The sequence below is a fragment of the Terrabacter sp. Soil810 genome (assembly GCF_001429645.1).
Classification (GTDB): Bacteria; Actinomycetota; Actinomycetes; order Actinomycetales; family Dermatophilaceae; genus Terrabacter.
Genome location: NZ_LMSW01000011.1, coordinates 1481358 through 1538556, shown reverse-complemented (window position 1 = coordinate 1538556; position 57199 = coordinate 1481358). Strand labels below are relative to the sequence as shown.

The 57199-nt window shown below is 71.3% G+C and carries 53 protein-coding genes and 1 tRNA gene (2 of these 54 only partly in view); 14 read left to right on the top strand and 40 right to left on the bottom strand.

Annotated features, from left to right (window positions below):
• A protein-coding gene (locus ASG96_RS13030; protein ID WP_057588165.1) for a DUF881 domain-containing protein crosses the window boundary here: on the bottom strand, positions 1-176 show its 5' end (the start). It extends 865 nt beyond the left edge of the window; only the first 176 of its 1041 coding nucleotides appear in the window; the start codon lies at positions 174-176; its stop codon lies off the left edge, out of view.
• Entirely contained in the window at positions 173-781 is a 609-nt protein-coding gene (locus ASG96_RS13025) for a CDP-alcohol phosphatidyltransferase family protein (protein WP_056756700.1), read from the bottom strand. Before ASG96_RS13025 ends, ASG96_RS13030 begins: the two co-directional genes overlap by 4 nt.
• A gap of 160 nt (positions 782-941) precedes the next feature.
• Here ASG96_RS13025 and ASG96_RS13020 point away from each other — a divergent pair, with 160 nt between their 5' ends.
• Together ASG96_RS13020 and ASG96_RS13015 are read left to right on the top strand one after the other, a co-directional pair.
• Positions 942-2384 carry a YibE/F family protein gene (locus ASG96_RS13020; RefSeq protein WP_082588688.1) on the top strand — a complete coding sequence of 481 codons (1443 nt, stop codon included), beginning with the start codon at positions 942-944 and terminating at the stop codon, positions 2382-2384.
• Between the two features lie 107 nt (positions 2385-2491).
• The gene (locus ASG96_RS13015) at positions 2492-3295 is read left to right on the top strand and encodes an acyltransferase (protein ID WP_304437879.1); all 804 of its coding nucleotides are present in this window, start codon (positions 2492-2494) and stop codon (positions 3293-3295) included.
• 39 nt (positions 3296-3334) lie between these two features.
• Here ASG96_RS13015 and ASG96_RS23620 read toward each other — a convergent pair whose 3' ends face one another.
• Positions 3335-4195, bottom strand: coding sequence for an Ig-like domain-containing protein (locus ASG96_RS23620; RefSeq protein ID WP_162262040.1), 861 nt, complete (start codon positions 4193-4195; stop codon positions 3335-3337).
• Between the two features lie 435 nt (positions 4196-4630).
• On the opposite strand from ASG96_RS23620, the gene ASG96_RS23265 reads away from it, so the two are divergent.
• From ASG96_RS23265 to ASG96_RS12990, 3 genes are all read left to right on the top strand, one after another.
• Positions 4631-4876: a hypothetical protein gene (locus ASG96_RS23265; RefSeq protein WP_057588163.1), complete on the top strand. Its 246-nt coding sequence runs from the start codon at positions 4631-4633 to the stop codon at positions 4874-4876.
• A 7-nt stretch (positions 4877-4883) separates the two neighbouring features.
• Positions 4884-5372, top strand: coding sequence for a hypothetical protein (locus ASG96_RS23820; protein ID WP_200962682.1), 489 nt, complete (start codon positions 4884-4886; stop codon positions 5370-5372).
• Positions 5373-5835: 463 nt separating this feature from the next.
• Entirely contained in the window at positions 5836-6555 is a 720-nt protein-coding gene (locus ASG96_RS12990; RefSeq protein ID WP_157610828.1) for a hypothetical protein, read from the top strand.
• Positions 6556-6630: 75 nt separating this feature from the next.
• Here the strand turns inward: ASG96_RS12990 and ASG96_RS12985 are convergent, their stop codons facing one another.
• Positions 6631-7155 carry an HK97 family phage prohead protease gene (locus ASG96_RS12985; RefSeq protein WP_057588161.1) on the bottom strand — a complete coding sequence of 175 codons (525 nt, stop codon included), beginning with the start codon at positions 7153-7155 and terminating at the stop codon, positions 6631-6633.
• Positions 7156-7716: 561 nt separating this feature from the next.
• Positions 7717-8882 (bottom strand): IS3 family transposase gene (locus ASG96_RS12975; protein WP_157610826.1). Its coding sequence is split into 2 segments (ribosomal slippage): positions 7717-8595 and positions 8598-8882, totalling 1164 coding nucleotides; the frame shifts between segments, so codons are not numbered across the junction.
• 1 nt (position 8883) lies between these two features.
• On the opposite strand from ASG96_RS12975, the gene ASG96_RS22690 reads away from it, so the two are divergent.
• Complete coding sequence (locus ASG96_RS22690) at positions 8884-9504, top strand: site-specific integrase (protein WP_235509170.1); 621 nt, start codon at positions 8884-8886, stop codon at positions 9502-9504.
• Positions 9505-9589: 85 nt separating this feature from the next.
• Here the strand turns inward: ASG96_RS22690 and ASG96_RS12960 are convergent.
• From ASG96_RS12960 to ald, 11 genes are all read right to left on the bottom strand, one after another.
• A tRNA-Pro gene (locus tag ASG96_RS12960) sits at positions 9590-9663 on the bottom strand.
• Positions 9664-9750: 87 nt separating this feature from the next.
• Positions 9751-11250, bottom strand: a complete 1500-nt coding sequence (gene der, locus ASG96_RS12955; protein ID WP_056756694.1) for a ribosome biogenesis GTPase Der — start codon at positions 11248-11250, stop codon at positions 9751-9753.
• 12 nt (positions 11251-11262) lie between these two features.
• Positions 11263-11928 carry a 1-acyl-sn-glycerol-3-phosphate acyltransferase gene (locus ASG96_RS12950; protein WP_056756692.1) on the bottom strand — a complete coding sequence of 222 codons (666 nt, stop codon included), beginning with the start codon at positions 11926-11928 and terminating at the stop codon, positions 11263-11265.
• Positions 11925-12632 carry a (d)CMP kinase gene (gene cmk, locus ASG96_RS12945; protein ID WP_056756689.1) on the bottom strand — a complete coding sequence of 236 codons (708 nt, stop codon included), beginning with the start codon at positions 12630-12632 and terminating at the stop codon, positions 11925-11927. The genes ASG96_RS12950 and cmk overlap by 4 nt, the downstream gene beginning before the upstream one ends.
• A 59-nt stretch (positions 12633-12691) precedes the next feature.
• On the bottom strand, positions 12692-13774 hold the full coding sequence (locus ASG96_RS12940) for a prephenate dehydrogenase (RefSeq protein WP_056756686.1): 1083 nt from the start codon (positions 13772-13774) through the stop codon (positions 12692-12694).
• A 46-nt stretch (positions 13775-13820) separates the two neighbouring features.
• Positions 13821-14777, bottom strand: coding sequence for a pseudouridine synthase (locus ASG96_RS12935; RefSeq protein ID WP_056756683.1), 957 nt, complete (start codon positions 14775-14777; stop codon positions 13821-13823).
• Positions 14774-15430, bottom strand: coding sequence for an SMC-Scp complex subunit ScpB (gene scpB / locus ASG96_RS12930; RefSeq protein WP_057588156.1), 657 nt, complete (start codon positions 15428-15430; stop codon positions 14774-14776). Before scpB ends, ASG96_RS12935 begins: the two co-directional genes overlap by 4 nt.
• Positions 15423-16502 carry a ScpA family protein gene (locus ASG96_RS12925; protein WP_082588686.1) on the bottom strand — a complete coding sequence of 360 codons (1080 nt, stop codon included), beginning with the start codon at positions 16500-16502 and terminating at the stop codon, positions 15423-15425. The genes scpB and ASG96_RS12925 overlap by 8 nt, the downstream gene beginning before the upstream one ends.
• A 14-nt stretch (positions 16503-16516) precedes the next feature.
• The gene (locus ASG96_RS12920) at positions 16517-17461 is read right to left on the bottom strand and encodes an AAA family ATPase (protein ID WP_082588734.1); all 945 of its coding nucleotides are present in this window, start codon (positions 17459-17461) and stop codon (positions 16517-16519) included.
• Positions 17462-17557: 96 nt separating this feature from the next.
• Complete coding sequence (gene xerD, locus ASG96_RS12915) at positions 17558-18544, bottom strand: site-specific tyrosine recombinase XerD (RefSeq protein ID WP_057588432.1); 987 nt, start codon at positions 18542-18544, stop codon at positions 17558-17560.
• The gene (gene ald, locus ASG96_RS12910; protein ID WP_057588155.1) at positions 18541-19656 is read right to left on the bottom strand and encodes an alanine dehydrogenase; all 1116 of its coding nucleotides are present in this window, start codon (positions 19654-19656) and stop codon (positions 18541-18543) included. The genes xerD and ald overlap by 4 nt, the downstream gene beginning before the upstream one ends.
• A 262-nt stretch (positions 19657-19918) precedes the next feature.
• Here ald and ASG96_RS12905 point away from each other — a divergent pair, with 262 nt between their 5' ends.
• Entirely contained in the window at positions 19919-20530 is a 612-nt protein-coding gene (locus tag ASG96_RS12905) for a hypothetical protein (protein ID WP_056756670.1), read from the top strand.
• A gap of 34 nt (positions 20531-20564) precedes the next feature.
• Here ASG96_RS12905 and hisS read toward each other — a convergent pair whose 3' ends face one another.
• Both hisS and ASG96_RS12895 read right to left on the bottom strand, forming a co-directional pair.
• Entirely contained in the window at positions 20565-21917 is a 1353-nt protein-coding gene (gene hisS, locus ASG96_RS12900; protein ID WP_057588154.1) for a histidine--tRNA ligase, read from the bottom strand.
• Positions 21914-22615, bottom strand: coding sequence for an MBL fold metallo-hydrolase (locus tag ASG96_RS12895; RefSeq protein ID WP_056756666.1), 702 nt, complete (start codon positions 22613-22615; stop codon positions 21914-21916). The genes hisS and ASG96_RS12895 overlap by 4 nt, the downstream gene beginning before the upstream one ends.
• Before the next feature lie 225 nt (positions 22616-22840).
• Between ASG96_RS12895 and ASG96_RS12890 the strand changes: the two genes are divergently transcribed.
• Entirely contained in the window at positions 22841-23683 is an 843-nt protein-coding gene (locus ASG96_RS12890) for a peptidylprolyl isomerase (protein WP_056756663.1), read from the top strand.
• A complete protein-coding gene (locus ASG96_RS24225) occupies positions 23680-25713 on the top strand; it encodes a DUF349 domain-containing protein (RefSeq protein WP_082591760.1) in 2034 nt (677 codons plus the stop codon). The genes ASG96_RS12890 and ASG96_RS24225 overlap by 4 nt, the downstream gene beginning before the upstream one ends.
• 96 nt (positions 25714-25809) lie before the next feature.
• Here the strand turns inward: ASG96_RS24225 and ASG96_RS12880 are convergent, their stop codons facing one another.
• The 10 genes from ASG96_RS12880 to pdxT all read right to left on the bottom strand — a co-directional run bounded on the left by ASG96_RS12880 (position 25810) and on the right by pdxT (position 36345).
• On the bottom strand, positions 25810-28095 hold the full coding sequence (locus tag ASG96_RS12880) for a bifunctional (p)ppGpp synthetase/guanosine-3',5'-bis(diphosphate) 3'-pyrophosphohydrolase (RefSeq protein ID WP_056756660.1): 2286 nt from the start codon (positions 28093-28095) through the stop codon (positions 25810-25812).
• A 28-nt stretch (positions 28096-28123) separates the two neighbouring features.
• On the bottom strand, positions 28124-28648 hold the full coding sequence (locus ASG96_RS12875) for an adenine phosphoribosyltransferase (RefSeq protein ID WP_056756656.1): 525 nt from the start codon (positions 28646-28648) through the stop codon (positions 28124-28126).
• A 73-nt stretch (positions 28649-28721) separates the two neighbouring features.
• Entirely contained in the window at positions 28722-29879 is a 1158-nt protein-coding gene (gene secF / locus ASG96_RS12870) for a protein translocase subunit SecF (RefSeq protein ID WP_057588153.1), read from the bottom strand.
• On the bottom strand, positions 29876-31768 hold the full coding sequence (gene secD, locus ASG96_RS12865; RefSeq protein ID WP_057588152.1) for a protein translocase subunit SecD: 1893 nt from the start codon (positions 31766-31768) through the stop codon (positions 29876-29878). The genes secF and secD overlap by 4 nt, the downstream gene beginning before the upstream one ends.
• A 7-nt stretch (positions 31769-31775) precedes the next feature.
• Positions 31776-32138, bottom strand: a complete 363-nt coding sequence (yajC, locus tag ASG96_RS12860) for a preprotein translocase subunit YajC (protein ID WP_057588151.1) — start codon at positions 32136-32138, stop codon at positions 31776-31778.
• Between the two features lie 245 nt (positions 32139-32383).
• Positions 32384-33520, bottom strand: coding sequence for a Holliday junction branch migration DNA helicase RuvB (gene ruvB, locus ASG96_RS12855; protein WP_057588150.1), 1137 nt, complete (start codon positions 33518-33520; stop codon positions 32384-32386).
• Positions 33517-34119 carry a Holliday junction branch migration protein RuvA gene (gene ruvA, locus ASG96_RS12850; protein ID WP_056756641.1) on the bottom strand — a complete coding sequence of 201 codons (603 nt, stop codon included), beginning with the start codon at positions 34117-34119 and terminating at the stop codon, positions 33517-33519. The genes ruvB and ruvA overlap by 4 nt, the downstream gene beginning before the upstream one ends.
• Positions 34116-34772, bottom strand: coding sequence for a crossover junction endodeoxyribonuclease RuvC (gene ruvC, locus ASG96_RS12845; RefSeq protein ID WP_056756638.1), 657 nt, complete (start codon positions 34770-34772; stop codon positions 34116-34118). Before ruvC ends, ruvA begins: the two co-directional genes overlap by 4 nt.
• 143 nt (positions 34773-34915) lie before the next feature.
• A complete protein-coding gene (locus ASG96_RS12840; RefSeq protein ID WP_057588149.1) occupies positions 34916-35677 on the bottom strand; it encodes a YebC/PmpR family DNA-binding transcriptional regulator in 762 nt (253 codons plus the stop codon).
• A complete protein-coding gene (gene pdxT / locus ASG96_RS12835; protein WP_057588431.1) occupies positions 35674-36345 on the bottom strand; it encodes a pyridoxal 5'-phosphate synthase glutaminase subunit PdxT in 672 nt (223 codons plus the stop codon). The genes ASG96_RS12840 and pdxT overlap by 4 nt, the downstream gene beginning before the upstream one ends.
• Before the next feature lie 190 nt (positions 36346-36535).
• Between pdxT and kynU the strand changes: the two genes are divergently transcribed.
• Positions 36536-37789, top strand: coding sequence for a kynureninase (kynU, locus tag ASG96_RS12830; RefSeq protein ID WP_057588148.1), 1254 nt, complete (start codon positions 36536-36538; stop codon positions 37787-37789).
• A gap of 66 nt (positions 37790-37855) precedes the next feature.
• On the opposite strand, the gene ASG96_RS12825 is transcribed toward kynU, so the two are convergent.
• The 9 genes from ASG96_RS12825 to thrS all read right to left on the bottom strand — a co-directional run bounded on the left by ASG96_RS12825 (position 37856) and on the right by thrS (position 50105).
• Positions 37856-38869, bottom strand: coding sequence for a DUF4037 domain-containing protein (locus ASG96_RS12825; protein WP_057588147.1), 1014 nt, complete (start codon positions 38867-38869; stop codon positions 37856-37858).
• 221 nt (positions 38870-39090) lie between these two features.
• A complete protein-coding gene (pdxS, locus tag ASG96_RS12820) occupies positions 39091-40029 on the bottom strand; it encodes a pyridoxal 5'-phosphate synthase lyase subunit PdxS (protein ID WP_056756627.1) in 939 nt (312 codons plus the stop codon).
• Between the two features lie 102 nt (positions 40030-40131).
• A complete protein-coding gene (locus ASG96_RS12815; RefSeq protein WP_056756624.1) occupies positions 40132-40683 on the bottom strand; it encodes a hypothetical protein in 552 nt (183 codons plus the stop codon).
• On the bottom strand, positions 40680-41852 hold the full coding sequence (locus tag ASG96_RS12810; RefSeq protein ID WP_057588146.1) for a glycosyltransferase family 4 protein: 1173 nt from the start codon (positions 41850-41852) through the stop codon (positions 40680-40682). The genes ASG96_RS12815 and ASG96_RS12810 overlap by 4 nt, the downstream gene beginning before the upstream one ends.
• A complete protein-coding gene (locus ASG96_RS12805) occupies positions 41849-42847 on the bottom strand; it encodes a phosphatidylinositol mannoside acyltransferase (protein ID WP_057588145.1) in 999 nt (332 codons plus the stop codon). The genes ASG96_RS12810 and ASG96_RS12805 overlap by 4 nt, the downstream gene beginning before the upstream one ends.
• On the bottom strand, positions 42844-43467 hold the full coding sequence (gene pgsA / locus ASG96_RS12800; protein ID WP_056757602.1) for a phosphatidylinositol phosphate synthase: 624 nt from the start codon (positions 43465-43467) through the stop codon (positions 42844-42846). Before pgsA ends, ASG96_RS12805 begins: the two co-directional genes overlap by 4 nt.
• A gap of 94 nt (positions 43468-43561) precedes the next feature.
• The gene (locus tag ASG96_RS12795; RefSeq protein ID WP_056756616.1) at positions 43562-44143 is read right to left on the bottom strand and encodes an HIT domain-containing protein; all 582 of its coding nucleotides are present in this window, start codon (positions 44141-44143) and stop codon (positions 43562-43564) included.
• Between the two features lie 493 nt (positions 44144-44636).
• Positions 44637-47915: a GH92 family glycosyl hydrolase gene (locus ASG96_RS12790; RefSeq protein WP_057588144.1), complete on the bottom strand. Its 3279-nt coding sequence runs from the start codon at positions 47913-47915 to the stop codon at positions 44637-44639.
• Positions 47916-48119: 204 nt separating this feature from the next.
• Positions 48120-50105, bottom strand: coding sequence for a threonine--tRNA ligase (gene thrS / locus ASG96_RS12785; protein WP_057588143.1), 1986 nt, complete (start codon positions 50103-50105; stop codon positions 48120-48122).
• 237 nt (positions 50106-50342) lie between these two features.
• On the opposite strand from thrS, the gene ASG96_RS12780 reads away from it, so the two are divergent.
• Positions 50343-51230: a GNAT family N-acetyltransferase gene (locus ASG96_RS12780; protein WP_057588430.1), complete on the top strand. Its 888-nt coding sequence runs from the start codon at positions 50343-50345 to the stop codon at positions 51228-51230.
• Positions 51230-52195, top strand: coding sequence for a GNAT family N-acetyltransferase (locus ASG96_RS12775; RefSeq protein WP_057588142.1), 966 nt, complete (start codon positions 51230-51232; stop codon positions 52193-52195). Before ASG96_RS12780 ends, ASG96_RS12775 begins: the two co-directional genes overlap by 1 nt.
• 95 nt (positions 52196-52290) lie before the next feature.
• On the opposite strand, the gene ASG96_RS12770 is transcribed toward ASG96_RS12775, so the two are convergent.
• The 3 genes from ASG96_RS12770 to ASG96_RS12760 are packed head-to-tail and all read right to left on the bottom strand — an operon-like array spanning position 52291 to position 55773.
• On the bottom strand, positions 52291-53148 hold the full coding sequence (locus tag ASG96_RS12770) for a MaoC/PaaZ C-terminal domain-containing protein (RefSeq protein WP_057588140.1): 858 nt from the start codon (positions 53146-53148) through the stop codon (positions 52291-52293).
• 7 nt (positions 53149-53155) lie between these two features.
• On the bottom strand, positions 53156-54475 hold the full coding sequence (locus ASG96_RS12765) for a 3-oxoacyl-ACP reductase (RefSeq protein ID WP_057588138.1): 1320 nt from the start codon (positions 54473-54475) through the stop codon (positions 53156-53158).
• A 2-nt stretch (positions 54476-54477) separates the two neighbouring features.
• Positions 54478-55773 (bottom strand): acetyl-CoA C-acetyltransferase, encoded by a 1296-nt coding sequence (locus tag ASG96_RS12760; protein WP_056756595.1) that lies wholly within the window; start codon positions 55771-55773, stop codon positions 54478-54480.
• Positions 55774-55871: 98 nt separating this feature from the next.
• Between ASG96_RS12760 and ASG96_RS12755 the strand changes: the two genes are divergently transcribed.
• Together ASG96_RS12755 and ASG96_RS12750 are read left to right on the top strand one after the other, a co-directional pair.
• The gene (locus tag ASG96_RS12755) at positions 55872-56600 is read left to right on the top strand and encodes a TetR/AcrR family transcriptional regulator (protein ID WP_056756593.1); all 729 of its coding nucleotides are present in this window, start codon (positions 55872-55874) and stop codon (positions 56598-56600) included.
• A 23-nt stretch (positions 56601-56623) separates the two neighbouring features.
• Positions 56624-57199: the start of an acyl-CoA dehydrogenase gene (locus tag ASG96_RS12750; RefSeq protein WP_200962681.1), read on the top strand. Its footprint extends 1428 nt past the window's final position; the window shows 576 of its 2004 coding nt (coding positions 1-576); it begins with the start codon at positions 56624-56626; its stop codon lies beyond the right edge, outside the window.

Here is a 57199-nt window from a genome sequence, read left to right as displayed (position 1 = left end):
AGGAACCCGGTGAGGATCGCCAGCACGACGACGAGGACCGTGCGCGTGGACGTGGCGCCGGGGAGTCCGGCAGCGATCCGCCGGTCGGCCGCCTCCTGGTAGCCGGCATCGAGCGGCCGCTCCATCATCGTGGTGAGCAGGGTCATCGACTCGTCGGGTCGGCGCTCGGTGCTCACGGGGTCACCACCCGGGGACGCTGCGCCAGCACGAGACGGGCGTGGACGGCATACAGCACGGCGGCGAGCCAGTAGAGGACGACGCCCCACCACGCGAAGCCCCAGCCGATGGGGCGGGCGAGGTCGCCGAGCCAGTCGTCGCGCTGCGCGAGCAGCAGGAGCGGGAAGGCGTAGAGGAGGTTGAACGTCGCGGCCTTGCCGACGAAGTGCACCGGCAGGCCCACCTGCCCCTTGGTGCGCAGGTAGAGCAGCATCAGTGCCATGACGACCTCGCGTGCGAGGAGCACGGCGACGAGCCAGACCGGGATGATGTCGCGCCACATGAGCCCGACGAGGGTCGTGAGGATGTAGAGCCGGTCGGCGATGGGGTCGAGGAACTGACCCAGGCGGCTCTCCATGTTGAACCGCCGGGCGATCTTGCCGTCGAGGTAGTCGGTGACCCCGGAGAACAGCAGGAGCAGGAAGGCCAGCCCGTCGCGCTCCGAGACGATGGCCCAGAGGAAGACGGGCACGCCGAGCAGGCGCAGCACCGACAGGACGTTGGGGATCGTCAGCAGGCGCTCCGTCACGACGTGCTCGCGCTCCCCCGCTCTCTCGACCTCCACGGCGGCAAGCCTAACGGGCACCCGGAGCAGCCGAGATCCGTCCCCGGCATCGATCCGGACACGACCACCCTCGGCGACGGGCGGGCCGGCGTGACGGCCGGCCCCGAAGGCGGGGACCGCAGGCCCTACGGCCCGGACCTGCTCTGGCACACTCTGCACCATGCCCGGCGGACACTCGCACAGCCATGCCCACGACGCGCCCGGTGCGTCCGGCACCGTCGCCGTCAGCACCCTGGCCCGGGTCGGGCTCACCCTGCTGCTCGTGCTCGCCGCGGCGGCCACCGTGTTCGGTCTCGTGCGCTACTGGCCCACCGACGCGCAGACGCCGGCGCGGGTGGGCACGTCCGACTTCGCGGCGCCCGGAGTGACGTTTCCCGTGGCGGAGGTCCAGGCGGTCCTCCCGGTCTGCGAGGGCCCCGATGCCGGCACCGGTGCCAAGCCGGCGGACGGCCAGGGTGGCGACGTCGTCGACGCGGACGCGACGTGCGGCGCCATCACGGTCCAGCTCGAGCAGCCCACCGCCACCTCGGGTGACGTGCGTCCGATCGTCTCGGTCTCGGTGCCGCCCGCGGTCTCCACGTCAGGACTGCGCGAGGGCGACACCGTCATGCTGCTCCGGACCCCGCCCCAGGACTCCCAGCCCGAGACGTACTCCTTCCTGCAGGTGCAGCGCGGGGCGCCGTTGTCGCTGATGCTCGCGCTCTTCCTCGTCGTCGTGGCCGTCGTCGCGCGGTGGCGCGGGATCCTCGCTCTCGTCGGACTCGTCTTCGGCGGCCTCGTCGTCGTGAAGTTCATGCTGCCGGCGCTGCTCGAGGGACAGTCGGGCCTGCTCGTCGCCCTCATCGGGTCCTCCGCCATCATGTTCGTCGTCCTCTACCTCGCCCACGGACTGTCGGTGCGCACCAGCACGGCCCTCGCCGGCACGCTCTTCGGCGTCGCGATCACGGCCGGTCTCGGCCTGCTCGCCGTCGACCTGGCACGCCTCAGCGGCGTCGCCAACGACGAGGGCGCCACGCTGGCGTCGTTCGTCACGACGATGAACCCGCGCGAGCTGCTCACCTGCGCGATCATCGTGGCCGGTCTCGGCGTGCTCAACGACGTGACGATCACGCAGTCGTCGGCCGTGTGGGAGCTGCGCGCCGCCGCTCCCTCGATGGGGCGTCGCGAGCTCTTCCAGTCCGGCATGCGCATCGGGCGCGACCACATCGCCTCGACGATCTACACGATCGTCTTCGCGTATGCGGGTGCTGCGCTCCCCGTGCTGCTGCTCCTCTTCCTCTACGAACGACCGGTGCTGGAGATGCTCCAGACGGAGTCACTGTCCGAGGAGATCGTGCGCACGCTCGCCAGCGCCATCGGTCTGGTGCTCGCGGTGCCCGTGACGACGGCCATCGCGGCCCTCACCGTCGGAGCCGCGAGGATCCCGGCGACCCCGGCGCCGAACGACCGCGGGGCCGGCTCGCCCGGTGGCAGGGGGCGCCCCGCAGGTCGCGTCGACGCGGAGCAGCAGGGCCCGACCGCGGCCGACCTGGTCCGGGCCGCGAGCGGCCCTCCCGAGCCGTCCACACGGGCCGAGGCCAGGGCGCGGATGTCCGCCTCCTGAGCCGAGGTGGCGGACATCCGCACCCGGTCACGACATCACCGCAGGTCACGTCGGCTGGGACTCGTGAGGCTTTCAACCAGTTCTCAGGAACCACTAGGCTCGCCGCCATGAACCATGTGACGACCCTCGAGGCGTACGACGACGACCGGGGAAACCGCATCGAGTTCGGCGGCACCGTCGACAAGAACATCCGCATCAAGTTCCGCGGGCGCAACAACGTCCTGCGCGTGGCGACCCAGCAGAACATCGCCCAGCTCTTCGTCGACTTCGACTGCGACGACGGCCTCGTGGAGATCGGCAGCAGCCGAGGCGTGCCTGGGCTGCGAGCGGCGATCCGCGTCGGTGACGGCTGCCAGGTGCGCATCGGCAAGAACGTGTCGTCGACGACCACCGTGGCCATGTCGACCGCGGAGGGCACGTCGATCACCATCGGCGACGACGTGATGATCGCCTCCGACATCCAGATCCGCGCCGACGACGGCCACCCGATCTTCGACGTCCGCACGGGCAAGAGGGTCAACGCGGCCCGGTCGATCGTCATCGGCAACCACGTGTGGCTAGGCCTCGGTGCCTGCGTGCTCGGGGGTGTGACCATCGGCGACGGCACCGTCGTCGGTATGCGCTCGGTCGTGACGCGCTCGCTGCCCAACAACGTCGTCGGTGCGGGCGCGCCGGCCAAGGTCGTCAAGCGCAACGTGGCCTGGGAGCGTCCTCACCTCACCCTGGACCCGCCCTACCGCAAGCCGACCGCGGCCTCGGTCAAGAAGTCCACGGACTACTGGACCCTGACGGTCGACCCGGACAGCAGGCCCTCACGCAGCCGGGAGATCTACGCCGGTGCGCGGCGACGCACGCGCAAGGGCCTCAAGGCCGTCCGCGCCCGCGCCCGCACGCTGAGCAGCCGCGTCTGACGCCCCGTCCACCGGGACTGTGGCCGGCCCCGAGGACGGTCAGGAGACGGTCAGGACGGCCGTCCACGTCGCGCCACCGGACTCGGTGAACCTCACCGTGACGGCCGCCGCGTTCACGCCGTTCTTCGTCGCCGAGACGGTGCCGGTCGAGGCGGTGGCGTTCGGGGCCACGGTGACGGTCCCGCTCCCCGTGTTCTTGCCGGTGGCGGACCAGGAGAGCGTCTCCGTCGCGCCGCTGTAGGACACCGCCCCGCCCGCACTGTTGCCGAACCCGACGTTCGCCACCACGACGGCGTTGTTGCCGCCGCCCGAGACGGTGCAGCCGTACGACGACCCGACGGCGCCCCTGCAGCTGGGCGTGACCGAGGTGCCGTTGAGTGTGGCCCCAGAGAAGACGAGGCCGACTGCCTGTGCGTTGACGACGCCCTGGGTCACCGTCGTGGACGTCGACGCCGTGTGGCTGGCGGTGCCGTTATACGGCGCCGTGACCGATCGTGAGCCGGGAGTCGGGAAGGTCGTCGTGCAGGTGGCGATCCCCGAGGCGTTCAGGGTCTGGGAGCCCGCCGAGCAGCCGATCACCGTCGTGCCGTCCCTGAACGTGACAGTGCCGGTCGGCACTCCCCCGCCGGGCGCGGCGGCGGCCACCGTGGCGGTGTAGGTGACACCCTGGCCCGTCCGGACCGTCGTCGCCGAGGTCGTCAGGCCCGCCCTCGTGGCGGCCGCCCCCACGACCTGGCTGACGGCCGCCGAGGTGGAGGTGAGGTGGTCGGGCGACCCGTCATAGACCGCGGTGATGCTGCGCGTGCCTGCGGAGGGGTGGCTGACCGCGCAGGTGGCCGAGCCGCCCCCGAGGGTCCGGCTGCCGCCCGCAGGCAGTCCTTGCAGTGGTAGCCGGGACACCTTGCACCACAATCGGATTCGGGCCACTCGGAGCCGGGTGCCCTCGGCTCCTCGCACGGGCACCCGCACCGACGACGAAGGGCCGCACTCTCGGTGGAGAGTGCGGCCCTTCGTCGATCGGTCGGGCTGACAGGATTTGAACCTGCGACCCGTTGACCCCCAGTCATTCCCAACAGGTAACGCCACGAGACGCCAGGACCACGTAAACAGCGTCTGACGTACGGAAACGTGCAACGGCGCGCAGTGCCTCGGAACGTCGCGAAACAGTGGAACTGCTGACCAATGGCTGACTGAATGGCTGACCGTTTGCCTCGCCGGGCGAGAGCTGTGACAAGCAGCCGCACGCTCCCACCTGCCTCCGCTTCGTGCTGACCCTCTCGCGGTCGCACGGCATGTCGCCGTACACTGACAGGCAAGCGCAACTAAAGTTGCGCTGTGGACGTTGAGATCAGAGACAGCGCGCGCAAGCACGGCGTCTCTGACGACGACATCACACACGCGCTGCGACACCCGCTGAAGGCGTTCCCCAATGACTCGGGAGGCGATCTCGTGATCGGTCCCAGCACTACCGGCGCGCTGCTCGAACTGGGCGTGCGGGGCTGGCGGTCGCGCCAGATGGTCGTCTTTCACGCGATGCCAGCACGAGACAAGTTCCTCTCCCACCCACAGCGAAGGCGGTGACGCACCCATGAGCGACAGCAGAGAACAACGAGAACACGACGAGTTCGAGGCGTGGGTTGACGCGCTTGACCCGGACACGGCGGTGGTCGACGACCCGGCGGACTTGCGCGCGGTCGCCGACGCCGCGGACGAGCTGCACGCTGTCCAGTCGCGACTGCGTGAAGCTGTTCACGCGGCCCGCGCGAACGGTCGGACCTGGACGCAGATAGCTGTGGGTCTGGGTGTCTCTCGTCAGGCGGCGACGAAGCGGTACGCGAACGAGCAGCGGGTCACCTCCGCGAACCCGGCGAAGATCAAGACGAAGTTCCCGAAGATGAAGGCGAAGGCCAAGGCCGCGGTCCCGCGCCCAGCGAAGGTGTCGCATATACGTGAGTCCAGCGTTACGCGACGCGGTGGGCTTGGACAGACGACGCGCAAGAGCGGCAGCGGGGGCTCCGACAACGACACTCAACGTCGCGACTACGACATCGCCGCCCATGACAAGCGCTACCGCTGAGTGCTGCCCCTATAACGTCTTCAGGCAGACTCGCTGACAGCCAGAGACGTCGTTTTGGCTGCCGTATGGCGCCGTCAGAGGCGGCCGTGGCGGCTCTGAGTGTTGTGGGACGCGGGAGCGCGACGACGGGTTTTCAAGGCGCGCGGTGGCACGAGCTTTTTGAAGCAGACCGCGCTGAGCGCCTACGCGACGTACGCGGGTCGGTTCGTCTTGACGCTGTCGAGCCACAGCGGCGCAGAGCCGACGCATGATGCGATGCGCGCTCATGCCGAATAGCGGACGTTCGGTTGAGCGCTCCTTGGTCCCCGCGTGGCAGGACCTCACGTTGGCGTGCGGCCATTGGCTGCTAGGTCACGATTGCCGCACGGTACTGCCTTGGTCTGCACACTTGATCGGCTGGCACTCCTATCTTGACCGACAGGGACAGGGACAGGGGGATCCGATGGGACGGAGTCAGAACGCCGTGGATCAAGTGCTGCGAGGTGGCCTCATCGTGATCGGAGTGGGAGTCGCCGGTTACCTCGCGATGCTGGTCCTGCTCTCCTTCGCGATGCAGGAGCCGTATCCGTTTCTGAACGTCGCCAACAAGAGCGGTCGCCCGCTGCTCATCGAGCAGGCCGACGTCGTGAGTTCTCCGGGGTGGCGGTCGAGCAGGCTCGTGTGGGGCAACTCGGGGATCTGGCCGGCGGCCGGCAAAGGTGCGTGCGAGCAGGACCGACTGGTGGCTCGCGACCTGCAGGGCACGGTGGTGGCGCGCCGCACGGGCGCCTGCAGATCGGACACGTGGACCATCACAACCGAGGGCTTGTCGGAAGCACCCCGCTACCCGCGGCTGCCCGTACCTCCCGGCCACGTCGAGGTCCGGCTCGTCCTCGATTCCTCCGGGACGGAGGACTCGGTGGTCGCTTGGTGGCGGGCGCTGCCCCAAACCCTCGAGCGCGCCACGGCAAGGGGCGCGGCCGCGGGAGTGACCGTACAGGGCCCGTTCCTCGAGAATGAGGACCTCGCGATGTACGTCCGAGGGCCAGACGCCGCCACGGTCCGGGATTTCGCCCGTACCCAAGTGCTGCGGCCATCACCCGGCCGGGTGTACGCGTACGTCGGCGCCCCAGGTCAACTTGCACCGCACACCGGGGCGGAGATCCTTGTGCCGACGGTCGCGCCGAGCGTCACCACTCGCTGAACGTGGCGGACGGGCTGTCGCGCGCAACGTCCGACCTTGCCGCGAGCCGGGCGTGTGAGCGACGTCCTCGTGTCGCTACGCGTACGCGGGTCGCGGCGTCTTGATCGAGGCGAGCCACAGCAGCGCTGCATCGAGGTTCGGCGTGCTGTCGCCAGTGTCGACATGCTCAGTGATGCGGGCGCGCTCGTATGCGGGCACCGTGCAGACGCTGACCTCGAACAGCTGCGCGTCGATCCGTTCAGCTCTCGTCGGGCGTCCCTGCTCGTCGAGCTTCCAGATCGTGTCTCGCGGACGAGACCCGACAGACAGACCACCGAGACTGCCGTCGACGATGTGCGCCCACGCCGATCTCGCGTGATGCGAGCCCTCGGTCAGACGGAACTCGCCGACGAGACCGTCGGAGGTGTCGTCGAAACGCGCTGAGACACCGAGCGGGAACTGGGTGCCGTCGTGCCAACTCATGAGCGGAACGCGAGCACCGTCAGCGATCGAGCGAGCGAACACGCCGCGTCGCATGACCTCGATGTACGACGTGCCGTCGGCCATGCCGATCAACGCTTCCTCGTCGTAGGGGACGCACAACCCGGTCACGGTGCGCATGCGTGTCAGCCTCGACGGAGGAGCGCGCCACCGCGCTCTGTGACGCGAACGCGAGTGGCGTCCAAGGCCTGCACGAGAACGGTGCCGCTGCGTCGCTCCAGGACGCGGCGAGCGTACGCAAACCGATCGACAGGCGGCTCACCCGGCCCGAGCGGGTTACGCCCGCGCGCATGTTCTGCGTAGAGCCGCCACCAAGCGGCGTGTTGCTCGGCGTCGTCATGACGGCAGCAGCGATCGAGCAAGCTGTCGCAGCTCGTCGCTCTGCGTCGCCCACGAGCGAGCGATCTCGACGACCACAGCCGGCTGCTCGTCGTCGTCACGCGACGCGAGCCAGCAGGCACGACAGATCGCAGCCCAGTCGATCTCAGAGATCGGTCGAGCCTGCACCGACTCATCGCGACGACCCTGCGAGCCGAACCCGCCATACGACGTCACAGCCGACATGCGGAACGCGCCCAGGAACTGCGCAGCCGCACGAGAGATCGCCACCTCACGGGCCGCGTCGCCGAGCGCGTCAGCGTCGCCGTTCGGGACTGCTGCACGAACCGGTGACAGGTCGGGTCAGGCTGCCTGAGTGGCAGGTGTGGTCATGATGGTCTGGAACTCGATAGGGGTCAATCGGCCCAAGGCGTTCTGACGACGTCGGCGGTGGTAGGTCCGCTCGATCCAGGTGACGATCGCGATCCGCAGCTCCTGTCGGGTGGCCCACTGACGCCGGTCGAGCACGTTCTTCTGCAGCAGCGCGAAGAAGCTCTCCATGGCGGCGTTGTCCCCGGCTGCGCCGACCTTGCCCATCGAGCCGACTATGTCGTGCCGGTGCAGGGCACGGACGAACTTCCTTGACCTGAACTGTGATCCGCGGTCGGTGTGCAGGATGCAGCCGGCGACCTGACCCCGTCGGGCGACCGCGCTGGCGAGGGCGTCGACGGCCAGCCGCGACTTCATCCGGTCGCTGATCGAGTACCCCACGATCCGGTTGGAGTAGACGTCCTTGATCGCGCACAGGTAGAGCTTGCCTTCGCCGGTCCAGTGCTCGGTGATGTCGGAGAGCCACAACCGGTTCGGCCGCTCAGCGCTGAAGTCGCGTTTGACGAGGTCGTCGTGCACCGGCGGCCCGGGCTTCTTGCCGTTGTTCCCGCGCTTCTTGCCGAACGCGCTCCACCAGCCGTTGGCAGAGCAGACCCGCCACATGGTCCGGTCGCAGGCCTGGTGGCCGGCGTCGCGGGCCTCGTCAGCGAGGTATCGGTAGCCGAACTCGGGGTCGTCCCGGTGCGCGTCGAACAGCGCGTTGGCCAGGTGGGCCTCGGCCAGCTCGGCCGCCGTGACCGGCGCGGTGAGCCAGCGGTAGTACGGCTGGCGAGCGATCTTCAGGACCCGGCACGTCACCGTGACGGGGATCCCGTCGGCGGCCAGCTCGCGGACGAGCGGGTACATCATTTTCCCGGCAGGTTCGCCTGAGACAAGTAGGCCGCTGCTCGGCGCAGGACCTCGTTCTCCTGCTCGAGCAGACGGATGCGTTTCCTGGCTTCACACAGCTCGGCATTCTCAGCCGCCGTGCTGCCGGGTTTGACGCCGTCCTCGACGTCGGCATCCCGCAGCCAGTTGCGCAGGCATGACTCAGCGATGCCGAAGTCCGCGGCGATCTGCTTGAGCGACTGGCCCGGCTCGCGGCCTCGGGCGACGTTCACGACGTCGTCACGGAACTCTTTGGGGTAGGGCTTGGGCACGGTGCACATCCTTCCAGCGACGCCCTTCAGCGCCACAGATCAGGTGTCAGCTATCCATGCAGCAGTCCCCTGGTCGAACATCGATCTTGAACGCGGCGAGCTGCGCGTGCGCGGCACTCTCGTGCGCACTGACGTAGGTCTGACGATCCAGCCGCCAAAGACAGGCAACGGCTGGCGCACGATCCCGCTGTCAGGTGCTGTCGCATCAGCGATTCGTCGCCAGCGTGCACAGCAGGCGGCGGATCGTCTCGCAGCGGGCGTGTCCTGGATCGGCAGCTCTCACGTCTTCACGACCGAGGCGGGCACGCCGCTCGACCCGCGTAACGTCTCACGCTGGTTCGACACGGTCGTCAAGCGAGCCGGGGTCGACGGGTCGCTGCACACGCTGCGTCACACAGCGTTGACCGCCATGGCTGTCGCCGGTGTGCCTTTGTCTGTCGTGTCCCGCACAGCAGGTCATGAGTCGATCACAACGACAGTCGATCTCTACGGCCACGTCGCTGAGGACGCGACGCGTGACGCTGTCGAGGCACTGTCGCGTCGGTTGGGGCTCGACGTCGAGTCTCGCTCCGAGGGCTCGGGAACGCCGCTCGATTCTGTGCCCGCGAGGGTCAACGGCTGATCAATGGCTGACTGAATGGCTGACTGAACGTCAGAAGGCTGCTCCCGGATTTCCGGAAGCAGCCTCTGACGTGCAGCTATATCGGTCGGGCTGACAGGATTTGAACCTGCGACCCCTTGACCCCCAGTCAAGTGCGCTACCAAGCTGCGCCACAGCCCGAATGCCCCTCGGGGCGAAAGGAACATTAGCGCACCCGATGCCGCTGGTCCCAATCGGCCCCCGTGGGCGGCCCCGTGCCCGTTCCGGTCAGCGGCGGCGCTTCTCGCGGACGCGCACCGAGACCTCGATCGGCGTGCCCTCGAAGCCGAACTGCTCGCGCAGTCGGCGCTCGATGAAGCGGCGGTAGCCGGCCTCGATGAAGCCCGACGCGAAGATCACGAAACGCGGCGGACGGGTCGAGGCCTGGGTCGCGAAGAGGATGCGGGGCTGCTTGCCACCACGCAGCGGGTGCGGGTGGGATGCCACGATCTCGCCGAGGAAGGCGTTGAGCCGCCCGGTCGGGACGCGGGTGTCCCACGACTCGAGCGCGGTCTCGATGGCGGGCACGAGGCGGTCCATGTGGCGGCCCGTGCGCGCCGAGATGTTGGCCCGGGGGGCCCACGGCACCTGGACCAGCTCCTTCTCGATCTCGCGCTCGAGGTAGTAGCGGCGCTCCTCGTCGAGGTTGTCCCACTTGTTGTAGGCGATGACGAGGGCACGGCCAGAGTCGATGACCTGCTGCACGACCCGGATGTCCTGCTCGGCGATCGGCTCCTCGGCGTCGATGAGCACCACGGCCACCTCGGCCTTCTCCAGGGCGGTCTGGGTGCGCAGCGACGCGTAGAAGTCCGCGCCGCGGCTCTGGTGCACGCGGCGGCGGATGCCGGCCGTGTCGACGAAGCGCCACGTCTTGCCGCCGAGCTCGATCAGCTCGTCCACGGGGTCGCGGGTGGTGCCGGCGACGTTGTCGACGACGACGCGCTCCGAGCCCGCCAGACGGTTGAGCAGGCTGGACTTGCCGACGTTGGGTCGGCCGACGAGGGCGACCCGGCGGGGGCCGCCCTGAGCGTACGCGCCGTGCGCCGACACGTCGGGCAGCACCTCGAGCACGGCGTCGAGCGCGTCGCCGCTTCCGCGGCCGTGCACGGCCGAGACGGGGAACGGCTGCCCGAGCCCGAGGCTCCACAGCATCGCGGCGTCGGCCTCGCCACGCTGGTCGTCGACCTTGTTGGCGACGAGCACGACGGGCTTGCCCGAGCGGCGGAGCAGCTTGACGACCGCCTCGTCGTCGTCGGTGGCGCCGACCGTGGCATCCACCACGAACATGACGACGTCGGCGAGGTCGATCGCGATCTCGGCCTGCTCGGCGACGCGGAGGTGGATCCCCGTGGCGTCGGCCTCCCAGCCGCCGGTGTCGACGATGGTGAAGCGACGTCCACCCCACTCGGCCTCGTAGGAGACGCGGTCGCGGGTCACGCCGGGCACGTCCTCGACGACGGCCTCCCGGCGTCGCAGGATGCGGTTGACGAGGCTCGACTTGCCGACGTTGGGTCGGCCGATCACGGCCACGACGGGGAGCGGGCCCTGGGCCGCACCGTCGTCGGAGAGCGGCCCCTGGGCATCCAGCAGCGCCTGGTCCTCGGGGCTGAGCTCGAAGTCGTCGAGCCCGGCGCGCAGCGCGCGTTCCACGGCAGCGTCGTCGACGGCGGGGTCGGCGGTCGAGATCGGAGCGCCCTCGTCGGTGGGGCGGGCGGTCTCGTCAGTCACGGTGTCCTCGAATCAGTGAACGTCTGTTGAGGGACCATTCTCCACCCGCGAGCGGCCTACATGTGACGCGAGGGCGTCGCGCAGCCGGTCGCTGGCCAGTCGGAGGCGGTCGCGGCCCGGCACAGCGGGGTCGACAGCGAGCCGGAACGGGTCACCGAAGTCGACGAGCAGGCGCGAGCGGAAGGCCGGCCAGTCGTCCTTGGTGGCACCGAGTACGCGGGTGCCGCTGACGGCGACCGGCACGATCTGGGCATCGGTGCGCAGCGCGATCCAGGCGGCTCCGTGGTTGACCTGCTGGACCTCCCCGTCGCCCCGGTTGCCCTCGGGGAAGATCCCGACCGCTCCCCCGCACTCGAGGACCGCGCTGGCCGAGGCGAGGGCGGCGCGGTCGCCGACGGACCGGTCGATGGGGATCTGGCCGACGTTGCGGATCGTCCAGCCCCAGAAGCCCGAGAAGGCCTCCTGCTTGACGAGGAAGCTCACGGGTCGCGGCGCCAGGCCGAAGACGAGGGGCCCGTCGAGGAAGGCCGCGTGGTTGGCCACGAGGATCACCGGCCCGGTGGGCGGGACGCGCTCGGGGTGCAGGGCGGTGCCGCGGTAGAGCGTGCTGAAGATGGCCTTGCCGATCGGGCGGCCGATCCGGGCCCGGTTCGGGTGGGGAGCGACCGCCTGGCTCATGCCCGGGCCGCCTCGACCACCTGGAGCACCGCCTCGACCGAGCCCTCGAAGTCGAGGTGCGACGTGTCGATCGTCGTGACGCCGTCGGCGGCCACGGTGAACTCCGACACCGCGGAGTCGGCCTTGTCGCGGTCGACGATCTGCGAGCGGGTGGCGGCCACGGCGTCCGCGTCGGCGGCTCCGTGCAGCTCGGTGGAGCGCCGCGCGAGCCGCGCCTCCTCGGATGCGGTCAACAGGATGCGCACGGGCGCGTCGGGCGCGACGACGGTGGTGATGTCTCGCCCTTCGGCGACGACGCCGCCCGTGGAACCGGCCGCCTCCGAGATGAGACGGCGCTGCAGGACCCGGAGGATCTCGCGCACGGGGATGACGGTGGCGACGGCGGAGACGTTGGTCGAGATGCCGGTCTCGCGGATCGCCGCGGCGACGTCGGTGCCGTCGACCTCGACCGTGGGCGCATCGGGATCGGTCCCGATGTGCAGCGGAAAGCGCTGTGCCGCAGCGGTGATGGCCTCGGCGTCGGTGAGGTCGACGCCTTCGTGCAGGCACCACCAGGTGAGCGCGCGGTACATCGCGCCGGTGTCGAGGTAGCCGTAGCCGAGGGACCGCGCGACCTGCTTGCTGACACTGGACTTGCCGGACCCGGAGGGCCCGTCCACGGCGACGACGAAACCGGACAGGTGGTCCTCGGGGGTCTGCGGCATGCGGACGACGATAGTGCCTCGACCGGACCGCCTCCGGACCCGCCCGGGGGCCGGGACCGTCAGTCGTGGACGCGCCAGCCGAGGCGGGCGAGCGCGGTGCGCAACGGCTCGACGGAGGCGGGCACCACCGAGATCTCCGCGACGCCGACGGCCTGGCCGAGCCCGTGCTCGAGGTGGAGGTCCTCGAGGTTGATGCCCGCGTCACCGACGTCGGTGAGCAGCCGCGCGAGCGACCCGGGCTCGTCGGGGACCACGACGGAGACGACCTCGTAGGCCGCTGGGGCGGCGCCGTGCTTGCCGGGGATGCGTGCGTGCCCGAGGTTGCCGGCCTCGAGGACGTGGCTCAGCGTGCCGAGGGCCCCGGCGCCGTCGGCGTCGACGAGGGCGTCGAGGGCGGCGACCACGTCGTCGACCTGGTCACGGACGTGGCGCAGGACATGGCGCACGGCGGGGGCGTTGCCGGCGAGGATCTGTGTCCAGAGGCGGGGGTCGCTCGCGGCGATGCGCGTCACGTCGCGCAGACCCTGGCCGGCGAGTCCGACGGCGGACTCGGGCAGCTCGCGCAGGCACGCCGCGACGATGCTCGCGGCCAGCTGGGGCACGTGCGACACGGCCGCCACCGCCTCGTCGTGCTCGTGGGCCGGCATGACCCGTACGGCGGAACCCACGGCGAGGGCGAGCTCACGCACGCGACGCACCGCGGCGTCGGTCGAGGCCTCGTGGGGCACGACGACCCACGCCCGACCGTCGAAGAGGTCAGCGCGGGCGGCGGCGGCACCGGAGCGCTCACGGCCGGCCATCGGGTGCGACCCGACGTAGCGGCTCGCGTCGGCCCCCGAGTCGAGCACGACACGGAGCAGCGATTCCTTGACGGAGGCGACGTCGGTGACGACGGCGTCAGGCCACCGGCCCAGCGCGTCGACGACGACCCGAGCCGCCACGTCGGGGGGCGCCGCGACGACGACGACGTCCGGCGGGTCCGACACGTCCTCGGCCATCTCACCTGCACGCAGGTCGCGTGCGAGTCGGACGGCCGTCGGGGACGGGTCCTCGAGCGACACGCGAAATCCGCTGTTGGACAAGGCGATCCCCAGGCTTGTTCCGATCAGCCCTGCCCCGACGATGCGGACGTGCGTGCTCACCCCGTCAGCGTAGCGAGCGGGTCGTCCCACGGCCCGGACGTCCGGATCACAGACCGGCGGCCTTGTAGAGCGCCCCGATCTCGGCCTTGTTGAGACGGCGGGTGCGCCCGGACTTGAGGTCGGCGAGACGGATCGGACCGACCTCCGTGCGGACGAGCTCGAGGACCGGGTGCCCCACGGCCTCGAGCATGCGGCGCACGACGTGCTTCCGGCCCTCGTGCAGCACCACCTCGACCATGGCCTTGCCCGGCTGGTGGTCGACGATCCTGAACGAGTCGACGCTCACGGGTCCGTCCTCGAGCTCGACACCCTCGCGCAGGCGCTTGCCGACGTCACGCTGCACCGGTCCACGGATCGTCGCGACATAGGTCTTGAGCACGCCGTATGCCGGGTGCTGCAGCCGGTGGGCGAGGTCGCCGTCGTTCGTGAGCAGGAGCAGGCCCTCGGTGTCGGCGTCGAGACGACCGACGTGGAAGAGCCGCTCCTCGCGGTTGCCGACGTAGTCGGCCAGCGAGATGCGACCGAGCTCGTCGTGCATCGTCGTGACGACGCCCTTGGGCTTGTTGAAGGCGAGGTAGACGCGGTCCTCGTCGAGGTTGACGCGCACGCCGTCGACGTGGACGACCTGGCTGCGCGGGTTGATGCGCACGCCGAGCTCGGTGACGACCTGGCCGTCGACCTCGACGCGTCCCTGCTCGATGAGGTTCTCGCAGACGCGGCGCGAGCCGACACCGCCGGCGGCCATGAGCTTCTGCAGCCGCACGCCGTCGGGGTCGTGCACGTCGATCTCGGGCGTGGCCTTGCGCTCGGGCAGCTTGGTGGGCTGGCTGGCCTTGGTCGAGCCCGCGAAGCGGGGACCCGACGCCTTGCCGCTTCCGCCCTTGCTTCCGCCGCTCTTGCCGCCTGCGACGGGTCGCCCGCCACGGCGTGCGCCGCCAGGGCCTCCGGTGGGCCCGGAGTCCTTCTTGCGCGGCTGGCGGGGTGACCTGGAGTACTCGCTCATGCGTGTCCTTCCTCGATGAGCTCGTCGATGACGTCGGCGTCCGGTAGGTAGGGCGCCAGCGCCGGGAGGTCGTCGAGGGACGACAACCCCATCCGCTGGAGGAAGTAGGGGGTCGTGCGGAAGAGCATGGCGCCGCTCTCGCCCACGTCCTCGACCTCCTCGATGAGGCCGCGCGACGTCAGCGTTCGCACGACGCCGTCGACGTTGACGCCGCGCACGGCGCTGACCCGCGCCCGGGAGACCGGCTGGCGGTAGGCGATGACGGCGAGCGTCTCGAGCGAGGCCTGGGTCAGCTTGGCCTGCTGCCCGTCGAGCACGAACTTCTCCACCACGGGCGCGAAGTCGGACCGGCTGTAGACGCGCCATCCACCCGCGACGCTGCGCAGGGTGAAGCCGCGCTGCGCGGCGGCATACTCCTCCTCGAGGGCGTGCAGGTGACCGCGCACGTCGTCGACGGGCAGCTCGAGCGCCGACGCGAGGGCCACCTCGGTGACCGGCTCGTCGACGACCATGAGCACGGCCTCGAGGGCCGAGCGGGCACCGCCCGGGAAGTCGTTGATGTCGAAGGCGATCTGCTCGTCGGCACCCTCGCGCTCCACGAGCCCCTCGGGCTCGGTGGTCGCGTCGGGCCCCTGCGCCGACTGGTCACTCATCGTGTGCTCCTGTTCGTGGGGTGGCGTCGCCACCCGTCTCCTCGGTGCCCTCTGCGGGCTCGCCGTCGGCCTCGTCGTCTTCGTCGAACTCGTCCGTCTCGTCCGTCTCGTCGTCCTCGTCGAACTCGTCGTCGATCGCGATGTCGCCGGCTTCGGTGCCCGTCCAGCGGATGTCGAGCTCGCCGAGGGCCTCGGCCTGCTCGAAGGCGATCGCCGCCTCCTTGAACAGCTCGAGCAGGGCCAGGAACCGCGCGACGATGACGAGCGTGCTGTCGGCGTCGGCCACGAGGCTCCGGAACGAGACCTGGCCGCGGTGGCGCAGCCGGTCCACGATGATCGCGGCCTGCTCCCGGACGCTGACCTGGGGCGCGTGCAGGTGCTCGAGGCCGACGGTCGGCGCGATCTTCGGCGTCATCGTCCGCGCTGCGATCATCGCGAACTGCTCGGGCGTGATGGCGATGACGAGCTCGGGCAGCAGGCTCGCGAACTCCGGCTCGAGACCCGCCTGACGTGGGGTGATGCGCCCGGCCGTCGCCATCCGCTCGCGGAACGTGGCGGCGATGTCCTTGTAGGCGCGGTACTGGAGCAGTCGCGCGAAGAGCAGGTCGCGCGCCTCGATGAGCGCGAGGTCCTCGTCGTCCTGCGGGCCGGACTGCGGGAGCAGGCGCGATGCCTTGAGGTCGAGCAGGGTGGCGGCGATGAGCAGGAACTCGGAGGCCTGCCCGAGGTCCCAGTCGCTGTCGGCCGCCTGCGCGGTCTTGATGTGGGCGACGAACTCGTCGGTGACCTTGGCGAGGGCCACCTCGGTGATGTCGAGCTTGTGCTTGCTGATGAGGCCGAGCAGCAGGTCGAAGGGCCCCGAGAAGACGTCGAGGTGCACCTCGAAGGGCGCGGCGGAGCGGCGCGTGATGACACCGCCGGGTGTCAGCTCCTCCGCGGGCGCGCCGGGCGCCGCAGGGGCGACCGCGGCGGGCGTGAGCGCGTCCGGTGACTCCGCCTCCGGGGCCTGCGCGGGCACGCCTGCGTCGTCGGTGTCGACCGCGGTGCGGTCGACGGTGTCCTGCTCGGTCATCAGATCACTGCGGATCAGGCCGCGCCGCCGCGCGCGATGAGCTCGCGGGCGAGCTGGCGGTAGGCGTTGGCACCGGAGTGCTCGGACGAGTAGGACGTGATCGGCTCGGCGGCGAGGGTCGCGTCGGGGAACTTGACCGTGCGGCTGATGACCGTGTGGAAGACCTGCTCGCCGAAGTGGTCGACGACCGAGCGCACGACCTCGCGGCTGTGCAGGGTGCGGCTGTCGTACATCGTGGCGAGGATGCCGTCGACCTGCAGGCGCGGGTTGAGGCGGTCGGTGATCTTGTCGATCGTGTCGATGAGCAGCGCGACACCACGCATCGCGAAGAACTCGCACTCGAGCGGGATGATGACGCCGTGCGCGGCGGTCAGCGCGTTGACGGTGAGCAGGCCGAGCGACGGCTGGCAGTCGATGAGGACGAGGTCGTACTCGTCGACGACGGGCCGCAGCACGCGGGCCAGGATCTGCTCGCGGGCGACCTCGCCGACGAGCTGGACCTCGGCCGCCGACAGGTCGATGTTGGCGGGCACGAGGTCGAGGTTGGGCGTGCGCGTCTGCTGGATGACGTCGTGGATCTCGTGGCCGCGCTCGACGAGGAGGTTGTAGATCGTCGTGTCGAGCTCCTGGGCGTTGACGCCGAGGCCGACGGACAGCGCGCCCTGCGGGTCGAAGTCGATGACGAGGACCTTGCGGCCGAGCTCGGCCAGCGCTGCGCCGAGGTTGATCGTCGTCGTCGTCTTGCCGACGCCGCCCTTCTGGTTGCACATGGCGATGATGCGAGCCGGCCCGTGGCTCGAGAGCGGCGCGGGGTCCGGGAAGTCAGGAAGCGGTCGGCCGGTCGGGCCCATGGCGCCCGAGCCCGCGGACTCGGTGCCGGGCAGGTGCGCGACGCGGGGGGCGGCGGTGACCGCACTCTGTCGAGACTGGTCGAGGTCCTCGGACGGCACGGACTGCATGGTGTCGTGTGACTCCTCGTTCACCGGGTGTTCCACTCCGCTCGGCCTTGCCCTGGGATGCTGCGGTCAGCCTCGCGCTGATCACGTGTGACCTTATCAGCGGGCACGGGGGTGGGCGCCCGCATAGACCTCGCGGAGTCGGTGGACCGAGACCATCGTGTAGATCTGCGTCGTCGTGACGGAAGCGTGCCCGAGCAGCTCCTGGACGACGCGCACGTCGGCCCCGCCGTCGAGCAGGTGGGTGGCGAAGGAGTGGCGCAGCGTGTGGGGCGAGACGTGCTCGGTGAGGTCGGCCCGCTCGGCGGCGCGCCGGATGATCGCCCACGCAGACTGGCGTGAGAGCCGCGCCCCGCGCTGGTTGAGGAAGAGCGCCGGACCCCCGTGTCCGTGCGTGGCGAGCGCCGGTCGGCCCCGGACGAGGTATGCCGTCACGGCCTCCACCGCGTAGCGGCCGACGGGGACGATGCGCTCCTTTCCGCCCTTTCCGCGCAGTCGCACGGACGCCGCTCCCCCGCTCGTCGGAGTGCTGCCGGCGGGATCGGGGAGGGCCGCGGTCTCGATGTCGTCGACGTCGAGGTCGACGGCCTCACTGATGCGGGCGCCGACGCCGTAGAGGACCTCGAGGAGTGCTCGGTCGCGCAGCGACTCGGGCGTGTCGCCGACCGACGCCGCCGCGAGGAGCCGCTCCACGGCCTCGATCGGGATCGCCTTGGGCAGGCGTGCGGGGGGCTTGGGCGGGGCGACGTTGGCGGCCGGGTCACCGGCCACCTCGCCCTCGAGCGCGAGGAAGCGGTGGAAGCCCCGGACCGCGACGAGGGTCCGCGCCGCGGACGAGGCGGCGAGCCCGCGCTCGCGCAGGGACGCGAGGAAGTCGCTGACATCCGGCTCGGAGACCCGGCCGGCGTCCTCGATCCCCCGCGCGGCGAGGAACGCGGTGTAGGCACGCAGGTCGCGGGCGTAGGACTTGAGGGTGTTGTCGGACGCGCCCTTCTCGACGCGGACGTGGTCGAGCCACCCGCGGACGTCGCGCTCGAGGCGCGAGAGTCGTGCCGCGGGTGGCCCGGTGACGACCTGCTCGGTCAGGACAGCGCCTCGTCGAGACCGACCGACGCCATGCCGTGCGCCTCGGCGACGCCGGCGTACGTGACGTGCCCGTCGTGCGTGTTGAGCCCCAGGCCGAGCGTGTGGTCGGTGCGCAGGGCGTCGCGCCAGCCCTGGTTGGCGAGCTTCACGGCATACGGCAGGGTCGAGTTCGTCAGCGCGTACGTCGAGGTGTTGGGCACCGCGCCCGGCATGTTGGCCACGCAGTAGAAGACCGACTCGTGCACGCGGTACGTCGGGTCCGCGTGCGTCGTGGCGTGGCTGTCCTCGAAGCAGCCGCCCTGGTCGATCGCGATGTCGACGAGCACGGAGCCGGGCTTCATCTGCGATACGAGCTCGTTGGAGACGAGCTTGGGAGCGGCTGCACCGGGAATGAGCACGGCACCGATGACCATGTCGGCCTCCTGCACCTGCTGCTGGACCGTGAGCCGGTTCGAGGCGAGGCCGTGCACCTGGTTCTCGTAGCGCCAGAAGGACATCCGCAGCTTGTCGAGGTCGGTGTCGAGCAGCGTGACGTCCGCGCCCATACCGAGCGCGATGTTGGCGGCGTTCTGGCCCGAGACCCCGGCACCGAGGATGACGACCTTGGCGTTGGCGACGCCGCCGACGCCGCCCATGAGCACGCCGCGTCCGCCCTGGGCGCGCATCAGCGCGTGGGCGCCGACCTGGGGTGCCAGGCAGCCGGCCACCTCGGACATCGGGTAGAGCAGCGGCAGGGCCCCGGAGGGCAGCTGCACCGTCTCGTAGGCGATGCCGGTCACCTTGCGCTTGACGAGCTCCTCGGTGAGGGGCTTGTCGGCTGCCAGGTGCAGGTAGGTGAAGAGGGTCAGGCCCTCGCGCATCCGGTGGTACTCCTCGGCGACCGGCTCCTTGACCTTGAGCACCATGTCCGCCTCGCCCCAGACGTCGTCGGCGGAGTCGAGGATCCGCGCGCCGGCCGCGACGTAGTCGTCGTCGCTGATCTGCGAACCGACCCCGGCGTCCTTCTCCACGACCACGTCGTGCCCGTTCTCGGTGAGCTCGTGGACGCCTGAGGGCGTGATGGCCACGCGGTACTCGTGGTTCTTGACCTCGCGGGGGATGCCGACCTTCATGGTGCTGCACTTCCTTCCGGGCTGACTCGGCCGCGGCGACGTTGCCGTGCTGAGACGGGCCCGCAGGGGCCGCGAGGCCACTGTATCCGTGGGCGTCACGGCCCGGTCACGACCTCGCACAACTGCCCTCGGCCGGACTCGCGCCCTGCCACGGGCTCGCGCACGCCTCGAGGCGCCTTCCTCGCGGGCTCCGTGGTCGCCTGGATCGCCTCGGTGGTGGCCTCCACGTGTTCTTTCTCTTCATCTTCGCCACCATGGGCCCGTGAAGCTCTACGCAGACACCCCGGCCCGCCGCACCCGACAGATCCTCTCCGACGTGCTCATGCTCCTGTGGATCGGGCTCTGGGTGTATGCCGGCCGCCAGGTCCACGACATCGTGGACCGGCTGCGCGCACCGGCAGACTCGATCACCTCCGCGGGCCAGTCGGTCAACGGCGCGCTCACCGGCGCGGGTGACCAGGCCGGCCAGATCCCGCTCGTCGGCGACCAGCTGAAGACGTGGCTGACCCAGGCGGCCGGGTCGGGCACCACGCTGCAGGCAGCGGGGACCTCGATGGCGGACACCGTCGACCAGCTCGCGCTCGGCCTCGGCCTCGCGGCGGCACTGGTGCCCATCGTGGTCGTGCTCGTCGTGTGGCTCTACGTCCGGATCCGCTTCGTGCGCAACGCGATCCAGTCGCAGCGCTTCATCGACGCCGGCGAGGACCTCGACCTGTTCGCCCTGCGAGCGATGGCCACGCAGCCGATGCGCGCTCTGGCTCGCGTGTCCGACGACCCTGCCGGTGCCTGGCGACGCCAGGACCGTGACGTCATCCGCAGCCTCGCCCTGCTCGAGCTCCGGGACCAGGGCCTGCGCCCGCCGCCCGGCACGTGACTCGCGTGAGCGCGTGGCCGGGCCTGGTGCGGTGTCAGGCGTCGGTGCGCGTCACCCGCGGGTCGAGGTCGTCGGCCGGCGGGTTCCAGGAGTCGGCCGAGGCCGCGACCTGCTCACCCGAGCGGATGTCCTTGACCTCGTCGCCCGACTCCCCGGCGCCGGGGAACCAGACATAGGGGATCCCCCGACGCTCGGCGTAGCGGATCTGCTTGCCGAAGCGCGCCGCCGAGGGAGCCACCTCGCACGCGATCCCGCGCCGGCGCAGGGCCGTCGCGACGCCGACCGCACCCTCGCGCGACTCGTCGTCGGTCAGGGCCACGAGCACCGCGGCGGGCGTGGAGCGCGAGGCGGTGACGAGCCCGCGGCCGATGAGCAGGCCCAGGATCCGCGTCACGCCGATGGAGATGCCGACCCCGGGGTAGGTGTTCTTCCCGTCGCTGGCGAGGGCGTCGTAGCGGCCGCCGGAGCAGAAGGAGCCCCAGGACTCGTGGCCGACGAACTGGGTCTCGTAGACGGTGCCCGTGTAGTAGTCGAGACCGCGGGCGATGCGCAGGTCGGCGACGACCCTGCCGGGGGCGTGCGCCATGCCCGTGCGGATGACGGCCGCGAGCGACTCGAGGCCCTCGTCGAGGAGCGGGTGCTCGACACCGAGCGCGCGGACCTGCCCGACGAAACCGAGGTCCGTCGAGCGGATCGCGGCGAGCGCGAGGCAGTGGTCGGCCTGCTCGGGCGTCGTGCCCGACTCGACGAGCAGCGCCGCGACCTTCTCGGGGCCGATCTTGTCGAGCTTGTCGACGATGCGCAGCGTCCCGATGACGTCGGTGATGCCGATGCCCTGGTAGAAGCCGTTCGGGATCTTCCGGTCGTTGACCTGGATGACGAACTCGCCCACCGGGAACCTGCTGAAGACGTCGGCGATGACGAGCGGCATCTCGGCCTCGAAGTGCGGAGAGAGCTGCCCCACGTCGACGACGTCGATGTCGGCCTGGGTGAACTCCCGGTAGCGCCCCTCCTGAGGCCGCTCACCGCGCCACGCCTTCTGGATCTGGTAGCGGCGGAACGGGAAGGAGAGCTTGCCGGCGTTCTCGAGCACGTACCGCGCGAACGGCACGGTCATGTCGAAGTGCAGTCCCCACCGGGCGTCCTCGTCGCTGCCGCCGGCGAGGCGCGACACGGCGTAGATCTCCTTGTCGGCGTCCTCGCCCTGCGCGCTGAGCCGCTCGATCGGCTCGATCGAGCGCGTCTCGACGGACGCGAAGCCGTGCAGCTCGAACGTCTCGCGGATGACGTCGAGGAAGCGCTGCTCGACGATGCGCTCGGACGGGAGGTACTCGGGGAAGCCGCTGATCGGCAGGACCTTGCCGGCCTTGGGCTGCGGGGTGCTCACGCGGGCAAGTCTTTCAGGTAGGGGTTGGTGGCGCGCTCGTGGGCCATCGTCGTGGCCTGGTAGTGGCCCGGGAGCACGAGCGTCGTGTCGGGGAGCGGCAGCACGACGTCGCGCAGGCTGCGCTGCATCGCGGCCGGGTCACCGCCGGGCAGGTCGGTGCGGCCGACCGACCCGGCGAACAGGACGTCGCCCGTCACCATCGTGCGGTCGACGTCCACCTGGTCACGGATGCCGTCGGGCACCCGGTCGATGCCGAACATGACCGATCCCTCGGTGTGCCCGGGTGCGTGGAGCACGTCGACGTCCATGCCGGCGAGCGTCAGACGGGTGCCGTCGGTGATCTCGACGACGTTCGTCGGCTCGGTCCAGCTCGCCGCCGTGCCGAACTGCTGCTCGAGCATCGCGATGAGTCCCGGGTTGGTGCGCCCGAGCAGGTCGTGGAGCCGGTAGCGGTCGTCGGCGTGGATGTAGGCCGCCGTGTCGGACCCGCAGACCGGCGTGACGGAGTAGACGTGGTCGACGTGGCCGTGCGTCAGCAGCACCGCCGCCGGTCGCAGCCGGTGCTCCGTCAGCACCTCGCGCAGCCTCTCCTCGACCCCGATGCCGGGGTCGACGATGACGCATTCCTCCCCCGCGCCGATGGCGAGGACGTAGCAGTTGGTGTCGAACGCCCGGGCCGGGAAGGCAATGGTCAGCACGCTGGGAGCCTAGCGACGCCGGTGGCCGGGGCAGGCGGCATACGCTCTCCGAGGTGGCGGGACTCCTCCGGTATGCCGTCCGAGGGGCTTCCGAACGCAAATCCGCGCGTCGAAGGGGAGATGTCACGGACTCGTGACCCGTCCCGCTGCGTGCGCACCGCAGTCGTTCCATAAAATGACCGAACGCCCGGGGACAGCCCATGCGGCCCGTACGAGGAGAGGTTCGTGACCAAAGAGCAGGAACGCGCACGTGCGCGCCGCCGCCACGAGGAGCAGCAGAAGAGCGCCAAGCCGCCGGTGAGCGACTCGACGCGCGACAAGCAGGTCTTCGGTGTGATCCTCGCGGTCATCCTCGTCATCGCGGCCGTCATCGTCGTGCCGAAGTTCGTCGGCAGCTCCGACGCGGCTACGCCCGCGGCCGGGTCGACGACGCCCGCGAGCACCCCGACGAGCTCGGGCGGGCTCGCCGCAGGTCAGAAGCTCGCGGCAGGCTGCACCGCTCCCCCGGCCAACCAGACCACCCCGAAGCAGCAGAAGGAGGTCCCGGCCAAGGCCACCGCTGCCGGCAAGACCTTCGTCGCCACCGTCAAGACGACGTGCGGCGACCTCACCTTCGAGCTCGACGGGACCAAGGCCCCGCAGACGGTCGCGTCGTTCATCAACCTGGCTAAGACCGGATTCTGGGCCCCGAGCCCCTGCCACCGCGTCACCACGGAGGGCATCTACGTGCTCCAGTGCGGCGACCCCACGGGCACCGGCCAGGGCGGCCCGGGCTACACCTTCGGCATCGAGAACGCGCCGAAGGACGGGAAGTACGCCACCGGCGTGCTCGCCATGGCCCGCACCTCGGACCCGAACAGCAACGGCGGCCAGTTCTTCATCACCTACAAGGAAACCCAGTTGCCCACCGACGGCGGTGGCTACACGATCTTCGGGAAGGTGACCAAGGGCCTCGACATCGTCGAGAAGATTGCCGCGAACAAGGCCCTGCCCCCCAGCCCGACGGACGGAACCCCCGTCTCCCCGATCAGCATCCTCAGCGTCAGCGTGACGGAGAAGAAGGCATGACCGACATCAAGCAGCCCGAGCCGGACGACACCACCGCCCCCGCGACGGACACCCAGGACGAGGCCGCGGCCGTACCGGCCGCCGAGAGCGCCGACGCCGTCGAGGCCGTCGAGGCCGTCGAGGCCGTCGAGGCCCCGGAGGAGCCCGCGCCAGCAGAGCCCTCGGAGACCACCGAGACCCCGGAGGAGCCCGCGGCGGCCGAGACGGCTGACGTGGTCGCCTCGGTGCAGGCCACGGAGTCCGCTGACACGGTGGAGAGCGCCGACGAGCCCGTTGCCGAGGCCGTTTCCGAGCCAGTCGCCGAGCCAGTCGCCGAGCCAGTCGCCGAGCCAGTCGCCGAGCCACTCGCTGAGCCAGTCGCCGACGCGACCGAGCCCGTTTCCGAGCCAGTTGCCGAGCCAGTCGCCGAGACCGCCGCCGACACGACCGAGCCCGAGTCCGCCGTTCCCGCAGTCGCGCCCGCCGAGGCAGAGGCCCCGGCCCCGGTCTCCGAGCCCGAGGCCGCCGAGCCGGCCGCGACCGAGCCCGTCGCCGTGGAGGGCGTCGAGCCGGAGGCAGCGGCAGCCGACACCGCCGACGCCGTGGCGTCGGTCAGCAGCGTCGAGTCCGGCGAGACGACCGACACCGCGCCCGCCGCGCCCGCCGCGCCGGCCACGCCGTCGCCGGCCAACGTCCCCAAGCCCTCGGCGATCCCCACGCCGGCGGCACTCGCCAAGGCCGTGCCCCATCCCACGGTGACACCCGCGGCCCCGGCGCCGATCACGACCGACCACTCCGCCTCGGCGGCCTTCGGACGCGTCGACGAGAACGGAACGGTCTTCGTCCGCACCAAGGACGGCGGCGAGCAGGAGGTCGGCTCCTACCCCGGCGCCAGCGACCAGGAGGCGCTGACCTACTTCGCACGCAAGTACGACGAGCTCTTCGCCTCGGCCGTGCTCCTCGAGCAGCGCCTCTCCCAGCCGGAGGTCCCGTCCAAGGACGTCGCCGAGGGCCTCAAGACCCTCGCGGCGCAGGTCAAGGACGCGACCGTCGTGGGCGACCTCGACGCCCTCGCCGCCAAGCTCGACGAGATCCAGTCCGGGCTCGCCGCCAAGCGCAACGTCGAGCAGCAGCACCGCGCGGAGGCGCGCGCGGCCGCCACCGCCGAGCGCGAGAAGATCGTGGCCGAGGCCGAGTCGATCGCGGGCCAGCCCGAGAACCGGATCCAGTGGAAGAGCAGCGGCGCTCGCATGCGCGAGCTGCTCGACGAGTGGAAGGCGCACCAGCGCTCGGCCACGCGTCTCGACCGCGAGACGGAGTCGAGCCTGTGGCAGCGCTTCAGCAGCGCGCGCAACGGCTTCGACAAGGCGCGCCGCAGCCACTTCGCGGGGCTCGACGCCCAGCACGCCGACGCCAAGAGCGCCAAGGAGCGGCTCGTGGCCGACGCCGAGAGCCTGGCGACGAGCACCGACTGGGCCGCCACCGCCGGTGCGTTCAAGCGGCTCATGGACGAGTGGCGTCGTGCGGGCCGGGCCAGCCGGTCCGACGACGACAAGCTGTGGGCGCGCTTCAAGGCGGCCCAGGACAGCTTCTTCGCGGCCAAGGACGAGGTCGTCGCCGCCGAGGAGGAGCAGTACCGCGGCAACCTGACCGTCAAGGAGGCCCTCCTCGTCGAGGCCGAGGCGATCCTGCCCGTCACCGACCTCGAGAAGGCCAAGGCCCAGCTGCGCGTCGTCCAGGACAAGTGGGATGCCGCCGGCAAGGTCCCGCGGTCCGACATGGAGCGTGTCGAGAAGGCCATGCGCCGCGTCGAGCAGACGGTGCGCGACGCCGAGGACCGCAGGTGGAAGTCGAGCAACCCGGAGGTCGCAGCCCGAGCCCGGGCCATGGTCGACCAGCTCGAGCGGGCCGTCGCCGATCTCGAGGACGACCTGGCCAAGGCAGAGGCGTCCGGTAGCGCGAGCAGGATCAAGAAGGCCCGCGAGGCGCTCGACGCCCGTCAGGTCTGGCTCGACCAGGCGCGCGCCGGCGTCGCCGAGTTCGGCGGCTGATCGCGGCAGCCACCCACGAAAGGGCCCACCCGACAAGCGCGCTCGTCGGGTGGGCCCTTTCGCGTGCTCCTGTCGACAGGAGCAGGTGCTCGACGGCTACATCGTCGACTTGCCGCCGTTGACGCGGTAGACGTCGAAGACGCCGTCGATCTTGCGGACGGCCTTGATGACGTGGTCGAGGTGCGCGGGGTCACCCATCTCGAAGGTGAAGCGGGAGATGGCCACCCGGTCGCGGGAGGTCTGCACCGACGCGGACAGGATGTTGACGTGCTGGTCCGACAGGACGCGGGTCACATCGCTGAGGAGGCGGTTGCGGTCGAGCGCCTCGACCTGCAGCTGCACGAGGAAGACGCTGGCCGAGCTCGGCGCCCACTCGACGTCGATGAGCCGCTCGGGGTTGGCCGTCAGCTGGTCGGCGTTGGTGCAGTCGACGCGGTGCACCGACACGCCGTTGCCGCGCGTCACGAAGCCGATGATCGGGTCGCCGGGGACCGGGGTGCAGCACTTGGCGAGCTTGACCCACACGTCGGCCGTGCCGACGACGACGACGCCCGGGTCGCCGGGCTTGCGCCGACTGGCGGACCGGGTCGGGACCGTGGCCTCGGCGAGGTCCTCGGTGGCGCCATCGACCCCGCCCATCGAGGCGACGACCTTGCCCACCACGTGCTGCGCGGAGACGTGCCCCTCACCCACCGCGGCATAGAGCGCCTCGATGTCCTGGTAGCGCAGGTCGGTCGCGACGGCGGTCATCGACTCGTGGCTCATGAGCCGCTGGAGCGGGAGGTTCTGCTTGCGCAGGGCCTTGGCGATCGAGTCCTTGCCGGCCTCGATGGCCTCCTCGCGTCGCTCCTTGGAGAACCACTGCTTGATCTTGTTGCGCGCGCGAGGGCTCTTGACGAACTGGAGCCAGTCCCGCGAGGGTCCGGCGCCGTCGGCCTTGCTCGTGAGCACCTCGACGACGTCGCCGTTCTCGAGGGTCGACTCGAGCGGCACGAGGCGGCCGTTGACGCGCGCGCCGATGCAGTGGTGCCCGACCTCGGTGTGCACGGCGTACGCGAAGTCGACCGGGGTGCCGCCCATCGGCAGCGCGACGACCGAGCCCTTCGGGGTGAAGACGTAGACCTCGCTGCTGCCCATCTCGAAGCGCAGGGAGTCGAGGAACTCGCCGGGGTCCTCGGTCTCGCGCTGCCAGTCGAGCAGCTGCCGCAGCCAGGCCATGTCGTTCTGGGGGGTGATCTCGCCGGGACGCGCGGGGCCGCCGCCGTTGCTCTGGTCCTTGTACTTCCAGTGCGCTGCGACGCCGTACTCGGCACGCCGGTGCATCGTGTGCGTGCGGATCTGGATCTCGACCGGCTTGCCCTGCGGGCCGATGACCGTGGTGTGCAGCGACTGGTACATGTTGAACTTCGGCATCGCGATGTAGTCCTTGAACCGGCCGGGGACCGGGTTCCAGCGCGAGTGGAGGGCACCCAGCGCCGCGTAGCAGTCACGCACCGTGTCGACGAGCACCCGGACGGCGACGAGGTCGTAGATCTCCTCGAAGTCGCGGCCCCGGACGATCATCTTCTGGTACACGGAGTAGTAGTGCTTGGGCCGACCCGTGACGACCGCCTTGATCTTGGCGGCCGTGAGGTCCTCGGTGACCTGGGTGCGCACGCCGGCGAGGTACTCCTCGCGAGCCGGGGCGCGCTCGGCGACGAGGCGCACGATCTCGTCGTAGACCTTGGGGTAGAGCGTCGCGAACGAGAGGTCCTCGAGCTCCCACTTGATGGTGTTCATGCCGAGCCGGTGCGCGAGCGGGGCGTAGATCTCGAGCGTCTCGTTGGCCTTGCGCTTGGCCGACTCGGGGCTGACGTAGCGCCACGTGCGCGCGTTGTGCAGGCGGTCGGCGAGCTTGATGACGAGGACGCGGATGTCGCGCGCCATCGCGATGACCATCTTGCGGACCGTCTCGGCCTGGGCGGCCTCGCCGTAGGTCACCTTGTCGAGCTTGGTGACGCCGTCGACGAGCATCGCGATCTCGTCACCGAAGTCGTGGCGCAGCTCGTCGAGGCCGTATGCCGTGTCCTCGACGGTGTCGTGCAGCAGCGCCGCCGCGAGCGTGGGCGGCGTCATGCCGAGCTCGGCGAGGATCGTCGTCACCGCGAGCGGGTGCGTGATGTACGCGTCACCGCTCTTGCGCATCTGGCCCTCGTGCGCGCTCTCGGCCACGGCGTACGCCCGCTCGATGACCGAGAGGTCGGCCTTCGGGTGGTTCTGGCGCACGGCCGTCATGAGCGGCTCGAGCACGGGGTTGCCCGCCGGCCGGGTGGCCCCGAACCGTGCGAAACGGGCGCGCACCCGCGACGGGGTGGACAGCTCGTTGCGGACGTCCTCGCTCATGAAGAGAGTCTAGGCGGTCCCTCTGTGTTCACACGGTGAGGATGGCGTTGACCGGCCGGTCCGCGAGCCGGCTGCGTCCCTCGAGGAAGGCCAGCTCGAGGACGACCTCGATCGCGGCGACCGTGGCACCGGCCCGCTCGACGAGCTGCGCGCACGCCTCGGCGGTGCCGCCCGTGGCGAGCACGTCGTCGAGGACGAGCACGCGCTGGCCGGGTTCGAAGGCGTCGGTGTGCACCTCGATCTCGGCCGTGCCGTACTCGAGCGCGTAGGACTCCTTGAGGGTCTCCCCCGGCAGCTTGCCGGCCTTGCGCACCGGGACCATGCCGAGGCCGAGCTCGTAGGCGACAGCCGCGCCGAGGATGAAGCCGCGGGCCTCGATGCCGACGACGACGTCGACCTGACCGGCATACCGCTGGGCGATGTCCCGGACGAGCTCACCCAGGGCGGCGCCGTCGGCGATGAGCGGGGTGAAGTCCTTGAAGACGACCCCGGGCTTGGGGAAGTCCGGGATGTCGCGCAGCTTGCTCGCGACCAGGTCACTGATCTGGCTCACGCCGTCTCCTGGGGTGCTCGATCGTGCGGTGGGCGGATCGCGACGGTGCGGGGCCGCGGACGCGGCCCCGCGCTCAGCGCCGCGACTTCGGTGCGCGCTTGGGCTGGTTGCGCGGGCCGGCCTGGGCGTACTTGTGCACCGGACGAGGCGCGCCGTCGACGCCCACTGCGGCGTCGGTCGCGTCGGCCGCCGCGCCCGTGGCGTCGGCGCCGACGTAGGCCGGCTCGGCGCCGCCCTGCGTGGCGGGGACACCGTGCTTGGCCGCGTGGCGGGCGACGTACCTGTCGAGGTCATGGACGGCGGCCTCGTTGCGGCGCAGGTCGACGAGGAGCGGCGTCGCGATGAAGATCGACGAGTAGGCGCCGACCGAGATGCCGATGAACAGGGCGAGCGACAGGTCGAGCAGCGTGCCCGGGCCGAGCAGCGTGAAGCCGACGAAGAGGACGGCAGCGATGGGCAGCAGCGCGACGACGGTCGTGTTGATCGAGCGGACGAGCGTCTGGTTGACGGCGAGGTTGGCCGCCGCCGAGTAGGTCATGCGCTTCGTGCGGAACGCGTCGGCGGTGTTCTCCCGCACCTTGTCGAAGACGACGACCGTGTCGTAGAGGGAGTATCCGAGGATCGTCAGGAAGCCGATCATCGACGACGGCGTGATCTCGAACCCGAAGAGGGCGTAGATGCCGACCGTGATGACGAGGTCGTGCACCAGGGCCACGAGACCTGCGACGGCCATCTTCCACGTGCGGAAGTAGAGCGCCATGACGATCGTCACGAGGATGAGGAAGACGACGAGGCCCCGGATCGCCTGCTGGCTGACCGACTGTCCCCAGCTCGGGCCGATGAGCGAGGCGCTGACGGCCCCCTCGTCGACACCGAACTGCTGGGCCAGGGCGGTCCGCGCCTCGTCGGTGAGCTCCGAGGCAGCCTCGGACTGCACACGCACGGTGTCCTGGCCGACGATCGTCGAGATGACGTTGCCGCCGATGCCGGCCTCCGAGATGGCGTTCTGGGCCTTCTCCTCGTAGCCCTGGCTGTTCGAGACGCCCTGGACGCGGAACTCCGAGCCACCGCTGAACTCGATGCCGAAGTTGAGGCCCTTGACGAAGATGCCGACCAGGGCGAGGGCGATGAGCACGGCCGACAGGGCGTACCACGTCTTCTGGCGCTTGATGAACTCGATCGAGCGCTTGCCCGTGTAGAGGTCGTTGCCGAACTGAGCGAAGTTGATCATGCCTGGGCCTTCCCCTCGGCGAGACGTGCCGAGCCCACGGTGGCGGGCGGGCGGGGGGCACCGAACTGGCCGCGTCCCCGGTAGCGCGCCACGTCCTTGGCGCCGAGGCGCTGCGGGTCGAGGCCGGACCACTTGTGCCCTCCACCGAAGAACTCCGTGCGGGCCAGCAGCTGCACGGTCGGGTGCGTGAAGAGGATGACGACGACCAGGTCGATGAGGGTCGTCAGGCCGAGCGTGAAGGCGAACCCACGGACGTTGCTCGAGGCGAGGAAGTAGAGGACGGCGGCGGCGATGAAGTTGACGCCGTCGGCCGCGATGATCGTGCGTCGGGCTCGCTTCCAGCCCGTCTCGACCGCTGCGACGAGCGGACGCCCGTCGCGGACCTCGTCGCGGATGCGCTCGAAGTAGACGATGAAGCTGTCTGCGGTGACACCGATGGCGACGATGAGACCCGTGACACCGGCCATCGTCAGTCGGAAGCCGTGGGTCGTGCCCAGCACCGTCACCGCGAGATAGGTCAGGATCGAGGCCACGAGAAGCGACGCGACAGTCACGAGGCCGAGGGCGCGGTACTGCAGGAGCGAGTAGATGACGACGAGCAGCAGGCCGATGAAGCCGGCGAGCAGACCGATGCGCAGCTGCTCCTCACCGAGCTGGGGCGTGATGTTGTCCTGCGTCTGCAGAGCGAACGAGATCGGCAGCGCACCGAACTTCAGCTGCTCGGCGAGCTGCTTTGCCGAGTCGATGGTGAAGGACCCGGTGATCGAGGCCCGACCATCGGTGATGACGGCGCGTGCCTGCGGCGCCGTGATGACGGCCTTGTCGAGCACGACGGCGAACTGGTCGAGCGGAGGCTGCGACTGCAGGCCGTAGAGACGCTTCGTCACGGCCGCGAACTTGGCCTTGCCGGCGTCCTTGAAGGACAGGGCGACCTCGACGATGGAGGTCGGCTGGCCGTTCGGTCCGGGCTGGTAGCCGCTCGTCGCGTCGGCGATCTCGCTGCCGTCGATCTCGCTCGGGCCGAGGACGTACTTCGTGACGCGGTCCTCGCCACAGGTGGCGATGGGCTGGGTCGGGTCGTCCTGGACCTTGTCGACCGCGCCAGGCGTGGAGCAGTTGAGCGCGGTGTACTCCTTGGCGACCTTGGCGGCGGCCGTGTCGGCCTTGGCCTTGTCCCAACCGAGCCCGACGAGGCCCGTGCTGACCTGCGTCTTGATGGCGGCCTCGGTCTGTGCGGCCGTCGGCGCGGGAGTCTCGGTGGCCGCCGGTGCCGGTGTCGTCGCGGTGCCGGACGGCGTGGTCGCCGTCCCGGTGGGAGTGGCCGGCGTCGTGGCCGCACGGAGCGCGTCGGGGACGACGCCGTTCTGGGCGGTGGCAGAGGTCGAGGGCGTCGCGGTGCTCGTCGCCTTCGGCGTGCCGGTCCCGGTGGCGGTGCCCGACGGGGTGACCGTCCCCGTCGGCGTGCTGCTCGGGTTGGCCTGGCTGGCGTTGGGGTCGAGCGCCTGCACGTAGACGGCGCGGAAGCGCAGCTGCGAAGGCTTCTTCAGCGCGTCGAGCTGCTCGGCCGTCGGCTGGCCGGGGATCGACACGACGATGCTGCGGCCGCCCTGCGTGGTGATCTCGGCCTCGGAGACGCCGTTGGCGTCGATGCGCTGGCGGATGATGTCGACCGCGCGGTTGACCTGACCCTCGCTGATGGTCTCGGTGCCGGTGAGCTGGGGCTGGAGCACGAGCTCCGTGCCGCCCTCGAGGTCGAGGCCGAGGCGGGGGGTCATGGCCCCGTCGGCCCACTTCGTCAGGCCGGCGGCGAGACCGCCGAGCGCGAGGATGACGACGAAGAGCGCCAGGAGGCTCCGTCTCGCCGACTTCTTGGTGGAGCTGCGTGCCACGAAAGCCTCACTGACCGTTCTGCTGGGAGCCCGGGGTCGTACCCGGGGCGTCGTCGACGGGGGCGTCGTGCGCGGGCGAACCGGGGGCTGCCGCGTCGGCGGCTGCCGTGTCGGTCTGCTTCATCGCGACGGCGCGCCGGTCGAACCGCACGGTCGTGCCCTCGGCGATCTCGAGCCAGGCGCTGCTGTCGTCGAGGTGCTTGACCGTGCCGAACATGCCCGAGGAGGTGACGACCTCGTCGCCGACGTCGAGCGACGAGCTGAATTCACGCATCTGCTTCATCCGCTTGTTCTGGGAAAAGAACAGCCAGCCCAGCAGCAGCAGGGGCAGGGCGAAAATCAGCAACGAGAGGGCCCCGTTGTTGTTCATGTCAGCTCAGTCCTTCGTGTCTTCGTCCGGTCAGCGCGCACGCGCGCCACGACCCGTCGATCGGGTCGGCTGTCGCGTCAACGACCGGGAGCACCGGATGGTGCCGCGGCAGCGGCGATGGTGCCCGCAGGAGTCTACGTGCGCCGATGCAGTTTGTCAGACCAGATGGAATGGTCCCGCCGCGTGCGCCGGTCACGTTTCGGCCGCAGTTGGAGTCCTCCCGACGGCGGTCGGGGGAACGGCCCTCAGGCGTCGAACCGCGCGCCCCCGGCCTCGTCGATCGGCAGCGTCGCGGTCCACAGGGCCTGCGAGTCGTGCGGAGGAGTCAGACCGAGGTGCTCCCAGGCGAGGCTCGAGGCGGCCCGGCCGCGCGGGGTGCGCACCATGAAGCCCTCCCGCACGAGGTAGGGCTCGGCGACCGTCTCGACGGTGTCGGGCTCCTCGCCGACGGCCACGGCCAGGGTCGAGAGCCCCACCGGGCCCCCGTTGAAGCGTCGGCAGAGGGCCTCCAGCACGGCCCGGTCGAGACGGTCGAGCCCACGCTCGTCGACGTCGAAGAGCTCGAGCGCCTGCCGTGCGGCGGAGTGGGTGACTCGGTCCTCGCCGTGCACCTGGGCCCAGTCGCGGACCCGGCGCAGCAGCCGGTTGGCGATGCGGGGGGTGCCGCGGGACCGCAACGCGATCTCGCGGATGCCGTCCTCGTCGGCGTCCAGGCCGAGCAGCCGGGCCGAACGGTGCAGGATCGTGACGAGGTCGGCGGCGGCGTAGTAGTCGAGGTGGCCGGTGAAGCCGAAGCGGTCGCGCAGCGGCGCCGGCAGCAGCCCGGCACGGGTGGTGGCGCCGACCACGGTGAACGGCGGCAGCTCGAGCGGGATCGCGGTCGCGCCGGGCCCCTTGCCGATGATGACGTCGACCCGGAAGTCCTCCATGGCGAGGTAGAGCATCTCCTCGGCCGAGCGCGACATCCGGTGGATCTCGTCGAGGAAGAGCACCTCTCCCTCGGCGAGCGAGGAGAGCACCGACGCGAGGTCGCCGGCGTGCTGGATGGCCGGCCCCGAGGTGATGCGGATGGGCTGCTCCAGCTCCCCGGCGACGATCATCGCGAGCGTGGTCTTGCCGAGCCCGGGAGGACCCGAGAGCAGCACGTGGTCGGGCGGCGTGCCGCGACGTTTGGCCGCCTTGAGCACGAGCCCGAGCTGGTCCCGGACGCGGGTCTGTCCGGGGAAGTCGTCGAGTCGCTTGGGTCGCAGGGCGGCCTCGACCTGCCGCTCGTCGGTGTCGCCGACAGCGTCGACGATGCGGGCGGTCGCGTCGAACGACCCGTCGTCCCAGACGTCCGGCTCGGCGCCGGTGTCGAGCTCCCAGGAGCGGTCCACGCTCATCGGCCGAGCTCCTGCAGGGCCGCGCGCAGCAGCGCCGAGACGCCGGCGCCGTCGGCGGCGAGGGGCGCGACCTTGTCGAGCGCGTCGTCAGCCTGTCTCGCGGTCCAGCCGAGGCCGACGAGGGCCTCACGGACCTGCTCGCGCCACGCCTCACCGGTGTCGAGGTGGACCGGGTCGGAGTGCCCGGCCGAGCCGGGCAGCGCGCCGAGCTTGTCCTTGAGCTCGAGGACCATCCGCTCGGCGCCCTTCTTGCCGATGCCGGGGACCTTGGTGAGGGCGACGAGGTCGCCGGTGCCCAGCGCGACGCGGACGGCGTCGGGCGAGTGGACGGCGAGCACGGCCAGGGCGAGTCGGGGTCCGACGCCGGAGACGGTCTGGACCGTCTCGAAGACGTGCTTCTCGTCGTCGGTGGCGAAGCCGTAGAGCGTCAGCGAGTCCTCGCGCACGACGAGGCTCGTGGCGAGCTCGGTGGGCTGGCCGAGGCGCACGGACGTCGCCGTGGCCGGCGTGGTGTGGACGAGCATGCCGACACCCCCGACGCCGACCACGACCGAGTCGAGGCCGACCTTGAGGACGGTGCCGGAGAGCGAGGCGATCATCGGGGCTGGGCTCCAGGGTGGGGTCGGGTGGGCTGACCGGTGCGGGTCGGCTGGGTGGACGCGGCGCGCAGGCGCCGAACGGGTGGGGCGGCGCCGGGCGGGACCCGACGGGGTATGCCGCTCCCCCGGTTCCCGGTGCGGGCGAGCACCTCGAGGCGTGCCTCCTCGAGCCGGCTCTGGGTGCCACCGCGCCAGACGTGGCAGATCGCGAGGGCGAGGGCGTCGGCGGCGTCGGCCGGCTTCGGCGGGGTGTCGAGCCCGAGCAGACGGGTCACCATCGTCGTCACCTGTGCCTTGTCGGCGCGCCCGCTCCCGCTCACCGCCGCCTTGACCTCGGTGGGCGTGTGGAGCGTGACGGGCAGCCCGAGTCGCTCGGCGATGATCATGACGATCCCCGTCACCTGCGCGGTCCCCATGACGGTCGACACGTTGGTGTCGGCGAAGACGCGCTCGATGGCCACGGCCTCGGGGCGGTGCCGCGCGAACCACTGCCGCATCTCGTCCTCGACGGCCACGAGGCGCTTCGGTGTCGGGTCTCCGGACGGGGTGCGGATGACGCCCACCTCGACGAGGGAGAGCTTGCGCCCCGGGACGCCGTCGACGACGCCGACGCCGCACCGCGTGAGCCCGGGGTCGACCGCGAGGACGCGCACGGCATACCTCCCTGGGGCGTGGGGCTCTGGACGATCCGAACAGGTGTTCGGGACAACGCTAACGGGCCTCCCCCGAAAGGACGGGAGGCACGCCGGTCACGGCGTGCCTCCTCGTCGACACCCGGCCCACGGGGCCCGGTCCGTCAGTCCTCGTCGTCGTCGAGCTGGGCGAGCACGTCGTCGGGGATGTCGCCGTTGGCGAAGACGTTCTGCACGTCGTCGCTGTCCTCGAGCGCCTCGATGACGCGGATCATCTTCTTCGCGCCGTCGAGGTCGAGCGGGACCTGGAGGTTGGGGACGAACGACGCCTCGGCCGACTCGTAGTCGATGCCGGCGTCCTGGATCGCCTTGCGGACCGCGACGAAGTCGCTGGCCTCGGAGATGATCTCCCACGTGTCACCGTTGTCGTTGACCTCCTCAGCGCCCGCCTCGAGCACGACCTCGAGGATGTCGTCCTCGGAGCCGGCGTCCTTGAGGACGGTCACGACGCCCTTGCGGTTGAAGACGTAGGACACGGAGCCCGGGTCGGCGAGCTGGCCGCCGTTGCGGGTCAGCGCCGTCCGCACCTCGGCCGCGGCCCGGTTCCGGTTGTCGGTGAGGCACTCGATGAGCACCGCGACACCGTTGGGGGCGTAGCCCTCGTACATGATCGTCTGCCAGTCGGCCGCGCCCGCCTCGGCACCGGATGCGCGCTTGACCGCGCGGTCGATGTTGTCGTTGGGCACCGACGTCTTCTTCGCCTTCTGGATGGCGTCGTAGAGCGTCGGGTTGCCCGTGGGGTCGGCGCCGCCCTGACGGGCCGCGACCTCGATGTTCTTGATGAGCTTGGCGAAGAGCTTGCCGCGCTTGGCGTCCTTGGCCGCCTTCTGGTGCTTCGTGGTGGCCCATTTGGAGTGGCCGCTCATGCAGTGTCCTCGCGTTCCGGTGACTGGCGTGCGCCCGACTGCTGGAGTCGGTGCTCTCTGACGATCGAGACGAACTCGGCGTGGATCCGGCGGTCGGCCCCCACCTCGGGGTGGAAGGACGTGGCCATGAGGTTGCCCTGCCGGACCGCGACGATCCTACCGGCGGCCGGGCCCTCGCTCACGCGGGCGAGCACCCGGACACCCGGGCCGGCCTGCTCGACCCACGGCGCGCGGATGAAGACGGCGTGCACGGTGCCCGTCGTCGACGGGTCGCCCCAGGCGTAGTCGAGGTCCTGCTCGAAGGAGTCGACCTGTCGCCCGAAGGCGTTGCGGCGCACCGTGATGTCGAGCCCGCCGAGGGTCTGCTGGTCGGGGCGCCCCTCGGCGATCCGGTCGGCGAGCATGATCATCCCGGCGCACGAGCCGTAGACCGGCATGCCCTCGGCGATGCGCCGCAGCAGCGGCTCGCGCAGGTCGAACGCGCGCACGAGCTTGTCCATGACCGTCGACTCCCCGCCGGGGATGACGAGCCCGTCGATCGCCTCGACCTCTGCCGGCCTGCGGACGGTCACGCCCTCGGCGCCGAGCGCGTCGAGGGCGGCGAGGTGCTCGCGGACGTCGCCCTGGACGGCGAGGACGCCGACGCGCGGCGCGGTGAGGCCGTCCACGGCGCCGTCGGGGAGGCGGTCGGCGGTCGTGCCGTCGACCGTGCTGGTGCTGGTGGTGCTCACCGGGTCAGCGTAGAGCGCCGTCCAGGGCGGTCGCGCCACGGGTCGGGCAGCGAGAACCGTCTCGGATGTGAGACGTCGGCGGAGACGGCCCTGACATCGGCGCTGGGCCACCGGATACGTTGCGGCCATGACGACGGTGCACACCCACGACGCCCTGACCGCCCGCGCCGAGCAGGCCGACGCCGCCTCGCCGCTCCACGGCACCCGAGACCTCTTCACCCTCCCCGAGGGCGTGATCTACCTCGACGGCAACTCCCTCGGTGCCCTGCCGAGCGCCGTGCCGGCCGTCGTCGACGACGTGATGCACCGGCAGTGGGGCGAGCGGCTCATCCGTTCGTGGAACGAGGCCGACTGGTGGGGCGCGCAGACCCGCGTGGGTGACCTCGTCGGGCGCCTCGTCGGGGCGGCCCCGGGTCAGGTGGTCGTGACCGACTCGACCTCGGTGAACCTCTTCAAGGCCGTCGTCGGGGCCGGACGCCTGCGTCCCGGCCGCACGGTGGTGCTCACCGACCCCGACTCGTTCCCCACCGATCTCTACATGACCGAGTCGGCGGCAGCCCTGGCGGGCCTGGAGGTACGCCGGGTGCACCCGCGTGACGCGGTGGCCGCCATCGCCGACGTCGGTGACGCCCTGGCCCTCGCCTCCTACTCCAGCGTCGACTACCGCACGGGCGAGCTGTGGGACCTCGTCGCCATCACCGAGGCCGCCCATGCCGTCGGCGCCCTCGCCTGCTGGGACCTGTGCCACTCCGCCGGCGTGATCGCGGTCGAGCTCGACGAGGGGGGCGCCGACCTCGCGGTCGGGTGCGGCTACAAGTACCTCAACGGCGGCCCCGGCGCCCCCGCCTTCCTCTACGTCGCGACCCGGCACCAGGACGACTTCGAGCAGCCGCTGACCGGCTGGCAGGGCCACGCCCGACCGTTCGAGATGCGCCCGGACTACGAGCCCGCGCCCGGCATCACCCGGGCCCGCGTCGGCACGCCGCCGCTGCTCTCGGTGCTCGCCCTCGAGGCTGCGCTCACGGCATACGACGGCCTCTCCCCCGCCGACGTGCGGGCGGCGTCGCTCTCCGTGACCGGCACGTTCATCGACGCCCTCGACGCGCTCGGGGTCGACCTCCCGCTGGCGACGCCCCGCGAGCCGGAGCGCCGCGGGTCCCAGGTGTCGCTGCGCCACCCCCAGGCGTTCGCCGTCGTGCAGGCCCTCATCGCCCGGGGTGTCATCGGGGACTTCCGCGAGCCGGACATCATCCGGCTCGGCTTCGCACCGCTCTACGTCACCCACGTGGACGCGGTGCGGGCCGCGGTCCACGTCAAGGAGGTCCTCGACGGGCGCGAGTTCGAGCGTCCCGAGTTCGCCGAGCGCGGCGCCGTCACCTGACGCATCGTGCCGCGGATGGTCCTGCCTCTGGTGTGGTGATCACCCCACCGGACGCAGGACCATCCGTCACTCGATCGGTCGACCTCGGTGGGTCAGCACATCGACGTTGTCGCTCCGCTGCTCGGCCGACCCGACACCGCGCGGCAGCGCCCGCACGACCGGGTCGCTGACGCTCGCCTCGAGGACCTCGACCACGGCGCCGCGCACCCCGCGGTAGGGCCGGTCCCAGAACGGCTCGACCGGGTCGTGGACGGTCGGCAGTCCGGCCTCGCCCTGGACCCCGGCGAGCAGGCGCAGTGCCTCGACGAGACCATCCTGCCGCTGCCGCCAGCCGGCAGCCGCCAGCGCCCGGACGAGCGGCGCGAGCGCAACCCCTGCCCGGGGCAGCCCGGCGAAGCTCGTGCCCAGCCACTTGGCGTAGGGCGGCCACCGGCGCTCCAGCAGGTGGCCGAGGTGCAGGACGATGCCGGTGAGCCGTGCGGCCACGACCCGCGAGCCGAGCTCGTCGCCGCGCTCCGCCGTCCGGCCGACGAAGGGCAGCTCCTGAGACAGCCGGGCCCAGTCCGTCGCGACGACGTGCCGCCACACGTCGTCGGGATACCACTCGAGCCGCTGCCGTATGCCGTCCAGCTCGCCCGCGTCGTCGGCGAAGACGTCGCCGCCGGTGACCTCGAGGACGGCCTGGCCCGTGAGCGACAGCCAGTCGTCGACGTCGAGGTCGCGGGTGGGGTCGACGCCGAGTCGCGACACGGCGAGGTCGCGCGCCGTCTCGACCTGCACCCGGTGTCGGGCGACGGGGTCCCAGGTCGTCGCGAAGCGCGTCGGGTGTCCCGCGAACGCCACGGGGAGGTGGGCGTCCAGGTGCTCGTCGACCGCGGTCGTCGCCTCCGCCGGGACGAGGAGGTTGAGCCGGAGCCCCCAGTCGTGGTCGCGCGATATCGCGTCGTCTAGCCCCAGGACGTCGGACCCGCTCCCGAGGCGCGCCGCGGCACAGGGCATCCCGGGCCAGCGCCCGCGCACGATCGGTTCGACGACCTGCTCGAAGTAGGACCGCGACAGCTCGGCTCCGGTGGGACTCACGCGACGATCGTGCCAGCCCCGAGCCCCCGCAACACGCCGTGCAGGTCACAACCCACCGGGATCCGACGCCGGTGGGTTGTGACCTTCTCGGTGTGTTCGGGTCTGCGCGACGCGGGTCAGGGTGGCCCGCGGTGCCGGGCCGACCGGGCCCAGGCTGACGTGTGCCGCCGCGCCCGGAGGGCACGGCGGCACACGTCAGCGTGTGGCTGGGGGTGCGGAGGTCACCAACCGCGCTCGGAGAGGCGGTGCGGCTGGGCGATCTCGTCGACGTTGATGCCGACCATGGCCTCGCCGAGGCCGCGCGAGACCTTGGCGATGACGTCGGGGTCGTCGTGGAAGGTCGTCGCCTTGACGATGGCTTCGGCGCGCTGGGCCGGGTTGCCGGACTTGAAGATGCCCGAGCCGACGAAGACACCCTCGGCACCCAGCTGCATCATCATCGCCGCGTCGGCGGGGGTCGCGATGCCACCGGCCGTGAAGAGCACGACGGGGAGCTTGCCGGCCTCGGCGACCTCCTTGACGAGCTCGTAGGGCGCCTGGAGCTCCTTGGCCGCGACGTAGAGCTCGTCGGGGCTCATCGAGTGCAGGCGGTTGATCTCGGCGCGCAGGGTGCGCATGTGCGTCGTCGCGTTGGAGACGTCGCCCGTGCCGGCCTCGCCCTTGGAGCGGATCATCGCCGCGCCCTCGGTGATGCGGCGCAGGGCCTCGCCGAGGTTGGTCGCGCCGCAGACGAACGGCACGGTGAACTGCCACTTGTCGATGTGGTTGGCGTAGTCGGCCGGGGTCAGCACCTCGGACTCGTCGATGTAGTCGACGCCGAGGCTCTGGAGCACCTGCGCCTCGACGAAGTGGCCGATGCGGGCCTTGGCCATGACGGGGATCGAGACGGCGTCGATGATGCTGTCGATCATGTCGGGGTCGCTCATGCGCGACACGCCGCCCTGGGCGCGGATGTCGGCGGGGACCCGCTCGAGGGCCATGACGGCGACGGCGCCGGCGTCCTCGGCGATCCTGGCCTGCTCGGCCGTGACGACGTCCATGATGACGCCGCCCTTGAGCATCTCGGCCATGCCGCGCTTCACGCGCGTCGTGCCCGTGTGGCTCGTGCCGCTCTGCTGGTCAGCCGCGGGCGTGCTGCCCGAGGTCGGGGTGGTGCTCACGATGTCCTGCTTTCCCGTGATCTGGGTTCGGTGTCGCCTCAAAGCGTAGGCCCCCGCGAGGGGTGCGCACGACGTGGTCCGCCGTCCCCGACGTGGGCCCGGTCACACGAGCGCGAGGTGCTCCGGCGAGTCGTCGTTGAACTCGACGGTGTGCGGCATCGGGGTGTAGCCCGCGAGGTGGAACATGCGGATGGTCCACTTGCGCCGCACCCGGCGGACGTCGGTGACGGCGTCGTTGTGGAACCGTCGCGCGAGCTGGACTCGGGTGCAGGCCGAGGCGAGCCTCGCGAGCACGTCCTGCCCCAGCGCCGTCGAGCGAAGCGAGCTGACCGCGTCAGGGGTCAGGGCCAGGTCGAGCGCCTCGGTGAGGTCGTTCTCGGCCAGCTCACGGGCGTTGCCGTGCTCGGACGGCGCCTCGAGCGACTCCGCCGCGGCGTTGGCCAGGATCAGGGACGTCGCGCCGTCGAGCAGACCGCTGTTGGCCAGCTCGACGGCAGCCTCGGCCCGGCGCACGAGCCGGGCGTCGAGGGCTGCCAGCGTGCCGCTCAGCCGCACGTGCAGCCGGTCGAGGCGGGCCGCTGTGTAGGAGAGGTACCAGGCGATGACGACGAGGACGAAGAGGACCGCGAAGACCCACGAGAGGATCTCGCTCACCGGGCACCCCCACGCAGGAAGCGGTTCCAGCGTCCGTGCGGCTCCCGGTGCGCGGCCGCACGACCTTCGATGACCGTCTCGTAGACGGCGAGGATCTCGTCGGCGACGACCGACCAGTCGAAGAGCCGGGCGCGGCGCTGCCCGGCGGCGGCGAGCTCGGCGCGGCGCTCGGGGCGTCGCAGCAGGTCGACGAGCGTGCGGGCGAGGTCGTCGGGCTGCTCGTTGGCGAACATCGCACCCGCCTTGGCGTCGTCGAGCACCCGCGAGAAGGCCGAGAGGTCGCTGGCGAGCACGCAGGCGCCGGCGCTCATGGCCTCGATGAGGATGATGCCGAAGCTCTCGCCACCGGTGTTGGGCGCGACGTAGACGTCGACGGACGCGAGCAGGGACGCCTTGTCGTCGTCGGAGACCGAGCCGAGGAACTCGCAGGCGGCCACGACCTCGGGCGGCCAGCCCTCGGTGACCTCGTGGGGGTCACCGGGTCCGGCCACGAGGACCCGCAGTCCCGGGACCGAGCGCAGGATCTCGGGCAGCGCGGTGGCGAGCACGGGGAGTCCCTTGCGCGGCTCGCCCATCCGCCCGAGGAAGGCGATGGTCGGCGAGGCCGGTGTGCCGATCCAGGCGGACCGTCGTGGAGCGCTCGCAAACCGGTCGACGTAGACACCGTTGGGGATGACGACCGCGTCGCCGCCGACGTGGGTCGTGACGGTGCGCCTGGCGTCCTCGCTCACGGCGATGCGCCCGGCGATCTTCTCGAGGCTCGGCCGGATGATGGGGTATGCCGTCTGCATCGTCCGCGACCGCAGCATCGAGGTGTGGAAGGTGGCCACGATCGGCCCCTCGGCCGCCATGAGGGCGAGCACGCTGACACTGGGCGTGACGGGCTCGTGCAGGTGCAGGACGTCGAACTCGCCGGCATCGAGCCACTTGCCGACCTTCGAGGCCGTGACCGGGCCGAAGTTGAGGCGGGCGACGGAGCCGTTGTAGCGCACGGCGGTGGCCCGTCCCGCAGACGTGACGTAGTCGGGCAGCTCGGTCTCGCTGTCGGCCGGGGCGAGGACGGACACGTCGTGGCCCTGCCCGATGAGGTACTCGGCGAGGTCACGCACGTGGAACTGCACCCCGCCCGGGACGTCGAACGAGTACGGGCAGACGATCCCGATCCTCACGGCGTGCGCCCCGTCGTCGGGGTCGACGGCTGCGCGGCGGCGACGGCCGAGGGAGCCGCGGGAGCGTCGAGGTCGTCGACGAAGACCCGCTGCAGCATGTGCCAGCTCGACGTGTGCTCGCGGATGGCGACGGCGACGTGGTCGGCGCACTGCTGGATGAGGTCGGCGGCCCGCACGGCTGTCGTGCCCTCGACCCGCGGCACGAGCCGGCCGCTGAACTCGATGACCGTGCGGTGGCCGCCGAGTCCCGTGCCGGCCGGGGCGGGTTCGTACCAGATCCGGGCGGCGTAGAGCGGGGCCCCGGTCATGAGCGACAGCACGGCCGGCCCCTTGGCCATCCGGGCGCGGTGGCCGAGCAGGTCGACCTCGACACCGCCGTTGGTGAGGTCGCGGTCGGCGGCGAGGGCGATGAGCCGCCCTCCGTCGCGGGCCGCGTCGAGCAGGCCGTGGAACGGGTCGTCGCCGCCCGTGAGCGGGATGATGTCCATGTCGATGCTGCGCCGGAAGGCCACGAACTCCTGGAAGACCTCCTCGGGCTTGAGCCGCTCGGCGACGGTCGTCACCGGCATGAGGCTGCCGGCGGACCAGGCTGCGGCGAGGTCGAAGTTGCCCAGGTGGCCGACGAACACGACGCCCGCCTCGCCGCTTGCGCACAGCTCACGGATCTCGGCGTCGCCGCGCACGACGACCGCGCCGTCGATCTGCGCGCGCGTGAGCGACGGGAGCCGGAAGGCCTCGCAGTAGTAGCGCATGTAGGAGCGCATCCCCTGGCGCACGAGGACGTCGAGGTCGCCCTCGGACAGCTCGGGGCGGACGCGGCGGTAGTTCGAGCGCAGCCGCTCGATGCCCTTGCCGCCCCGTCGGACCACGATGTCGGCCACCCGGTCGAAGAGGGCGTATGCCGCCCGCTCCGGGAGGGCGCGTACGACGGACCAGCCGAGCTTGAAGCCGAGCACGCTGACGGTGTCGGTGGCCCGGCGCGCGAGGTCGGTCACGCGCCCACCTCGCCGGAGGCGAGGGCCTGTCGGCGCACCGTCAGCATCCGCTGGAGCACGGTGACGAGGCTCGCGACCGCGAGCAGGCCCAGGACGACGCCGAGCAGGACCGTCGAGTTGAACAGGTCGGCGAAGAAGGCCGCGGCGAGGACCGCGACGAGCCGGTCGGCGCGCTCGGCGATGCCGACGTTCGCCGTGTAGCCGAGCCCCTCGGCACGGGCCTTGGCGTAGGACACGACGCTGCCGAGGATGAGGCAGCTGAGGGCGAGACCGGCCATGAGCTGGTTGTTGCCCTTGCCCGCGTAGTAGAGGACGAGGCCGCCGAAGATCGCGGCGTCACCGATCCGGTCGAGCGTCGAGTCGAGGTAGGCGCCCCACTTGCTGGAGCGGCCGGACTCGCGGGCCATGATGCCGTCGACGTTGTCGGAGAAGACGAACGCCGTGATGACGAGCACGCCGACCCAGATCTCGCCCCGCGGGAAGAAGGCCAGCGCTCCGGCGCAGACCCCGAGGGTGCCGACGACCGTCACGACGTCGGGACTGATCCCGAGGCGGAGGAACAGGTGGGCGATCGGACCGAGGATCTTGGTCAGCGACGCGCGCAGGAGTCTGTTGAGCATGGTGGTGACAGCGTACTGACCGGTCGGGCGTGCTCGGCGCCGGCGCACGCACCGTGGCGCGTCCGTGACCTGCACGAGGAGGTGGGGTGGCCCGTTAGTCGGCCGACCACGCGGCCACGAGCCGCGTGCGCGTGTCCTCGAGGAGGACCGGCAGCGCCTTCGTCTGCCCGATGATCGGCAGGAAGTTCGAGTCGCCGCTCCAGCGCGGCACGACGTGCTGGTGCAGGTGGGCCGCGACACCGGCCCCGGCGACGGCACCCTGGTTCATCCCGAGGTTGAAGCCGTGCGGCTCGGACGCCGACTGCAGCGCCGTCACGGCCTGCTTCGTCAGGGCCGTGAACTCGGCCGTCTCCTCGTCGGTGAGGTCGATGTAGAGGGAGACGTGGCGGTAGGGACAGACGAGGACGTGTCCCGGGTTGTAGGGGAAGAGGTTCATCACGACATAGCAGTGCTCGCCGCGGTGGACCATGAGGCCCTCCTCGTCGCTCTTGCCCGGGGCGCTGCAGAAGGGGCAGCCGTGCCCGGCCTCCTCGGTGGCCTTGTCGCCGAGGATGTAGGCCATCCGGTGCGGGGTCCAGAGCCGCTCGAAGCCGTCCTCGACGCGGGCGAAGTCGGTCGCCGGCTCGGGGGCGGGGCTGCCACCCGCCGGCGTGGGGCCACTCCCCTGCGTCGTCATGGTGACTGATCCTAGGACGCCGTCAGCCACGAGCGAGGGCGGCCCGACCGCGTGTCGATTTCCCTCCGGCACCCGACCTTGGGTTCAATGGAGTCGGCCCTGCGGTGTGTGAGACCGCAGGGCCTTCGTCGTCCCCGGACCCCCCGGGCCGGGTCCCGGACGTGGAACAGCCCTGCGGGTGTGAGAGCCGCAGGGCCGGGATCCTCGGACGCGCGCGGCGTCGACGGGATCGTCTGGCGCACGGGCGCGAAGGAAGGTGAAGGCCCGGGAAGTATGAGTTCCCGGGCCTTCGGTTCGTCCTCGCCGAAGCGATTCGGAAACCGATCCGCCGAAGCGGTTCGGTCCCTCATTTGTAACTCCGCCGACGCCGGCGCGCAAGCCCTTGTCGGCACTTTCTTCACGGTGTCCCGGGCGGTGCGGCGTGTCGCCCGGACACGCCGCACCATCGGGCTCGTCGACCCCCCGTCAGCCACTGCCGGGGCCGGCGGGCCCCTCAGCGGAGGGTGAGGGCGTACACCTCGAAGCGGTCGTCGGCGGGCAGGGTGACCGCCTGGAGCTGCCGTGCCGGGTCGACGGCGACGGTGGTGCCGAAGATCTGGACAGGAGGTCCGTCGACGCCGGAGCCACCCTTGATCCGGTGGTCCATGGCGATCGCCACGGTGTTGCCGTTGTGCCCGCTGCCGGCGGCCCAGTCGGTCAGGGCGACCGGGACGGACTGGACGCTGCCGTCCGTGTAGGTCAGGCGCACGGCCGTCGTGACGTCCCCGTTGTGCGTCGAGCCGACGAGGTGGATCGCGGTCCGGCTCCCGGACTGCACGAGCAATGTCTGGCCCCGCCCCTCGACGAAGTTGGGCGTCGTGCCCGAGGTGACCGGCGCGGCATACGTGATGCCGTCATGCACCCACGGGCCCGGCACCGGGAGCAGTGCGGCGTCGTAGCTCCAGCCGCTGCCGTCGAAGTTGCCCTCGCTGGACGCGGCGACGGTCGCGGTGCCGTCGTGGTTGCGGGCAGGCCCCAGGTCGAGCGCGCAGCCGGGTGCGTCGCCGACGCAGTCGAGGGCCTCGCGCACCTGGACGGGCACGGTCCGCGTCACGGGCTCGAGACCGGGCGCCGTGGCGGTCACGACCACCTCGTGGTCGCCGACCCCGAGGCCGGCGGGAAGCCGGAGGGTCACGGGCACCGTGGTGCTCGCGGGGACCCCGTTGCTGTGGAGCACCACGGCACCGTCGTCACCCGAGCCCACGACGGCCGACCACCCGGAGGGAGTCGTGACGGACACGTCGACCGGCAGGCTCATCGGCGCCTGACCCACGAGGTCGACGGCCAGGCGTGCCTCACGCGCGCCGGTCGGGACGACCACGGGGCTCGGTCGCGCGGCCATCGAGAGCGACAGCCTCGGGTCCCGGCCGGCCTGCACGGCGGACGGCGGCACGTCGGCGGGCGTCGTGCCCCACCGGCTCGGCGTCGTCCCCACCGTGTGGGCGACCGACCCGCCCCGGCGCAGGGCGTCCCAACCGACCCAGCTCTTCGTGGTGCGGGTTCCGTCGACGGTCAGCGTCTGGACGTAGCGCCGCTCGTCGGTGACGCCGGGGGCGGTGATCGTCAGCGACCCGCCCTGGCCGGTCTGCACCGACGTCGGCGTCGCCACGTCGATGTCGACGCGCTCGAACTGCGGTGAGCTGACGACGAAGACGTTCGAGCCGCTCATGGTCGGGTAGAGCCCCCACGACGAGAAGACGTACCACGCCGACATCGTGCCGAGGTCGTCGTTGCCGGTCATACCGTCCGGTCCGGCGGTGAAGAGGGTGAAGGCGGCGCGGGCCACGGTCGCGATCTTCGCCGGCTGCTGGACCCACGCGTAGACGTACGGCGCGAGGAGGTCGGGCTCGTTGTTCGGGTTGTAGGTGGGCTTGCTGTAGTAGGCGTACGTCGCCTCGATCCAGTCGGTCCGCGCGGTGCCGGCCGGGTCGGCGAGCAGCTTCGGGTAGGCGAAGAAGTCGTCGAGGCGCTTCTCGGTCGCCGCCCGGCCACCCATGAGGTGCGTGAGGCCGGCCGGGTCCTGCGGGACGAGCCACTGGTACTGGTAGGACCCGCCCTCGTGGAAGGCGTGCGACGCCTCGACCGGGTCGTACGGGTCGAGCCAGGTGCCGTCGGCCAGGCGCGGACGAAACGTCTGGGTGCCGGCGTCCCAAAGGTTGCGGTACCAGCCGCTGCGCTCGGTCAGCATGGCCGCGTCGGACGTGTGGCCCAGCCCCTTGGCCATGAGGGCGAGGGACGCGTCCGCGGCGGCGTACTCCATCGTCGCGGAGGCCGGGTGGGCGCAGTCGTTGTCGCCGCCGTGGGAGACGCAGTCGGTGCCGACGTCGAGGCCGAACGGGATGTAGCCGAGCTTCTCGTACCAGTGCTGACCGGAGCGGCCGTTGTACTGGCTGTCGGCCGGCGGCCGCTCGGTCGCGTTCTGCTTGAGCAGGGCGTACGCCTCCGCCTCGTGTCCTGCGAGGAAGCCCTTGCTCCAGCCCTCGACGAGGAAGGGAGTCACGGGGTCACCGGTCATGATGTTGGTCTCGCTGTTGACGAGGGCCCAGCGCGGCAGCCACCCGCCCTCGCGCCCGATCGCGAGCACGGAGAGGTACGAGTCGCGCGCGACGTCGGGGGCGAGGATCTCGAGGAGCTGGTTCTGCGGACGGTAGGTGTCCCACAGCGAGAAGTTCTGGCGGGGCGTGTAGCCCTGCGCGACGTGGTCGGCCCCGTCCCAGCCGTGGTAGCGACCGTCGACGTCCGACGCGAGGTTCGGGTGCATGAGCGAGTGGTAGAGCGCGGTGTAGTACGCCGTCCGCCGCTCCGGCGCGCCACCGGTGATCCGCGCCTTGCCGAGCTCGGACTCCCATCGCTGCGCGAGAGCGGCGCGGGTGGCGTCGAAGTCGAACGAGTCACCGGACTCGCTCGTCAGGTTGGCGCGGGCACCGTCCGGGCCGGTGTAGCTGAGCGCGACCTTCATCGTCACGGACGTCGTGCCGGTCGGGAAGGTGACCGCGGCGCCGTTGCCGCCGTCTTTCGTCGAGGCGTCCCGGGCTCCCGACGTCAGCGTCGACCCGCTCCACGTGCCGAACGAGCTGAAGGGCCGGTCGAACTCGGCCCGGAACCAGACCGTGTGCTCGTCCTTGCCGGCGCAGAAGTTGCCGTCGTGGATGCGGCCCTCCACGACCCGGTCGCCGACGACGTGCACCTCGGAGTCGAAGACCCGCATGTTGGCCTTGCCCGTGTTGAGCAGGACGTTGGCCTGCTTGTCCGCCGGGAAGGTGTAGCGCTGCCAGCCAGTGCGGTCGGTGGCCGTCACCTCGGCCTGCACGCCGTGCGTCGGCAGCCCGACGCGGTAGTAGCCGGGTTCGGCCTCCTCGTCGGAGTGGCTGTAGGTGGACCGGTAGCGGCTCGGGTCGACGGTCGTCACGGCGCCCGTCGTCGGCATCACCGGCAGCTCGCCGACGACGGGGCACCCCACGCCCGAGAGGTGGGTCTGGCTGAAGCCGTAGATGGCGGTCTGGGAGTGGTCGTAGCCGCCCTCTCCCCCGGTGTCCGGACTCACCTGGACCATGCCGAACGGGGCGCTGGCACCCGGGAAGGTGTTGCCGTTGTCCTGGGTGCCGATGAACGGGTTGACCGCGTCCACGAGGCGCTCGGCCGCGGCGGCAGGTGGCGCCCCGGAGGGCAGGACGGGGCCGAGCACGGAGGCGGCGAGGACGACGGTGCCGAGGGATCTGAGCACGGTGCGCATGGGACGTTCCTTCACGAGGCGACGACGGTGTCCTGCCCGAGACTCGTGACGTCCCGCACGTCCGGCAACCCGTGACCCTTGTCCTGTCCGATGGACGCGCGACATCGGACAGAAGTGGACGTATGCCGCCGGGCGGGGTCCCGTGGAAGGGGCACCCGGCCCGACGGCATACGTCGTCGGTGGCTCTGCGGCTCCGGACCGCGCTCAGACCTGCGCGCGGCTCTCGATCGCGGCGAGGATCTCGGCGATGGCGTCGTCGACGGGCACGCCGTTCTTCTGCGACCCGTCGCGGTAGCGGAAGGAGACGGCGCCGGCGGCCCGGTCCTCCTCGCCCGCGATGAGCGTGAACGGCACCTTCGACTTGCTCGCGTTGCGGATCTTCTTCGGGAAGCGGTCGTCGCTCGCGTCGAGCTCGACGCGGACTCCCTTGCGCTTGAGGCGGTCCAGCACCTCACCGAGATAGTCGGCGTAGTCCTCCGCGACGGGCACGCCGAGCGCCTGGACGGGGGCGAGCCACACCGGGAACGCGCCGGCGTAGTGCTCGACGAGGACGCCCAGGAAGCGCTCGATCGATCCGAACTTCGCCGAGTGGATCATGACCGGCTGCTGGCGCGAGCCGTCGGCCGCCTGGTACTCGAGGCCGAAGCGCTCGGGCTGGCTGAAGTCGTACTGGATCGTCGACATCTGCCAGGTGCGGCCGATGGCGTCTCGGGCCTGGACCGAGATCTTCGGCCCGTAGAACGCGGCACCACCCGGGTCGGGCACGAGGTCGAGACCCGACTCCGTGGCCACCTGCTCGAGGACCGCGGTGGCCTCCTCCCACTGGGCGTTCGTACCGATGAACTTGTCCGCCTTCTCGCCCTCGGTCTCGCGGGTCGACAGCTCGAGGTAGAAGTCGTCGAGGCCGAAGTCGCGGAAGAGCCCGAGGCAGAAGTCGAGCAGGTGCTTGATCTCGCCCGGGGCCTGCTCCTTGGTGACGTAGCTGTGCGAGTCGTCCTGCGTCATGCCACGCACACGGGTCAGGCCGTGCACGACGCCGGACTTCTCGTAGCGGTAGACGCCGCCGAACTCGAAGAGGCGCAGGGGCAGCTCGCGGTAGGAGCGGCCACGCGACTGGTAGATGAGGTTGTGCATGGGGCAGCTCATCGCCTTGAGCTGGTACTTGACGCCCTCGAGCTCCATGGGCGGGAACATCGTGTCGGCGTAGTACGGCAGGTGGCCCGAGGTGTGGAAGAGGCCCTCCTTGCTGATGTGCGGCGTGCCGACGTAGGAGAAGCCCTCCTCGATGTGCCGACGGCGGACGTAGTCCTCCATCTCCCGCTTGATGACGCCGCCTTTGGGATGGAAGACGACGAGACCCGAACCGAGCTCGTCGGGGAAGCTGAAGAGGTCCATCTCCGCCCCGATGCGGCGGTGGTCGCGGCGCTCCGCCTCGGCCAGCCGGTCGAGGTACGCCTTGAGGTCGTCCTTGGTCGGCCACGCGGTGCCGTAGACGCGCTGCAGCTGCGGGTTCTTCTCCGACCCGCGCCAGTAGGCCGCGGCCGAGCGCATCAGCTTGAACGCGTTGCCGATGAGCTTGGTGCTCGGGATGTGCGGACCGCGGCACAGGTCTCCCCAGGCGCGGGTGCCGTCGCGGCGGATGTTGTCGTAGATCGTCAGCTCACCGGCCCCGACCTCGACGCCTGCGCCCTCGGCCGCCTCGTCGGCGCTGCCGCCCTTGAGCCCGACGAGCTCGCACTTGTAGGGCTCGTGGGCGAGCTCCTCGAGGGCCTCGGCGTCGGTGACGACGCGGCGTGAGAAGGTCTGGCCCTCGTTGATGATCTTCTGCATGGCCTTCTCGAGGGCCTTGAGGTCATCGGGGTGGAAGGGCGTCTCGACGTCGAAGTCGTAGTAGAAGCCGTCGCGGATCGGCGGGCCGATGCCGAGCTTGGCGTCGGCGTGAAGCTGCTGCACGGCCTGGGCGAGCACGTGGGCCGTCGAGTGACGCAGGACGGCGAGCCCGTCCTCGCTGTCGACGGTCACGGGCTCGACGACGTCGCCCTCGGCGAGGACGTGGAAGAGGTCGCGCAGCTGACCGTTGACGCGCGCGACGACGACGGCGCGGTCACCCTCGAAGAGCTCACCCGCCGTCGTCTGCTCCGCAACCGATCGCTCGCTTCCGGCGACGGTGACGGTGATCTGTGCAGACACGGTTGGTGCTCCTCGTTCGACAGGGACCCGCCGGCGGGCGACGGGTCGTGGGTGGCGCCGCTGCGGGCGGCTCGTGCAAGGGTATCGAGGCGCCGGCGAGGCGGGCGACACGGTTTGGTCATGGGTCCTCCGAGCCGGTGCGAAGTGCCCCGCAGAAGCCCCGCCAGGCGGATACTGGTGACCCGGGCGGCCCGCTCGGAGCGCGCCCCGACAGAGGGAGGCACGCCCGTGGAGCAGATGACCGACAGCCCGTCCCTGCAGCCCGTCCCCGGGTGGGAGAGGCTCGGGCTCGATCCCGCGGCAGCGGTCGCCCTGGCGGAGACGGCCGAGGCGGAGTTCATGATCGCCCTCCACGACAGCGCGCCGACCGAGGCGAAGGCCGCACTGGGCATGCGGTCGGAACGCGTCGCCGGCGGCGTTGCCGTCGTCATGGCCGGCGACCCGACCGGTGGCTACTGGAACAAGGCCCTCGGTTTCGGTGTGACCGAGCCCGTCAGCGAGGACCTCGTCGCCCACCTCGTGGACCTCTACGCCTCGGCGGGGGCGCCGGCCCTGTGCCTGCAGGTCGCTCCATCCGCGCTGCCGGACGACTGGGACGACGTGTGCGCCCACCACGGGATCGTCGGGGGTTCCGTCTGGGCCAAGCTGCTGCGCCCGGCCGACGCGCCGTCGACGACGTCGAGCACCGACCTCCGGGTGGACGCGGTCGGGGCCGAGGACGCCGACGCCTACGCCCGCGTCTTCGCTGCCGGCTTCGGCATGCCGCCGGAGCCGCACCTGCTCTCGATGTTCGCCGCTGCGGGGGCGGATGGTCCCGGGTTCACCGCGTACGGCGCCTGGGACGGCGACGAGCTCGTCGCCTCGGCCAACCTGCACGTCGCGGGGCCGGCGGCCGCGTTCTGCGGGGCGGCGACGCTGCCCGAGGCCCGCGGCCGCGGCGCCCAGTCGGCCTTCATGCGGATGCGCGTCGACGCGGCACGGGCCGCGGGGTGCTCGTGGATGAGCGCGGAGACGTGGCAGGAGCTCGAGGGGGCGCACAACCCGTCGCTGCACAACATGCTGCGGTCGGGCTTCGTCGAGGTCTACGACAGGCGCAACTGGGTCTGGCGGAAGGAGCCGTCGTGATGGAACCGGTAGAGGTCGTCGGGTTCGAGGGCCGGTGGTCGGCGGTGCCACCCGACCCCTCGGAGCTGCGCACCGCTCCCCTTCCGGCCCGACGACAGGAGGAGGCCCTGGATCTCGTCTGTGCCCGTCAGGTGCACGTCACCCGGACCGACGTCGGATGGATGTTCAGCTCGCCGGAGCTCTTCGACGGGCTCGTCGCCGTCGAGGCGGTCGACCGGCACGGGGTCATGCTCGGAGTGGGGTTCACGGCGCACCCGCGCTTCGCACCGTCAGGTCGGTCGTTCCTGCGGGTCATCGTCGCCCGGGAGCACGAGGGGCGGGGTGTGGGGCGAGCGTTGAGGGCGAGCCTGCTGGAGCAGCTCCCCGAGGGGACGACCCACCTCGTCGGCGGCACCTTCGACGACGACCCCCGCTCGCTCGCGGTCGCGCACCACTGGGGGTTCGAGGTCGCGGAGCACTCGATCGAGTCGGTCCTCGACCTCGCCGCCCTGCCCGAGCCGGAGCCGCCGCCAGGCGTGACGTTGCACGAGGTGCCCGACCTCGTCTTCGACGACGCGGACGCGGTGGAGCGGATGCTGCTGGCGAGTCAGACGAACCCCGAGGCCGCGCAGGGGTGGGTGTTCGACCTGGCCAAGCTGCGCAGCCTCATCGCCACGGGCGAGACCCCGATCGGCGTCGTCGCCCGGGTCGACGGGACGCCGGCCGCCATCACCTTCGGCGGGGTCGACGACGCGACGCTGTCGATCGCCTACAGCGGTGTGGACCCGACCTTCCGGGGTCGCGGCCTGATGGTCCTGGTCAAGCAGCGGGCCCACCTCGCCGCCCGCGCAGCCGGGGCCACCTCCAGCCGCACGAGCAACGAGGAGCACAACCACGGGATCCGCCGGATCAACCGGGAGCTCGGCTACGTCGTGCGGAGCGGCGTCCACCGGCTGGCGCGCCCGCTCGACCTGCCGGAGCGCTGACCTGCTCGGACCGTCGAGGGCCACCCCTCGTCACGAGGAGTGGCCTCTCGACCGCGGACCGACGGCCGTTCACGTCCTGTCGACGGGTGGGAGGGTCACCAGGTGTTCTCGACGACGGCGTGCCCGATCTCGCCCTTCGCGTCCTCGAGGACCGAGAGCGTGCGTGACGCCTCGAACGCCGTGCGCAGGCGGACGGACGACGGGAGGCGCACCGGCTTGCGGAACCACACGTGGCTGGTGAGCCCGGCCTCCGGCAGTCTGGGCCCGAGTGAGGCGAGCACCCTTGCGTAGGAGTACATCCCGTGGGCGATGGCGCTCGGGAAGCCGAACGGCCTGGCCGTGAGGGCGTGGACGTGGATGGGGTTCCAGTCGCCCGACACGGCGGCATACGCGCGTCCGGTGCCTTCGCCGAGGCGCCACAGCGGCCCCGCCGTGACGGCTGCGAGCGGGTCCGTGGACGGCGGCTCGGACGGCTCGGCCTCGGGGTGCTCGGCGCCGCGCGAGAGGTAGGTGCTCACCCCGCGCCACACTGCCTCGCCACGCACCGTCACCTCGGACACGAGGTCGACCTGACGCCCGCGGCGGTGCGGCCGGAGGTCCTGAGCCCACACGGAGACGTCGAGCGGCTCGTCGACGTCGACGGGACGGACGACGTCGATGCGGTTCTCGACGTGGACGGCACCGAGCAGCGGGAGCGGGAAGCGGTCGCCGCTCATGGCGACCATCTGGACCGGGAAGGCGACGAGGTGGGGGTAGGTCGGCGGCAGGGTGCCGGACACCGGGAACCGGCACACGCGTGCGTAGGCGACGAGGTCGTCGACGTCGACGCGTACGCCCGCCCGAGACCAGCGCACGTCGGGCAGCGTGTCGCTCGCGTTGCCTCGGCGCAGGGCGGCCGTGGCATAGATGCGGCGGAGGTCCGGTGCCGACTCGAGCGTGATGTCCTTGGTCATCGCGCCCTCACGCCCCGAGCAGGCTCTGGCCGCAGACGCGGACCACCTGCCCCGTGACGGCGGCCGCACCCGGCTGGGCGAACCACGCGATGGTCTCGGCGACGTCCTTGGGGTGCCCCCCCTGCTGGAGGGAGTTCATGCGCCGCCCGATCTCCCTCGTCGCGAACGGGATCCGCGCCGTCATCTCGGTCTCGATGAAGCCGGGCGCGACCGCGTTGACCGTGATGCCGCGGTCGGCCACCTGACGTGACAGGGCGGTGACCAGACCGATGACGCCGGCCTTGCTCGCGCCGTAGTTCGTCTGGCCCCGGTTGCCCGCGATGCCCGCGATCGAGGCCACGCACACGATGCGGCCGCCGTCGGCGAGACCTCCCTCACCGAGGATCGCCTCGTTCATCCGCAGGACCGAACGGAGGTTGACCTCCATGACGCTGCGCCAACGGTCGTCGTCCATGTTGACGAAGAGCTTGTCCCGCGTGATGCCGGCGTTGTGCACGACGATGTCGAGGCCCCCGTGCCGCGCCGTCGCGTGCTCGACGATCCGGCCGCCCGCGTCGTCGGCCGTGACGTCGAGCTGCAGCGCCGTGCCCCTGACGTCGTTGGCCACCGCAGCCAGGGAGTCACCGGCGGCGGGGAGGTCGACGGCCACGACGGTCGCGCCATCCCGCGACAGCACGCGGGCGATCTCGGCCCCGATGCCGCGCGCGGCGCCGGTGACGACGGCCACCTTGCCCTCGAGAGGACGCAGCGCGTCCACGTCACCGCTCGTCGAGTCGTCGACACGGATGACCTGGCCGTCGACGTAGGCGGACCGGCCGGAGAGGAGGAACTCGACGGCCGATCGGACTCCGTCGTGGGCATCCCCTTGTGCGAGAACGAGGTTCGCGGTCGCCCCACCACGCAGCTCCTTGCCGATGGACCGCACGGCGCCTTCGAGCGCACGCTGCGTCGTCACCGCGGCCACGTCGGTCAGCGTCGTGGGGTCGGTGCCGACGACGACGACGCGACCGTTGCGCTTGAGCGCCTTGACGGCAGGGGCGCCGAGCAGTCGCAGCTGGTCGAGCTCGGCCGGGTCGGTGGCGGCGCTGAGGTCGAGGACCACGGCGCCGACCTTGTCGCCCTCACCGGGCGGGGTGGACACCGCGGGCACCCCGGCGCCCCCGAGCCAAGCGGCGATGCCGTCGGCGAACCGGCCGTCGCCGGCGACGAGCACGGGCCCCTCGCAGAGCGGCATACCGGGCTCGAAGCGGCGCAGCCGGGTCGGCTGCGGGACCCCGACCTTCCGGGCCACGGGCGAGCGGACGATGGTCGTGAAGAGGTCGCTCATGCTCACGCCTCCAGGATCGCGACGACGCCCTGCCCACCGGCAGCGCAGATGGAGATGAGGCCACGGCCACCGCCGGCCTCCTTGAGCTGCTTGGCGAGCGAGGCGACGATGCGCCCGCCCGTGGCGGCGAAGGGGTGGCCGGCGGCGAGCGAGGACCCGTTGACGTTGAGCCGGCTCCGGTCGATCGAGCCGAGTGGTGCGTCGAGACCGAGGCGTGCGCGGCAGAAGTCGGGGTCCTCCCAGGCCTTGAGGGTCGTGAGGACCGTGGCGGCGAAGGCCTCGTGGATCTCGTAGAAGTCGAAGTCCTGCAGGCTCAAGCCGTTTCGCGCGAGAAGACGCGGCACGGCATAGGCGGGGGCCATGAGCAGACCCTCGTCACCGTGGACGTAGTCGACGGCGGCGGTCTCGGCGTCGACGAACCAGGCCAGGGGCGTCAGCCGGTGCTCGGCGGCCCACTCCTCGCTCGCGAGGAGGACCGCCGACGCGCCGTCGGTCAGGGGCGTCGAGTTGCCGGCCGTCATGGTCGCGCCGTCCCCCTTGCCGAAGACCGGCTTGAGGGTCGCGAGCTTCTCGACGCTGGAGTCGGCGCGCAGGTTGGTGTCGCGCGAGACACCGAGGTAGGGCGTGACCAGGTCGTCGAAGAAGCCCCGCTCGTAGGCGGCGGCCAGGTGCTGGTGGCTCGCGGCGGCGAGCTCGTCCTGGGCCTCGCGCGGGATGCCCCACTGCGCCGCCGTGAGGGCCATGTGCTCGCCCATCGACAGGCCGGTGCGCGGTTCGACGTTCTCGGGGATGGCCGGCACGAGGTGACCCGGACGCAGGCCCGCGAGCGCCTTGGCGCGCTCTCCCGCGGACCGTGCCCGGTTGGCGGCGAGAAGCGTCTGGCGCAGGCCCTCGCTCACGGCGATGGGGGCGTCGCTGGCGCTGTCGACGCCACCCGCGATGCCGGCGTCGACCTGGCCGAGCGCGATCTTGTTGGCGACGAGGACGGCGGCCTCGAGACCCGTGCCGCAGGCCTGCTGGATGTCGTAGGCCGGTGTCGTCGGGTCGAGCCGCGTGCCCAGGACGGTCTCGCGCGTGAGGTTGAAGTCGCGGCTGTGCTTGAGCACGGCGCCGGCCACGACCTCCCCGAGCCGCTCTCCGGCGAGCCCGTAGCGGGCCACGAGGCCGTCCACGGTCGCGGTCAGCATGTCCTGGTTGGACGCCTTGGCGTAGGGGCCGTTGGACCGGGCGAACGGGATGCGGTTGCCCCCGAGGACCGCGACTCGACGCGGTGCGCGCGGGGTGGACTGGGAAGCCATGGGTCTCTCCTGCTGTGGGGTGTCTGACCTGTCGTTCTCGACCACGTTATCCGAAACCCGCAGTAGTCGATACAGCAAGTACCTGTTACTTTCGTGAGATGGACAACGACGTGGATCCCCCGGGACGGGCCGCCCCTCGGGACGGGCGGGACTCGCGCTGGGAGCGCCACCGCGAGGAGCGCCGAACCGCGCTCGTCGACGCGACCATCCGGGCGATCCGGACCCACGGCGCCGGCGTCGGGATGGACGACATCGCTGCCGAGGCGGGCACGTCCAAGACCGTCATCTACCGCCACTTCGACGACAAGGCCGGCCTGTACCGCGCGGTCGCCTCGCGCATCGACGGCCGCGTCGTCGGCAACGTCGGTGCGGCCCTCGGAGGACCCGGCACCCCGCCCGCCGACACCCGTGAGCTCGTCGCGTCGACGGTCGACGCGTACCTCGCCCTCGTCGAGTCCGACACCGAGGTCTACCGGTTCGTCGTCAACCGACCGCTCGTCGACCGGCCGCTCGCCGACGACCCGGTGGGCGGCACCGTCGACCAGGTCACCGACCAGCTGACCGGTCTGCTCCTCGAGGCCCTCCGGTCCCCCGCGACCGACCCGTCCCGGGCCCGGACCTGGGCGATCGCCCTCGTCGGCTCGGTCCGCGCAGTCGCCGACGACTGGCTCGCCACACCCGAGGCCGACCGGGCCCCGCGGGCCGCCGTCGTCGACTCCCTGACCGACCTCGCGTGGCACGGGCTCGCCCCCGTCCTCACGGCCCGCACCGCGACCTCACCGACCACCGGGGGCGCATCGTCCCCACCGACCACCTCGACCCTCTGAGGTCCAGACCGGAAGGCACCGAGATGTCCACGGCCACAGGCTCCCCCACAGGCTCCCCCGCTGACTTCCCCGCACCCGCCCAGGAGCACCTGGCCCCGATCGGACGCTCCGGAGCCGTCGCCGGCCCCGCGCTGACCACGGCGCTGCGTGACCACCTCGACGGCCCGTTCGGTGAGGTCCGCGACCACTGCCGCGCCCTCGACCCGGCGACCTTCGGTCCGCCGGCGACGCCGCTGCCGATGGACGAGCACCGCTCCCGGGTCACGACGCAGCTGGCGGCCCTGGCGAGCCAGCCGTATGCCGCCCACGGCTTCCCCGAGCGCCAGGGGGGCACCGCCCGCTACGGCGAGGCCGTGGCCGCGTTCGAGATGCTCGGGCACACCGACCTCTCGCTCTTCGTCAAGGCAGGCGTCCAGTGGGGCCTCTTCGGCGGTGCCGTGTCACTCCTCGGCACGAGCCGCCACGACCACCTCCTGCCCCGCATCACCTCCGGCGAGCTCCAGGGCTGCTTCGCGATGACCGAGACCGGCCACGGCAGCGACGTGCAGAGCCTGCTGACGACGGCGACCTTCGACCCGTCCACCGACGAGATCGTCGTC

Coding starts and splice junctions, on each gene's coding strand:
- ASG96_RS13020 (WP_082588688.1), top strand. CDS start 942: ATGCCCGGCGGACACTCGCACAGCCATGCCCACGACGCGCCCGGTGCG.
- ASG96_RS13015 (WP_304437879.1), top strand. CDS start 2,492: ATGAACCATGTGACGACCCTCGAGGCGTACGACGACGACCGGGGAAAC.
- ASG96_RS23820 (WP_200962682.1), top strand. CDS start 4,884: ATGAGCGACAGCAGAGAACAACGAGAACACGACGAGTTCGAGGCGTGG.
- ASG96_RS12985 (WP_057588161.1), bottom strand. CDS start 7,155: ATGCGCACCGTGACCGGGTTGTGCGTCCCCTACGACGAGGAAGCGTTG.
- ASG96_RS12950 (WP_056756692.1), bottom strand. CDS start 11,928: ATGAGCCAGGCGGTCGCTCCCCACCCGAACCGGGCCCGGATCGGCCGC.
- cmk (WP_056756689.1), bottom strand. CDS start 12,632: ATGCCGCAGACCCCCGAGGACCACCTGTCCGGTTTCGTCGTCGCCGTG.
- ASG96_RS12935 (WP_056756683.1), bottom strand. CDS start 14,777: ATGAGCGAGTACTCCAGGTCACCCCGCCAGCCGCGCAAGAAGGACTCC.
- scpB (WP_057588156.1), bottom strand. CDS start 15,430: ATGAGTGACCAGTCGGCGCAGGGGCCCGACGCGACCACCGAGCCCGAG.
- ASG96_RS12925 (WP_082588686.1), bottom strand. CDS start 16,502: ATGACCGAGCAGGACACCGTCGACCGCACCGCGGTCGACACCGACGAC.
- ASG96_RS12920 (WP_082588734.1), bottom strand. CDS start 17,461: ATGCAGTCCGTGCCGTCCGAGGACCTCGACCAGTCTCGACAGAGTGCG.
- ald (WP_057588155.1), bottom strand. CDS start 19,656: ATGAAGGTCGGCATCCCCCGCGAGGTCAAGAACCACGAGTACCGCGTG.
- ASG96_RS24225 (WP_082591760.1), top strand. CDS start 23,680: ATGACCGACATCAAGCAGCCCGAGCCGGACGACACCACCGCCCCCGCG.
- ASG96_RS12880 (WP_056756660.1), bottom strand. CDS start 28,095: ATGAGCGAGGACGTCCGCAACGAGCTGTCCACCCCGTCGCGGGTGCGC.
- secF (WP_057588153.1), bottom strand. CDS start 29,879: ATGATCAACTTCGCTCAGTTCGGCAACGACCTCTACACGGGCAAGCGC.
- yajC (WP_057588151.1), bottom strand. CDS start 32,138: ATGAACAACAACGGGGCCCTCTCGTTGCTGATTTTCGCCCTGCCCCTG.
- ruvB (WP_057588150.1), bottom strand. CDS start 33,520: ATGAGCGTGGACCGCTCCTGGGAGCTCGACACCGGCGCCGAGCCGGAC.
- ruvA (WP_056756641.1), bottom strand. CDS start 34,119: ATGATCGCCTCGCTCTCCGGCACCGTCCTCAAGGTCGGCCTCGACTCG.
- ASG96_RS12840 (WP_057588149.1), bottom strand. CDS start 35,677: ATGAGCGGCCACTCCAAATGGGCCACCACGAAGCACCAGAAGGCGGCC.
- kynU (WP_057588148.1), top strand. CDS start 36,536: ATGACGACGGTGCACACCCACGACGCCCTGACCGCCCGCGCCGAGCAG.
- pgsA (WP_056757602.1), bottom strand. CDS start 43,467: ATGCTCAACAGACTCCTGCGCGCGTCGCTGACCAAGATCCTCGGTCCG.
- ASG96_RS12795 (WP_056756616.1), bottom strand. CDS start 44,143: ATGACGACGCAGGGGAGTGGCCCCACGCCGGCGGGTGGCAGCCCCGCC.
- ASG96_RS12790 (WP_057588144.1), bottom strand. CDS start 47,915: ATGCGCACCGTGCTCAGATCCCTCGGCACCGTCGTCCTCGCCGCCTCC.
- ASG96_RS12780 (WP_057588430.1), top strand. CDS start 50,343: ATGACCGACAGCCCGTCCCTGCAGCCCGTCCCCGGGTGGGAGAGGCTC.
- ASG96_RS12775 (WP_057588142.1), top strand. CDS start 51,230: ATGGAACCGGTAGAGGTCGTCGGGTTCGAGGGCCGGTGGTCGGCGGTG.
- ASG96_RS12770 (WP_057588140.1), bottom strand. CDS start 53,148: ATGACCAAGGACATCACGCTCGAGTCGGCACCGGACCTCCGCCGCATC.
- ASG96_RS12765 (WP_057588138.1), bottom strand. CDS start 54,475: ATGAGCGACCTCTTCACGACCATCGTCCGCTCGCCCGTGGCCCGGAAG.
- ASG96_RS12760 (WP_056756595.1), bottom strand. CDS start 55,773: ATGGCTTCCCAGTCCACCCCGCGCGCACCGCGTCGAGTCGCGGTCCTC.
- ASG96_RS12755 (WP_056756593.1), top strand. CDS start 55,872: ATGGACAACGACGTGGATCCCCCGGGACGGGCCGCCCCTCGGGACGGG.